This is a genomic window from Streptomyces sp. NPDC037273 (assembly GCF_055603625.1).
The window spans coordinates 71,526-124,885 of the sequence record NZ_JBVJVO010000012.1 but is presented as its reverse complement, the minus strand read 5'-3'; the positions used below and the strand labels follow the sequence as shown (position 1 = coordinate 124,885).

Here is a 53,360-nt window from a genome sequence, read left to right as displayed (position 1 = left end):
AGGTCATCACCGGTAAGGACAAGGGCAAGCAGGGCAAGGTCATCACGGCCTTCCCCCGCGAGAACCGCGTCCTCGTCGAGGGTGTCAACCGGGTCAAGAAGCACACCAAGGCCGGCCCGTCGCAGGCCGGTGGCATCGTCACGACCGAGGCTCCGGTCCACGTCTCCAACGTCCAGCTGGTCGTGGAGAAGGACGGCAAGAAGGTCGTCACGCGTGTCGGTTTCCGCTTCGACGACGAGGGCAACAAGATCCGCGTTGCCAAGCGGACGGGTGAGGACATCTGATGGCTACCACCACTCCGCGTCTCAAGACGAAGTACCGCGAGGAGATCGCGGGCAAGCTGCGTGAGGAGTTCTCCTACGAGAACGTCATGCAGATCCCCGGCCTCGTGAAGATCGTGGTCAACATGGGTGTCGGCGACGCCGCCCGTGACTCGAAGCTCATGGACGGTGCCGTCCGTGACCTGACCACCATCACCGGTCAGAAGCCGGCCATCACCAAGGCCCGCAAGTCCATCGCGCAGTTCAAGCTGCGCGAGGGTCAGCCGATCGGTGCGCACGTCACCCTCCGTGGCGACCGCATGTGGGAGTTCCTGGACCGCACCCTGTCGCTGGCGCTGCCGCGCATCCGCGACTTCCGTGGTCTGTCCCCCAAGCAGTTCGACGGCCGTGGCAACTACACCTTCGGTCTCACGGAGCAGGTCATGTTCCACGAGATCGACCAGGACAAGATCGACCGTGTCCGGGGTATGGACATCACCGTGGTGACCACGGCGACCAACGACGACGAGGGCCGTGCCCTTCTGCGTCACCTCGGCTTCCCGTTCAAGGAGGCGTAAGCGAGATGGCGAAGAAGGCTCTCATCGCGAAGGCTGCCCGCAAGCCCAAGTTCGGCGTGCGTGGCTACACGCGCTGCCAGCGCTGTGGTCGTCCCCACTCCGTGTACCGCAAGTTCGGCCTGTGCCGCGTGTGCCTTCGTGAGATGGCTCACCGTGGCGAGCTGCCGGGCGTGACCAAGAGCTCCTGGTAATCCCCTAGTTGGGATGACCGGAGTCTCTCGGTAAGCATTGGGTTGGCGGACGCCCACCCCCTCATGGCTTAGGCTTGTGGGGTTGGGCGTCCGCCGCCCGTACGACTTACTACGCCGTAGGTCCCCGCGCCGCACCCGTCCCGCCCCTGTGTGGGGAGAGGGATGGCGCATACAGGAAACCCCGGCGAGAGAGGCCGAAGGCCAATTCATGACCATGACTGATCCGATCGCGGACATGCTGACTCGTCTGCGTAACGCGAACTCGGCATACCACGACTCCGTGACGATGCCGCACAGCAAGATCAAGTCTCACATCGCGGAAATCCTCCAGCAGGAGGGCTTCATCACGGGCTGGAAGGTCGAGGACGCCGAGGTCGGCAAGAACCTCGTCCTCGAGCTCAAGTTCGGTCCGAACCGTGAGCGCTCCATCGCGGGCATCAAGCGGATCTCGAAGCCCGGTCTCCGGGTTTACGCGAAGTCCACCAACCTGCCGAAGGTTCTCGGCGGCCTGGGCGTGGCGATCATCTCCACGTCCCACGGTCTCCTGACCGGCCAGCAGGCAGGCAAGAAGGGCGTAGGTGGGGAAGTCCTCGCCTACGTCTGGTAGTCGGGAACGGAGGAATAGCTAATGTCGCGTATTGGCAAGCTGCCTATCCAGGTTCCCGCCGGCGTGGACGTCACCATCGAGGGCCGCACGGTCACGGTCAAGGGTTCCAAGGGCACCCTGACCCACACCGTCGCCGCTCCGATCGAGATCGTTAAGGGCGAGGATGGCGTTCTGAACGTCAACCGTCCGAACGACGAGCGTCAGAACAAGGCCCTTCACGGCCTGTCCCGCACGCTGGTGGCCAACATGATCACCGGTGTGACCCAGGGTTACGTGAAGGCGCTCGAGATCAGCGGTGTCGGTTACCGCGTCGCCGCGAAGGGCTCCAACCTGGAGTTCCAGCTCGGCTACAGCCACCCGATCCTGGTCGAGGCGCCCGAGGGCATCTCGTTCAAGGTCGAGTCGCCGACCAAGTTCTCGGTCGAGGGCATCGACAAGCAGAAGGTCGGCGAGGTCGCGGCGAACATCCGCAAGCTGCGGAAGCCCGACCCGTACAAGGCCAAGGGCGTCAAGTACGCCGGCGAGGTCATCCGCCGCAAGGTCGGAAAGGCTGGTAAGTAAGCCATGGCATACGGTGTGAAGATCGCCAAGGGCGACGCTTACAAGCGTGCGGCCAAGGCTCGCCGCCACATCCGCATCCGCAAGAACGTGTCGGGTACGGCGGAGCGTCCGCGCCTCGTCGTGACGCGTTCGAACCGCGGCATCACCGCTCAGGTCATCGACGACCTCAAGGGTCACACCCTTGCGTCTGCGTCGAACCTGGACGCGTCGATCCGCGGTGGCGAGGGTGACAAGTCCGCGCAGGCCAAGCAGGTCGGTGCTCTTGTCGCCGAGCGCGCCAAGGCCGCCGGTGTCGAGGCCGTCGTGTTCGACCGTGGTGGCAACAGGTACGCCGGGCGCATTGCCGCTCTGGCTGACGCCGCCCGCGAAGCCGGGCTGAAGTTCTAAGCCCCGGTTCCGGGACTAACGGACGTAACAGAGAGAGGTAATCCAATGGCTGGACCCCAGCGCCGCGGCAGCGGTGCCGGTGGCGGCGAGCGGCGGGACCGGAAGGGTCGCGACGGTGGCGCTGCCGCCGAGAAGACCGCGTACGTTGAGCGCGTTGTCGCGATCAACCGCGTCGCCAAGGTTGTCAAGGGTGGTCGTCGTTTCAGCTTCACCGCGCTCGTCGTGGTGGGTGACGGTGACGGCACCGTAGGTGTCGGTTACGGCAAGGCCAAGGAAGTTCCCGCGGCCATCGCCAAGGGCGTCGAGGAAGCCAAGAAGAACTTCTTCAAGGTTCCCCGCATCCAGGGCACCATCCCTCACCCGATCCAGGGCGAGAAGGCCGCGGGCGTCGTCCTGCTCAAGCCGGCTTCCCCCGGTACCGGTGTTATCGCCGGTGGCCCGGTGCGCGCCGTGCTCGAGTGCGCCGGCGTTCACGACATCCTGTCGAAGTCGCTCGGCTCCGACAACGCGATCAACATCGTGCACGCGACCGTGGAGGCCCTGAAGGGCCTGCAGCGTCCCGAGGAGATCGCGGCTCGCCGTGGTCTGCCCCTCGAGGACGTCGCTCCCGCGGCTCTGCTCCGTGCGCGTGCTGGGGCGGGTGCGTAATGGCTCGCCTCAAGGTCACGCAGACGAAGTCGTACATCGGCAGCAAGCAGAACCACCGCGACACCCTGCGCTCGCTTGGCCTCAAGAAGGTCAACGACGTGGTTGTCAAGGAGGACCGCCCCGAGTTCCGCGGCATGGTGCACACCGTCCGCCACCTCGTGACGGTCGAGGAGGTTGACTGACATGGCGGAGACCAACCCGCTGAAGGCCCACAACCTCCGTCCCGCCCCGGGCGCCAAGACCGCGAAGACCCGTGTCGGTCGTGGTGAGGCGTCCAAGGGTAAGACGGCCGGTCGTGGTACCAAGGGCACCAAGGCCCGTTACCAGGTTCCGGAGCGCTTCGAGGGTGGGCAGATGCCCCTCCACATGCGCCTCCCGAAGCTCAAGGGCTTCAAGAACCCGTTCCGCACCGAGTACCAGGTCGTGAACCTGGACAAGCTGGCCGCGCTCTACCCGCAGGGTGGCGAGGTCACGGTGGCCGATCTGGTCGCCAAGGGTGCGGTTCGTAAGAACCAGCTCGTCAAGGTGCTCGGCACCGGCGAGGTCTCCGTGGCGCTGCAGGTGACGGTCGACGCCGTCTCCGGCTCCGCCAAGGAGAAGATCGCCGCCGCCGGCGGCACCGTCACCGAGCTCGTCTAAGACGACTCGATGGCCTGAACATCCGATCGGGGATGCCTCTCAAAAGGGGCATCCCCGATTGGTCGTTCCTAGGGGGGCACGGTCGCCGGTAAGGTGGCGTGCACTGTCTAGACTCCGTGCGGTATGCCCGCACGGAATTGATGACCGATACCTAATCGTCGAACCTCAAGACCGTCACCCTTGACGCATAGCGCGGGGGTCGCAGGAGGCACCGTGCTCACCGCGTTCGCCCGGGCGTTCAAGACGCCCGACCTGCGCAAGAAGCTGCTCTTCACGCTCGGCATCGTCGTGCTGTACCGCCTCGGGGCGCACATCCCCGTTCCCGGCGTCAGCTACGAGGCCGTCCAGCAGTGTGTCAAGCAGGCCAGCGAGGGCAACAACAGCCTGTTCGGCCTGGTCAACATGTTCAGTGGCGGAGCCCTGCTCCAGATCACCATCTTCGCGCTCGGCATCATGCCGTACATCACGGCGAGCATCATCCTGCAGCTGCTGACCGTCGTGATCCCCCGCCTGGAAGCCCTCAAGAAGGAGGGTCAGGCCGGTACGGCCAAGATCACGCAGTACACCCGGTACCTGACGGTCGCGCTCGCGATCCTCCAGGGCACCGGTCTCGTCGCCACCGCCAAGAGCGGTGCGCTCTTCAGTGGATGCTCGGTGGCCGACCAGGTCGTGCCGGACCCGTCCATCTTCACCATCGCCACCATGGTCATCACGATGACCGCCGGTACCTGTGTCGTCATGTGGCTCGGCGAGCTCATCACCGACCGCGGCATCGGCAACGGCATGTCGATCCTCATGTTCATCTCGATCGCCGCCGGCTTCCCGGGTGCCCTGTGGGCCATCAAGGAGAGCGGCAAGCTCGCTCAGGGCTGGATCGAGTTCGGCGTCGTCATCCTCATCGGCTTCGTGATGGTGGCCCTCGTGGTCTTCGTCGAGCAGGCGCAGCGCCGCATCCCGGTGCAGTACGCGAAGCGCATGATCGGCCGGCGCTCGTACGGCGGTACGTCCACTTACATCCCGTTGAAGGTGAACCAGGCAGGTGTGATTCCTGTCATCTTCGCCTCGTCGCTGCTCTACATCCCGGCCCTGGTCGCGCAGTTCTCGAACTCCACCGCCGGGTGGAAGACCTGGATCGAAGCCCACTTCGTCAAGGGTGACCACCCGTATTACATCGCCGCGTACTTCCTCCTGATCGTGTTCTTCGCCTTCTTCTACGTGGCGATCTCGTTCAACCCCGAGGAAGTTGCCGACAACATGAAGAAGTATGGTGGCTTCATCCCGGGTATCCGGGCTGGTCGACCTACTGCCGAGTACCTGAGCTACGTGCTCAACCGGATCACTTGGCCGGGCTCGCTGTACTTGGGTCTGATCGCTCTTGTGCCGACGATGGCGTTGGCAGGCTTCGGTGGCGCCAATGCCAACTTCCCCTTCGGTGGGACGAGCATCCTCATCATCGTGGGTGTGGGGCTGGAGACCGTGAAGCAGATCGAGAGCCAGCTCCAGCAGCGCAATTACGAAGGGTTCCTCCGCTGATGCGAATCGTCCTCGTCGGACCGCCCGGGGCAGGCAAGGGCACGCAGGCCGCGTACCTCGCCAAGAACCTGGCCATTCCGCACATCTCCACGGGTGACCTGTTCCGTGCGAACATCTCGCAGGGCACGCCGCTGGGTGTGGAGGCGCAGTCGTACATGAAGGCCGGCCAGCTCGTGCCGGACTCCGTGACGATCGGGATGGCCAAGGACCGTATGGAGCAGGCGGACGCCGTGAACGGCTTCCTGCTCGACGGGTTCCCGCGCAACCTGGCCCAGGCCGAGGCCCTGGACGAGATCCTCAAGGAATCCTCCGTCCAGCTCGACGCGGTCCTGGACCTCGAGGTCCCCGAGGACGAGGTCGTGAAGCGGATCGCGGGTCGCCGCATCTGCCGCAACGACTCCTCGCACGTGTTCCACGCGATCTACAACGCGCCGAAGGCCGAGGGCGTCTGCGACGTCTGCGGCGGCGAGCTCTACCAGCGCGAGGACGACTCCGAGGAGACCGTCCGCAAGCGGCTGGAGGTCTACCACACGGAGACCGAGCCGATCATCGACTACTACCGGGCGCAGGGCCTGGTCGTGACGATCTCGGCGCTCGGCAAGGTGGACGAGGTCACCGCCAAGGCGATGGACGCGCTGAAGAAGTAACCCCCGGTTCGTGCGATACGGCCGCGGTGCCCCTCAGGGGCGCCGCGGCCGTATCGTTGTTCTGTCCCCGTACTCGAAGGAAAGGCCCCGGCCACGATGGTGCAGATCAAGACCCCCGAGCAGATCGCGAAGATGCGCGAGGCGGGGCTGGTCGTCGCCGCCATCCACGCGGCGACCCGCGAGGCGGCCGTGCCGGGCGCCACCACGAAGGACCTCGACGAGGTCGCGCGCAAGGTCATCGCCGACCACGGGGCGAAGTCGAACTTCCTCGGGTACGGCGGATTCCCCGCGACCATCTGCACCTCGGTCAACGAGGTCGTCGTCCACGGCATCCCCGACGACAAGACCGTCCTCAAGGACGGCGACATCATCTCCATCGACGCCGGCGCGATCGTCGACGGCTGGCACGGTGACGCGGCGTACACCGCCTTCGTGGGCACCGGGCACGCGCCCGAGCTCGTCGAGCTCTCCCGGGTCACCGAGGAGTCGATGTGGGCCGGCATCGCGGCCATGAAGCTCGGCAACCGGCTCGTCGACATCTCCAAGGCGATCGAGACCTACATCAAGCGCCAGCCCCGCCCCGCGGTCGGCGACCACAGCCTCGGCCGCTACGGGATCATCGAGGACTACGGCGGCCACGGCATCGGCACCGAGATGCACATGGACCCGCACCTCCTGAACTACGTCTCCCGCAAGCGCGGCAAGGGCCCCAAGCTCGTCCCCGGCCTCTGCCTCGCCATCGAGCCCATGGTCTCCCTCGGCACCCCCCACACCGAGGTCCTCAAGGACGACTGGACCGTCATCACCACCGACAACACCTGGTCCTCCCACTGGGAGCACTCCATCGCCCTGACGGAGGAGGGCCCGCTGGTCCTGACCGCAGTCGACGGCGGCAAGGCGAAGCTCGCCGAGCTGGGCGTGACGGCGGCGCCGGATCCGTTGGCGTAGCTGGTCTGCCCGCCGGTAGCGGTACGGGGCTCGGGCCGGTGGCCCCCTCTGCTCGGCGGACGGAGTCCGGCGCAGCGGGTCGATGCTTGTGAGGCGCCCTGGCGCCGAGCCCGCGAGGGCTGCGTCGGGGGGTGGGTCGGCGGCAAGGCGAAGCTCGCCGAGCTGGGCGTCACGGCGGCGCCGGATCCGTTGGCGTAGTTGTTTCGGACGCGGTTTTTCTGCGGCGTGGTGGCTTGCGTAAGGATCAGTGGGGGTGGGCAGACTTCCCGATTCGTCTTTTCGTGGGGGAGGACGTAGACTGATGCGTCGGCTCTCGTGTACCCGTGTGTCCGCATGCGGCGGCGAGAGTCGATCAAGGTAGCCGATTCGAAAGGCGAAGCGTGGCCAAGAAGCAAGGTGCCATCGAAATCGAGGGCACCGTGATCGAGTCCCTCCCGAACGCCATGTTCAAGGTGGAGCTCCAGAACGGTCACAAGGTCCTCGCGCACATCTCCGGCAAGATGCGGATGCACTACATCCGAATCCTTCCGGACGACCGGGTCGTCGTGGAGCTCTCTCCGTACGACCTGACGCGTGGCCGGATCGTCTACCGGTACAAGTAGATCTTGCCCGCACCCCGCCTCCGCGCGCGGGTGGTGGCACTGACCCGGAGAACCTCACATCCCATGAAGGTCAAGCCGAGCGTCAAGAAGATCTGCGACAAGTGCAAGGTGATCCGCCGTCACGGCCGGGTCATGGTCATCTGCGACAACCTGCGCCACAAGCAGCGCCAGGGCTGACGCACGCCGACCGACCTGCATTTCGCAGTTCTTCGCGCGACGCATAGCAATACGTACATACGCAGAGCCCGTCCGACCGTGTCCCACGGTTGACGGCACCTCCGGCGGGGGCCGGGGACCCGACCTGTACCTCATACGGCAGCCGGGAACGGTTCTGCAGCAGACCCCCGAGAACACAGGAGCCATTGAATGGCACGCGTTTCCGGTGTTGACATCCCGCGCGAAAAGCGTGTGGTGGTCGCACTCACCTACGTCTTCGGCATCGGGCGTACCCGGTCCGAGGAGATCCTCGCCTCGACCGGTGTGAACCCGTCCACCCGTGTCCGCGACCTTGCCGAGGAAGACCTCGTCAAGATCCGCGAGTACGTGGACGCCAACCTCCAGACCGAGGGTGACCTCCGTCGCGAGATCGCCGCCGACATCCGCCGCAAGGTCGAGATCGGCTGCTACCAGGGCCTCCGCCACCGTCGTGGCCTGCCCGTCCGCGGCCAGCGCACCAGCACGAACGCTCGTACCCGCAAGGGCCCGCGTCGCGCCATCGCCGGCAAGAAGAAGCCGGGCAAGAAGTAGTCCTCAGCGGACGCTTGACCAAGCGGTCTTCGCTGTAGGACCGACCACCTCCCGTAGGAGTTATAGATGCCCCCCAAGGGTCGTCAGGGCGCTGCCAAGAAGGTGCGCCGCAAGGAAAAGAAGAACGTCGCTCACGGCCACGCGCACATCAAGAGCACGTTCAACAACACGATCGTCTCGATCACGGACCCCTCGGGCAACGTGATCTCCTGGGCCTCCGCCGGCCACGTCGGCTTCAAGGGCTCGCGCAAGTCCACCCCCTTCGCCGCGCAGATGGCCGCCGAGTCGGCCGCCCGCCGCGCGCAGGAGCACGGCATGCGCAAGGTCGACGTCTTCGTCAAGGGTCCCGGCTCCGGCCGTGAGACCGCGATCCGTTCCCTCCAGGCCACGGGCCTCGAGGTCGGTTCGATCCAGGACGTCACCCCCACGCCGCACAACGGCTGCCGTCCCCCCAAGCGCCGCCGCGTCTGACGCACGGCTGCTTGATCAGGACTTCGGGCGGTACGGCTCTTCGGACCGTGCCGCCCGTACCCTTGCACTAGATACATCCGTCGGGCGTCAAATAGTGGGCGTCCACGACTGAAGGAAACAGAGACATGCTGATCGCTCAGCGTCCGTCGCTGACCGAAGAGGTCGTCGACGAGTTCCGCTCCCGGTTCGTGATCGAGCCGCTGGAGCCGGGCTTCGGCTACACCCTCGGCAACTCCCTCCGCCGTACCCTCCTCTCCTCGATCCCGGGTGCCGCTGTCACCAGCATCCGCATCGACGGTGTCCTGCACGAGTTCACCACCGTGCCGGGCGTCAAGGAGGACGTCACCGACCTCATCCTCAACATCAAGCAGCTGGTCGTCTCCTCGGAGCACGACGAGCCGGTCGTGATGTACCTGCGCAAGCAGGGCCCGGGTCTGGTCACCGCCGCCGACATCGCGCCCCCGGCCGGTGTCGAGGTGCACAACCCCGACCTCGTCCTCGCCACGCTCAACGGCAAGGGCAAGCTGGAGATGGAGCTGACCGTCGAGCGCGGTCGCGGCTACGTCTCCGCCGTGCAGAACAAGCAGGTCGGCCAGGAGATCGGCCGTATCCCGGTCGACTCCATCTACTCGCCGGTGCTCAAGGTCACGTACAAGGTCGAGGCGACCCGTGTCGAGCAGCGCACCGACTTCGACAAGCTGATCGTCGACGTCGAGACCAAGCAGGCCATGCGCCCGCGTGACGCCATGGCGTCCGCCGGCAAGACCCTGGTCGAGCTGTTCGGTCTGGCGCGCGAGCTCAACATCGACGCCGAGGGCATCGACATGGGCCCGTCCCCCACGGACGCCGCCCTGGCCGCCGACCTCGCGCTGCCGATCGAGGAGCTCGAGCTCACCGTCCGTTCGTACAACTGCCTCAAGCGCGAGGGCATCCACTCCGTGGGTGAGCTCGTGGCGCGTTCCGAGGCGGACCTGCTCGACATCCGCAACTTCGGTGCGAAGTCGATCGACGAGGTCAAGGCGAAGCTGGCCGGTATGGGCCTCGCGCTGAAGGACTCGCCGCCCGGATTCGACCCGACCGCCGCCGCCGACGCGTTCGGCGCGGACGACGACGCCGACGCCGGTTTCGTCGAGACCGAGCAGTACTAGTCGCAGTCTTGCTGCGGGCCGGTTCCGGTCGGCCGCGCAGTTCCCCGCGCCCCTCAGGGGGCGCGGGTCTTCGACGGGCAACCGCCCGCTCGGATACTGACCCCGGTACCTGATACGGCCGAGGCAGACATCAAGGAGAAACACCATGCCGCGTCCCGCGAAGGGTGCCCGCCTCGGCGGTTCCGCCGCGCACGAGAAGCTGCTGCTCGCCAACCTGGCGAAGTCGCTGTTCGAGCACGGCCGCATCACCACGACCGAGGCCAAGGCCCGTCGCCTGCGTCCGGTCGCCGAGCGCCTGATCACCAAGGCGAAGAAGGGCGACATCCACAACCGTCGCCTGGTGCTGCAGACGATCACCGACAAGGGCATCGTCCACACCCTCTTCACCGAGATCGCCCCGCGCTACTCGGAGCGTCCGGGTGGTTACACCCGTATCACCAAGATCGGCAACCGTCGTGGCGACAACGCCCCGATGGCCGTGATCGAGCTGGTCGAGGGCGAGATCGCCAAGAAGGCGACCGTCGCCGAGGCCGAGGCCGCCACCGTGCGCGCCGTCAAGGAGGCCGACGCGGCCGCCGAGGCTCCGGCCGAGGAGTCGAAGGACGCGTAAGCGTTCCTGAGAGCTTTCTCTTGTGCGGGCCCGTACCCCTCTGGGGTGCGGGCCCGCCGCTGTGCTCGATGGTTCTGAGAGGATTTCCCGCGTGAGCGATGACGTGCAGGACGGATACGTACGGGTGAGGCTCGACCTCTCGTACGACGGCAAGGACTTCTCCGGCTGGGCCAAGCAGGCGCAGGGGCAGCGGACGGTGCAGGGGGACATCGAGGACGCCCTGCGGACCGTGACGCGGTCCAAGGAGACGTACGAGCTGACCGTCGCCGGCCGGACCGACTCCGGGGTGCACGCGCGGGGCCAGGTCGCCCACGTCGACCTGCCCGTGGAGGTGTGGGCCGAGCACCGGGACAAGCTGCTGCGGCGGCTCGCGGGGCGGCTCTCGCACGATGTGCGGATCTGGAAGGCGGAGGAGGCCCCCGCCGGGTTCAACGCGCGGTTCTCCGCGATCTGGCGCCGCTACGCCTACCGCGTCACCGACGACCCCGCCGGCGTCGACCCGCTGCTGCGCGGGCACGTCCTGTGGCACGACTGGGCCCTGGACATGGACGCCATGAACGAGGCCGCGACCGCGCTCGTCGGCGAGCACGACTTCGCCGCGTACTGCAAGAAGCGCGAGGGCGCGACCACCATCCGCACGCTCCAGGTGCTGCGCTGGGAGAGGCGCGAGGACGGGATCCTGGAGGCGACCGTCAAGGCGGACGCCTTCTGCCACAACATGGTCCGCTCGCTGGTCGGCGCGATGCTGTTCGTCGGCGACGGGCACCGGCCGGTGGACTGGCCCGGCAAGGTGCTGGCCGCCGGGGTCCGCGACTCGGCCGTGCACGTCGTACGGCCGCACGGGCTCACCCTCGAAGAGGTCGGCTACCCGGCGGACGAGCTCCTGGCCGCCCGCAGTGTGGAGGCCAGGAACAAGCGGTCACTGCCCGGCGGCGGCTGCTGCTGAGGCCTGGGAGCGGCCGCGGGCGTAGATCTGGTTGAAGGCGAAGGTGCCGAGGTCGTCGCTGGCCTGGAAGACGGGCTTGTCGGCCTTGGTGACCTTCTTGCCGTCGGCGAAGCCGGCCTGGGTGAAGTACGCGTAGCGGCCGATCGAGTTCGAGCGGCGCAGGCAGACCGTGGCGTGGCAGAAGTCACCCACTCCCGCGCCGACCAGCGGGGAGACGCCGCCGGTGGCCTGGGTCTTCGCCTTGAGGGCGGCGGCCTCGGACGGGAAGACGGCGATGCCGACGGTGATCGCCACGCCGTCCTTCACATAGGTGGCGCGGAACAGGCGCTGGCAGCCGTTCCGCTTCAGGACGGTGCCGAGGCCGCCCTGGGTGGCGGCCGCGCAGTTCGTGGTGGCGGCGGTCGCGCCCTTCTTGTAGGCGCGCTTGTTCATGGACATCTGCTTACCCGGGAAGAGGCCCTCGACGGTGATCGGGGCCTTGTCCTTCTTCGGGTCCGAGATGAAGTCCATCGGGTTCGGCGGGGGCGGCGGCGCCACCGACGAGAACGTCGGCTCGGGCGTGGGCGTGCCGGTGGGGGAGACCGTGCCGGTGGGCACCCCGCCGCCGTTCTTCGACGCGTTGTTGTTCTTGTTCGTGGTCACCACGGCGGTGGCGACGATCGCGCCGACCGCCACGGTGGCCAGCACCCCGCCGCCGATCAGCAGCCAGCGCTTGCGGCGGCTGCGGCCCTCGGACGCGGCCGCCAGGGCGTCCCAGTCAGGGGTCGCCCCGCCGCTCTGGGCGCCCGGGAAGGGGTTCGGCTGTCCGAAGGCCGGCTGACCTCCGTACGGCTGCGGGTAGCCGTATCCCGGCTGCGGTGCGGGACCGGGCTGCTGCCCGTACCCCGGCTGCTGTCCTTGTCCGGGCTGCTGTCCGTGGCCCTGCTGCCCCTGCTGCCCCTGCTGCTGCGGCTCCTGCGGCCACTGCGGTCCCCCAAAGCTCATGCCGCGCATCCTAATCCGGTTGGGCGAAGGGGAGGCGGGCGGTGACAATGCACTCCATGGGACATGTCGAGGCCGCGCATCTTGAGTACTACCTTCCGGACGGGAGGGTCCTGCTCGGGGACGTCTCCTTCCGGGTCGGGGAGGGCGCCGTCGTCGCCCTCGTCGGGGCCAACGGCGCCGGCAAGACCACACTGCTCCGGCTGATCTCCGGGGAACTCCAGCCGCACGGCGGCTCCGTCACCGTCAGCGGCGGCCTCGGCGTGATGCCGCAGTTCGTCGGCTCCGTACGGGACGAGTCCACCGTCCGCGACCTGCTGGTCTCGGTGGCCGAGCCGCGGATCCGCAAGGCCGCGAAGGCGGTCGACGAGGCCGAGCACCTGATCATGACCGTCGACGACGAGGCCGCGCAGATGAAGTACGCGCAGGCCCTCAGCGACTGGGCCGAGGTGCAGGGGTACGAGGCCGAGACCCTCTGGGACATCTGCACGATGGCCGCGCTCGGCGTCCCGTACGAGAAGGCGCAGTTCCGCGAGGTCCGGACGCTCTCGGGCGGCGAGCAGAAGCGGCTCGTCCTGGAGTCGCTGCTCCGCGGGCCCGACGAGGTGCTGCTCCTCGACGAGCCGGACAACTACCTCGACGTACCCGGCAAGCGGTGGCTGGAGGAGCGGCTGCGGGAGACCCGCAAGACCGTGCTCTTCATCTCCCACGACCGCGAGCTGCTCTCCCGGAGCGCGCAGAAGATCGTCGCGGTCGAGCCCGGCCCGGCCGGCTCGGACGTCTGGGTGCACGGCGGCGGCTTCGACACCTTCCACGACGCGCGGCGCGAGCGCTTCGCCCGCTTCGAGGAGCTCAAGCGGCGCTGGGAGGAGAAGCACGCCCAGCTGAAGAAGCTCGTCGTCAACCTGCGGCAGGCCGCCTCCGTCAGCCACGAGATGGCCTCCCGGTACGCGGCGGCGCAGACCCGGCTGCGGAAGTTCGAGGAGGCCGGCCCGCCGCCGGAGCCGCCGCGCGAGCAGGACATCCGCATGCGGCTCCGTGGCGGACGTACCGGCGTACGTGCCGTGACCTGCGAGAACCTTGAGCTGACCGGCCTCATGAAGCCGTTCTCGCTTGAGATCTTCTACGGGGAGCGGGTCGCCGTCCTCGGTTCCAACGGCTCCGGCAAGTCGCACTTCCTGCGGCTGCTCGCCGGCGACCCCACGGTGGCCCACACCGGCCACTGGAAGGTGGGCGCGCGGGTCGTGCCGGGGCACTTCGCGCAGACCCACGCCCACCCCGAGCTGGCCGGCCGCCCGCTCGTCGACATCCTCTGGACCGAGCACGCCAAGGACCGCGGCGGGGCGATGTCGATGCTGCGGCGGTACGAGCTGGAGCGCCAGGGCGACCAGTCCTTCGACAAGCTCTCCGGCGGCCAGCAGGCCCGCTTCCAGATCCTCCTCCTGGAGCTGGCCGGCACGACGGCGCTGCTCCTCGACGAGCCCACCGACAACCTTGACCTGGAGTCCGCCGAGGCCCTCCAGGACGGCCTGGAGTCGTATGACGGGACGGTGATGGCCGTCACCCACGACCGCTGGTTCGCGAAGTCCTTCGACCGCTACCTGGTCTTCGGCTCGGACGGCGTCGTCCGGGAGACCCCGGAGCCGGTGTGGGACGAGCGGCGGGTCGAGCGGGCTCGCTGAGGTCGTGTGGGTCGAGCGGGCTCGTTGAGGTCGTAGGGGTGGGGCCGGTGTCGCCGAAGGGGCGGGGCCGGTCTCGCGGTCGTTTTACGGGATGAGGACGAGGTTGCCGCGGAGGCCGCCTGTGGCCAGGCGGTGGTGGGCTTCGGCGGCGTGGGTCAGGGGGAGGGTGTCGGCCACGCGGGGGGTGAGGGTGCCGTGTTCGGCGAGGGTGGTGAGGTGTCGGAGGCCGTGCTGGTCGGCGCGGACCCAGATCTGCTCGACGCGGATGCCGCGGAGGGGGTAGGGGGCGGACCCCGGGACCAGGGCGGCGAAGGCGCCGCCGGTGCGGATCGCGTCGAGGGCCGCGGGGCCCAGTGCGGCCGCGTCCAGGGCTCCGGCGGCGCCGCCGGGGACGAGGGCGCGGACGGCCGTGCCGAGGCGGTCGGGGCCCGCGGGGACGAAGAGGGCGGCGCCGAGGGCGCGTACCAGCGGTTCGTCGGCGGCGCGGGCGGTGGCGACGACGCGTAGGCCGCGGGCGGTGGCGAGCCGTACCGCGTGGCCGCCGACCGCGCCGGCGGCGCCGGTGACGAGGAGCGTGGCGCCTTCGGGCAGGGCCAGGGCGTCCAGGGCCTGGAGGGCGGTGAGCCCGGCGAGCGGGAGGGTCGCGGCGGCCGCCGGGTCCAGTCCGGCGGGGGCCGGCACGACCGCCGAGGCGTCCAGGACGACGTGGTCGGCCTGGGTGCCGAGGGGGACGTCGAGCCGGTCGTTCATGCCGATGACCGGGTCTCCGGCGCGGAGCCCTTCGACCCGGGGGCCGGTCAGGTCGACGACGCCGGCGACGTCCCAGCCGAGCCCGGTGCGGGCGCCGCCGGTCATCAGTCCGGCCGCCGCGAGGACGCCGGAGCGGGTGGCGAGGTCGACGGGGTGGACGGTGGCCGCCTGCACCCGTACCCGTACCTGTCCGGGGCCGGGCGCGGGGACGGGGACCTCGGCGAGGCGCAGGACCTCCGGGCCGCCGAAGGTGTCGAGGACGAGAGCGCGCATGGGCGGGACCTTTCGCGGGGCTGCCGGGGAGCTGTGACGGTCCTCACGAACCTAGGGAGAGCTACGCTCCGTGGGGAAGCAGGCACCTGGAAGTGCGTACCGCACCCGAGGGGGAGCGCCCATGCCCACCCGTACCGCCGCCGAGCAGCGCGCGGAGGCCCGCCGCGCGTACGACGCGTACCTGGCCGAGTGTCCGGCGCGCGGGCTCCTCGACCGGATCGCCGACAAATGGGTCACCCTGGTCCTGACGGCGCTGGCCGAAGGACCCCGCCGTTACGGGGAGCTGAGCCGCCGGATCGCGGGCGTCAGCCAGAAGATGCTGACCCAGACCCTGCGCGCGCTGGAGCGCGACGGCCTGGTCGTCCGGACCGTGACCCCGTCGGTCCCGGTCCGCGTCGACTACGCGCTGACCCCGCTCGGCGCCTCACTGCTGCCGGTGGTGGCGGCGGTGAAGGACTGGGCGGACGGGCACATGGCCGAGGTGGCGGAGGCGCGGGCGGCGTACGACGGCCGGGGCGGCGGATCGGGTGGGACTTCGGGCGGCGGCGGGGACGCGTTTTGACCCGTCCAGGGGCGCGCGGGTACGCTTCTGCTTTGTTATGCGTATAGGTCGCGTCGTTCACGCGGCGAAGACTCTTACGCAGGTTCCCTGGAGCAGTTACCAGTGGCTCGCATACGGGCAGAGTTCCCGGCAGTGCAGGCCCCAGCTGCATGATCGCTTCAGGTGTGTCTGGACTCCATCCACTGAAGAAGCGAAGGCTACGAAGTGCGTACGTACAGCCCCAAGCCCGGCGATGTCACTCGCCAGTGGCACATCATCGACGCGCAGGACGTTGTCCTGGGCCGTCTGGCGACCACGGCTGCGAACCTCCTGCGAGGCAAGCACAAGCCGGTCTACGCCCCCCACATGGACATGGGCGACTTTGTCATCATCATCAACGCTGACAAGGTGCACCTGTCCGGCAACAAGAAGACCCAGAAGCTGGCGTACCGCCACTCCGGCTTCCCGGGTGGTCTGCGCTCCGTCCGTTACGACGAGCTGCTGGACAAGAACCCCGAGAAGGCCGTCGAGAAGGCCATCAAGGGCATGATCCCCAAGAACTCCCTGGGCCGTCAGATGATCTCGAAGCTGAAGGTCTACGCGGGCGAGAACCACCCGCACGCTGCGCAGCAGCCGGTTCCGTTCGAGATCACCCAGGTCGCGCAGTAGTTCCGGCCACACCCCCTAAGAACGAAAGAAATCTGAGGAGCATCGTGGCCGAGACCACCCCCGAGACCCCCGTCGACGAGTTCGAGGGCGTCGAGGAGTACACCACCGAGACCGAGCTCGTCGAGGGTGAGTACACCTCCGAGTCGCTCGCGTCCCGCTTCGGCGACCCGCAGCCGGCCGCCGGCCTGGGCCGTCGCAAGAACGCCATCGCCCGCGTCCGGATCGTTCCGGGCACCGGCAAGTGGAAGATCAACGGTCGCACCCTTGAGGACTACTTCCCCAACAAGGTGCACCAGCAGGAAGTCAACGAGCCCTTCAAGGTGCTCGAGCTCGACAACCGCTACGACGTCATCGCCCGCATCGCGGGTGGCGGTGTCTCCGGCCAGGCCGGCGCCCTGCGCCTCGGCGTGGCCCGTGCGCTGAACGAGGCGGACGTCGAGAACAACCGCCCGGCGCTGAAGAAGGCCGGCTTCCTCTCCCGCGACGACCGTGCGGTCGAGCGCAAGAAGGCCGGTCTCAAGAAGGCCCGTAAGGCCCCGCAGTACAGCAAGCGCTAATCACGCCTGCTCGGACTGTTCGTACGCCCCGGCGGCACTGCCCGTGCCGTCGGGGCGTACGTTTTTTCGTAAGCGTTTCTTTTTGAATCCTTCTTTCATCAGCTTGGGCACGTATTTCTCGGAGGACAGCTGTGGGACGACTCTTCGGCACGGACGGCGTACGCGGCGTCGCCAACGCGGACCTGACGGCGGAGCTCGCGCTCGGCCTGTCCGTCGCGGCGGCGCACGTGCTGGCAGAGGCGGGCACCTTCGAGGGGCACCGGCCGACCGCCGTCGTCGGGCGTGACCCGCGCGCGTCCGGAGAGTTCCTGGAGGCCGCCGTCGTGGCCGGCCTCGCCAGCGCCGGCGTCGACGTGCTGCGCGTCGGCGTCCTGCCCACCCCGGCCGTCGCGCACCTCACCGGCGTCCTCGGCGCCGACCTCGGCGTGATGCTCTCCGCCAGCCACAACGCCATGCCCGACAACGGCATCAAGTTCTTCGCCCGCGGCGGCCACAAGCTCGCCGACGACCTCGAGGACAAGATCGAGGCCGTCTACGAGGAGCACCGCACCGGCGCCCCCTGGGAGCGTCCGACCGGTGCCGGCGTCGGCCGCGTCCGCGACTACGACGAGGGCTTCGAGACCTACGTCTCCCACCTGATGTCCGTCCTGCCCAACCGGCTCGACGGCCTCAAGATCGTCCTCGACGAGGCGCACGGCGCCGCCGCCCGCGTCTCGCCCGAGGCCTTCACCCGGGCCGGCGCCCAGGTCGTCACCATCGGCGCCGAGCCGGACGGCCTCAACATCAACGACGGCTGCGGCTCCACCCACCTCGGACTGCTCCGCGCCGCCGTCGTCGAGCACGGCGCCGACCTGGGCATCGCCCACGACGGCGACGCCGACCGCTGCCTCGCCGTGGACGCCGCGGGCGACGAGGTCGACGGCGACCAGATCCTCGCCGTCCTCTCCCTCGCCATGCGCGAGGCCGGCACGCTGCGCGGCGACACCGTCGTCGCGACCGTCATGTCCAACCTGGGCTTCAAGCTCGCCATGGAGCGCGAGGGCCTCAACCTCGTCCAGACCGCGGTCGGCGACCGTTACGTCCTGGAGTCCATGAAGGAGAACGGTTACGCGCTCGGCGGCGAGCAGTCGGGTCACGTCATCGTGCTCGACCACGCCACCACCGGCGACGGCACCCTCACCGGCCTGATGCTCGCCGCCCGCGTCGCGGCCACCGGCAAGTCCCTCGCGGACCTCGCCGGCGTGATGGAGCGGCTGCCGCAGATCCTCATCAACGTCAAGGACGTCGACAAGTCGCGGGTGAACACCTCCGGCGAGCTCGCCGCGGCCGTCACCGAGGCCGAGCGCGAGCTGGGCTCCACCGGCCGCGTCCTGCTCCGTCCCTCCGGCACCGAGCCGCTCGTCCGCGTCATGGTCGAGGCCGCCGACATCGAGCAGGCCCGCGCGGTGGCGCAGCGCCTCGCGGACGTCGTGAAGTCGGCGCTGGGCTGACCGAGCCGCCCGTCTGACGTGTAGTCACGCAGGGCCCCGCCGTACCCCTTCGGGTGCGGCGGGGCCCGTAGCGTTTCTCAGGGCTTCGGCGCGCGGCGCCAGCGGCCGCGCTGGGTGCGCCAGAGGAGCTTCTGCCCGTACAGGGTGAGGGTTCCGGCGAGGATGATGCCGAAGAGGTTGAGCAGGAGCTGCTCGACCGAGCCCCACATCTGGCCGAACTGGCCGTAGCTGAGCGCCACCGCCGCGTTGGCGCCCGCGGGGACCGTGGTGACCGAGATCGCCACGCCCACGAGGGCGCCGGACTTGGCCGAGGTCAGGGAGAGGGTGCCGGCCGCGCCCGCGAGGAGGGCGACGACGAAGGAGAACGGGTCCGGCTGCCAGATGAAGCTGGTCTGCGGGCGCTCCGCGTCCAGCTGCTCCGGGCTGAACAGGTCGAACGCGTCCATGCCCAGGCTGAAGACCGTGGTGGCGACGATCGCCGCCGCGAAACCGACGAGCAGCGCGGTCAGCGAACGGGCCGCCAGCTTCGGGGCGCGCTGCACGATCGCCGTACAGACGCCGGCGAGCGGACCGAACTCCGGGCCGACCGCCATCGCGCCGACGATCAGGATCGCGTTGTCCAGGACGACACCGCAGGCCGCGATCATCGTCGCCAGGATCATGAACGCGCTGTACGTGATGGAGAGCGTCGACTCCTCGTGGGTCGCGCCCGTCAGCTGCTCCCAGATCACCGCGTCCGCCGGCTCGCCGGGGGCCTCCTCCTCGGCCGCGGCCGCCCGGGTGGAGAGCGAGAGGTCGATGTTCTCGACGGCGATCGAGCCGTCCTGATCGATCCTCAGCTCACGCAGCCCGCTGAGGAGTTCGTCCCCCGCCTCGCGGGCCACGTCGCACATCACCACGTCGCCGGAGGGGTCACGGGCCGCGCCCTCCAGCACCACCAGATGCGTGGTGCCGACCGTCGACTCGATGAGCCGAACGGCGGCCAGGGTGCGGCCGGGAGGGACGATCATCCGGAGATGCAGCATCCTCAGAGCTTACGGAGACTCAGCCGCTGGACCTTGTGATCGGAGCCCTTGCGGACCACGAGCGTGGCGCGGCCGCGGGTGGGGGCCACGTTCTCCAGGAGGTTCACCTTGTTGACGGTCCGCCACATCGTGCGCGCGTACTCCATGGCCTCCTCCTCGGAGACCTGGGTGAATCGCTGGAAGTACGAGGACGGGTCCTGGAACGCGGTGTCGCGCAGCTTGCGGAAGCGGTTCAGGTACCAGCGCTCGATGTCCTCCGGGCGGGCGTCCACGTACACCGAGAAGTCGAAGTAGTCGGCGAGGCCGACGCGGGTGCGGCCGTCCTTGCCGGGCAGGGCCGGCTGGAGGACGTTGAGCCCCTCCACGATGAGGATGTCGGGGCGGCGGACGACGAGCCGCTCGCCGGGCACCCGGTCGTAGATCAGGTGCGAGTAGACGGGGGCCGTGACCTCGTCCTTGCCCGCCTTGATGTCCGCGACGAACCGGGTCAGCGCCCGGCGGTCGTACGACTCGGGGAAGCCCTTCCGGGACATCAGGCCGCGCGCCTTCAGCTCCTCCATCGGATAGAGGAAGGCGTCGGTGGTCACCAGCTCCACCCGCGGGTGCTCGGGCCAGCGGGCCAGCAGCGCCTGGAGGAGGCGGGAGACCGTCGACTTGCCGACGGCCACCGAACCGGCGACCCCTATGACGAACGGCGTGCCGCGCTGCTCGGCGCTCTCGCCGAGGAAGGTGTTCAGGGCGCCGCGCAGTCCGCTGGTCGCCTGCACGTACAGGTTCAGGAGCCGGGACAGCGGCAGGTAGACGTCCCTGACCTCGTCCAGGTCGATGACGTCCCCGAGCCCGCGCAGCCGCTCCACCTCGTCGGCGGTCAGCGGCAGCGGCGTCTTGTCGCGGAGGCCGCTCCACTCGGCCCGGGTGAAGTCGACGTACGGGGTCGCCTCGGACGGCCGGCGGTGGCCGGCGCTGTTCCCGGCGCCGGTGCCGGTGCCCGTCCCGGTCCCGGCGTCGTCGCGGGGACCGTCTCCGTTGGAGCTTCGTGGCGGCGAAGTGATCACCCCGCCATTGTCGGGGGTCGCGGGCGTCCGTGGGCCGTGGGGTCGGTCACGCGACAAAAGCCGTTGTCCGACCCCGGCCCTGGGGTGATCATGCTGATGCCGCGTGGGCTCCTGTCCGGCACGCGGGGGGAGCCGCCGCGGGGCGGCACGAAGAGAACAGAGAGCAGCTCAGATGCGTACCTCCATCCGCGGTGCCGCCGTCGCCGCCACCGCCGTCTCGCTCGCCCTGCTCGTCACCGCCTGCGGCGGCGGGGAGAAGAAGGACACGAAGGGCGACGGCAAGGACGCGGCGCCCAGCGCCACGGCCTCCGCCTCCGCCACCAGCGCGCCGCCGGCCAAGGCGCTCTCCGCCGCCGAGCTCGACAAGCTCGTCGTCGAGCAGGCGGACCTGCCGGGCCACCAGGTGCAGAAGGCCAAGGCCGCGGACATCGTGAAGTCCGACGCCATCTCCACCGACAAGCCCTCCTGCAAGCCGCTCGCCGACGCGATGTCCTTCCTCTCCGCCGGGCAGCCCGCCGCCTCCGCGCACCGCAAGGCCATCGAGGTGCCCAAGAGCGCGGGCGCCACCGCCTCGCCCCAGGACGCCCTCGGCGCGCTCGCCGCGCCCGTCACGAGCGTCACCCTCGGTTCGTACGAGGGCCAGGGCGCCCAGGAGGCCCTCACGTCCCTGAAGACGGCCGGCACCGACTGCGCGGGCGGCTTCACCCTCGTCGGCGGCGGGGAGAAGACCAGGATCACGAAGGTCGCGCCGGAGCCGCTGACCGCCGGCGAGGAGGCCCTCGCCTGGACCGTCACCACCGACATGGACGGCGAGCCCTTCGTCACCAAGGTCGCCGTCTTCCGCACCGGAAACACCCTGGCCTCCTTCTCCACGCTCAGCTTCGGCGGCACCGTCAAGACGCTGCCGAAGGCGATCATCGACGCCCAGGTGGCGAAGCTCGGCTGACGGGGGGCGCGGGCGCGCGACACGGGCGCCGGCCCGTGCCGCGCTACTCCGGCCGGTGGGGCGGGTTCCGCCATAGGCTGCCGCCATGTGCGGAATCGTGGGTTATGCCGGCGGGCAGTCGGCACTTGATGTGGTGATCGCGGGTCTGAAGCGGCTCGAGTACCGGGGCTACGACTCGGCCGGTGTCGCGGTGCTCTCCGACGGGGGGCTCGCCGCGGCGAAGAAGGCGGGGAAGCTCGTCAACCTGGAGAAGGAGCTCGTGGACCGGCCGCTGGCCGGCGGGTCCGTGGGCATCGGACACACCCGCTGGGCCACCCACGGCGGGCCGACCGACGCCAACGCGCACCCGCACCTGGACAACGCGGGGCGGGTCGCCGTCGTCCACAACGGCATCATCGAGAACTTCGCCGCCCTGCGGCAGGAGCTCGCCGAGCGCGGACACGAGCTGCGGTCCGAGACGGACACCGAGGTCGTCGCCCACCTGCTCGCCGAGGAGTTCTCCTCCGCGGGCGACCTGGCCGAGGCCATGCGGCTGGTGTGCCGCCGGCTCGACGGGGCGTTCACGCTGGTCGCGGTGCACGCCGACCAGCCCGACGTGGTCGTCGGCGCCCGCCGCAACTCGCCCCTCGTCGTCGGCGTCGGAGAAGGCGAGAACTTCCTCGCCTCCGACGTCTCCGCGTTCATCGCCCACACCCGCTCGGCGATCGAACTCGGCCAGGACCAGGTCGTCGAGCTCACCCGGGACGCGGTCACCGTCACCGACTTCGACGGCTCGCCCGCCGACGTGCGGGCCTACCACGTGGACTGGGACGCCTCCGCCGCCGAGAAGGGCGGCTACGACTACTTCATGCTCAAGGAGATCGCCGAGCAGCCCAAGGCCGTCGCCGACACCCTCCTCGGGCGCATCGACACCGCCGGCCGGCTCACCCTCGACGAGGTGCGCATCCCCGACGCCGTCCTCCGCGAAGCCGACAAGATCGTCATCATCGCGTGCGGCACCGCCTTCCACGCCGGGATGATCGCCAAGTACGCCATCGAGCACTGGACCCGCATCCCCTGCGAGGTCGAGCTCGCCAGCGAGTTCCGCTACCGGGACCCCATCCTCGGCCAGCGCACCCTGGTCATCGCCATCTCCCAGTCCGGCGAGACCATGGACACCCTCATGGCGCTCCGGCACGCCCGCGAACAGGGCGCCAAGGTCCTCGCCGTCTGCAACACCAACGGATCGACGATCCCGCGCGAGTCCGACGCCGTCCTCTACACCCACGCCGGGCCCGAGGTCGCCGTCGCCTCCACCAAGGCCTTCCTCACCCAGCTCGTCGCCTGCTACCTGCTCGCGCTGTACCTCGGGCAGGTACGGGGCACCAAGTGGGGCGACGAGATCCACGCCGTCATCCGCGAACTCGCCCGGATCGGCGACGAGGTCGAACGCGTCCTGGAGACCATGGAGCCCGTCCGGGCCCTCGCCCGCTCGCTCGCCCACAAGGACACCGTCCTCTTCCTCGGCCGGCACGTCGGCTACCCGGTGGCCCTCGAAGGCGCCCTGAAGCTCAAGGAACTCGCGTACATGCACGCCGAGGGCTTCGCCGCCGGAGAGCTCAAGCACGGGCCCATCGCCCTCATCGAGGAGGACCTCCCGGTCGTCGTGGTCGTGCCCTCGCCCAAGGGCCGCTCCGTCCTCCACGACAAGATCGTCTCCAACATCCAGGAGATCCGGGCCCGCGGTGCCCGCACCATCGTGATCGCGGAGGAAGGCGACGAAACCGTCGTCCCCTACGCCGACCACCTCGTCCGGATCCCGGCCACGCCTACGCTGCTCCAACCGCTGGTCTCCACGGTGCCGCTCCAGGTCTTCGCCTGCGAGCTCGCCACCGCGCGGGGCAACGAGGTGGACCAGCCGCGCAACCTGGCCAAATCCGTGACCGTGGAGTGAGGTAACAAATGATCATCGGGGTGGGGATCGACGTGGCGGAAATCGACCGCTTCGCCGCATCGATCGAGCGGACGCCGGGGCTCCTCCGGCGCCTCTTCGTCGAACGCGAAATGCTCCTCCCGAGCGGTGAGCGGCGGGGACCGGCCTCCCTCGCCGTCCGCTTCGCCGCGAAGGAAGCCCTCGCCAAGGCGCTCGGCGCGCCCGGCGGCCTCCTCTGGACCGACGCCGAGGTGTACGTCGAGGGCACCGGGCAGCCGAGGCTGCGGGTGCGGGGGACGGTGGCGGCGCGGGCCGCCGAACTGGGCGTCAGGCACTGGCACGTCTCCCTCAGCCACGACGCCGGCGTGGCCTCCGCCGTCGTCATCGCCGAAGCCTGACCCCGCCCGGGCCCGCACCCGGCGGGCCCGGCGCGGGTGCGGGCCCGGGCGGGCGCCGCGGGGGAGACTGCGGACATGCGAACTGCGTATCGGGTGGAGACGGTTCGGGCCGCCGAGGCCGAGGCGATGGCGCGGGTGCCGGAGGGGGCGCTGATGCAGCGGGCCGCCGCCGGGCTCGCGGCCGCCTGCGGCTCGCTGCTCGGCAAGGGGCGGGTGTACGGGGCGAGGGTCGTCCTGCTCGTCGGCGGCGGGGACAACGGCGGCGACGCGCTGTACGCCGGGGCACGGCTCGCGCGCAGGGGCGCGGGCGTCACGGCGGTGCTGCTCGGGGCGCGCGCGCACGACGGCGGGATGGCGGCGCTCCGCGCGGCCGGCGGCCGGATCGCCGAGGATCCCTTCGACGCGCTGGCCTCCGCCGATCTCGTCGTCGACGGGATCACCGGGATCGGCGGGCGGGGCGGGCTGCGGCCCGAGGCGGTGCCGGTCGCGCGGGCCGCGCGGGGTTCCGGGGCGGTCGTGGTGGCCGTCGACCTGCCGAGCGGGGTGGACGCGGACAGCGGGGAGGTCGTCGGCGAGGCGCTGCGGGCGGACGCGACGATCACGTTCGGGGCGTACAAGCCGGGGCTGCTGATCGATCCGGGGCGGGAGTACGCGGGCGCGCTGCGGCTGGTGGACATCGGTCTCGACGCGTTCCTGCCCGGGGTGCCGGACGTGGCGGCGCTCCAGCACGAGGACGTGGCGTGGCTGCTGCCCGTACCCGGTGCGGAGAGCGACAAGTACCGGCGGGGCGTGCTCGGGGTGGCCGCCGGGTCGGCCAGGTACCCGGGGGCCGCGGTGCTCGCCGTGGCCGGGGCGCTGCGGGGCGGTGCGGGGGCCGTGCGGTACGTCGGGCCCGCGGCGGACGCGGTGATCGCCGCGCACCCCGAGACGCTGGTGCACGCGGGGCCGCCGTCGAAGGCCGGGCGGGTGCAGGCCTGGGTGGTCGGGCCGGGGATCGGCGACGGCACCGGCGTCGTGGCCGAGGTGCTGGCGACCGACGTACCGGTGCTCGTCGACGCGGACGGGCTGCGGGGGCTCGACCCCGGGGCCGTACGCGGGCGGGACGCGCCCACCCTCCTGACCCCGCACGCCGGCGAGGCGGCCGCGCTGCTCGGGGTCGCGCGGGAGGAGGTGGAGGCGGGGCGGCTCGCCGCCGTGCGGGAGCTGGCGGGGCGGTTCGGGGCGACGGTGCTCCTCAAGGGCTCCACGACGCTGGTGTCCGACCCTGGGCGCGGTCCCGTACGGGTCAACCCGACCGGCACCCCGTGGCTCGCCACCGCCGGCAGCGGCGATGTGCTCTCCGGCCTCGCCGGCTCCCTCCTCGCGGCCGGGCTCTCCCCGCTGGACGCGGGCTCCTGCGGCGCGTACCTGCACGGGCTCGCCGCCCGCCGCGCCTCCTCGGGCGGCGCGCCCGTCACCGCGACCGAGGTCGCCCACGCCCTCCGGGACGCCTGGCTCGACGTCACCTCCTCGTGAGGCCGCCGGGGGAGCCGATTGGCTCGTGAGGCCGCGGGGGGAGCCGGTCGGCTTGTGGGGTCGCGAGGGGACCCGGTCGGCTCGTGGGGTCGCGAGGGGACCCGGTTGGCGGAAATGGTTGGGCCAGGGGTGGGACTCGGGGTGCCCGGGGGAGGGGGCGGGGCTTGGGTGGGTGGGGTGATCAGTCGGAGAAGCGGGACCGCGTTGTTGCTGGTGTTGGTCGCCTCGGCGGTGGTGGGGCCGGGGCAGGGGGCGGCTTCCGGGGTGCCGGACCCGGGGGACGTGCTGGTGCCCGGGGTGCCGGGCGGGGCGAGGGCGGAGTATCCGATGGATACGCCCGACCAGGTGCTGCCGCCGTTGCAGCCGGAGGGGGAGGTGCCGGTGCCCGTCCCGGAGGGGACCGACGAGGGTCTTGTGGAGTACGTGCCCCGGAGCGCGGTGGGCGCGGCCTGCACGGCGAAGGCGGGGACGTACCAGCGGCGGGTGGAGAAGCTGCTCGGCCTGAAGGCGGACGGGAAGCAGTCGGCGGCGGACTGCAAGGCCATCAAGGCCTTCCAGCTGCGGGAGAAGATCGAGCCGGCGAACGGGTACGCGGGGCCCGTGACGTGGTCGCGGGCGGAGCTGCTCGCGGCACGGAAGTCACTCGATCCGGGGAAGCGCTGCCCGGTGAAGAAGTACGCGGTGGCCTGCGTGGACCTGGACCGGCAGCTGATGTGGGTGCAGAAGAACAAAAAGGTGACGTACTCGGTGGTGAACGTCAGGACCGGGCGGGTCGGGTACGCCACGAGGACCGGCTGGCACACGGTCTACTGGCGCCACAAGGACCACTGGTCGTCGATCTACGACACGCCGATGCCCTTCTCGCAGTTCTTCAGCGGAGGACAGGCGTTCCACGCGGTGTACGGGCAGCTCGCCACGCCGACGGGCAGCCGGGGCTGTGTGAATCTCAGCTACCGGAACGCGGAGAAACTGTGGGGGGTCCTCCGCAAGGGTGACCGGGTCTACATCTGGGGAAAGCGGCCCGGCAGCTGACACCTGAGAGACTGGGCGCGATGACTGAGATGCCGCCGCCCCGCAGAGCCCGTGCCGAGATCGACCTCGGCGCGCTGCGTGCGAACGTCCGCACGCTGCGCGCCCGCGTCGCCCCCCACGTCCGGATCATGGCCGTGGTGAAGGCGGACGCGTACGGCCACGGAGCGCTGCGCTGCGCCCGCGCCGCCCTGGACGCGGGAGCGGACTGGCTCGGCACCGCCACCCCGCACGAGGCGCTGGCGCTGCGCGCGGCGGGCATCACGGACGTGCCGGTGATGTGCTGGCTGTGGACGCCGGGCGACCCCTGGGACCTGGGCATCGAGGCGAACCTCGACATGTCCGTGAGCGGGATGTGGGCGCTGCGGGAGGTCATGGCCGCGGCCGAGACGACCGGCAAGCGGGCCCGGATCCAGCTGAAGGCGGACACGGGTCTGGGGCGCAACGGCTGCCAGCCCGCCGACTGGCCCGAGCTGGTCACCGAGGCGCTGAAGGCCGAGGCGCAGGGCCTGGTGAAGGTGACGGGCCTGTGGTCGCACTTCGCGTGCGCCGACGAGCCGCACCACCCATCGATCGCGGCGCAGCTGGACGTGTTCCGTTCGATGCTCGATCACGCGGAGAAGGCGGGGGTGGAGCCGGAGGTCCGGCACATCGCGAACTCGCCGGCGACGCTGACGCTGCCCGAGGCCCATTTCGACCTGGTGCGGCCGGGCATCGCGATGTACGGCGTGTCGCCGAGCCCCGAGCTCGGCACCTCCGCCGAGCTCGGGCTGCGGCCGGTGATGTCCCTGAAGGGCAGCGTCGCGCTGGTGAAGCGGGTGCCCGCCGGACACGGGGTCAGTTACGGGCACCACTACGTGACCGAGGGCGAGACGACCCTGGGTCTGATCCCGCTGGGGTACGCGGACGGCGTCCCGCGGCACGCCTCCGGGCGCGGGCCCGTCCTGGTCGGGGACCGGGTGCGTACGGTCGCCGGGCGGGTCGCGATGGACCAGTTCGTGGTCGACCTGGGTGGCGACACGCCCGAGCCGGGGACCGAGGCGGTGCTCTTCGGGTCCGGGGAGCGGGGCGAGCCGACCGCGGAGGACTGGGCGGTGGCCGCCGACACCATCGCGTACGAGATCGTGACCCGGATCGGCGCGCGCGTGCCGCGCGTCTATCTGGGCGAGTAGCGAGTAGCGAGCAAGCGCAGCAGCGAGCGGGCGGAGGGGCCGGCATGGGCGAGTCGAGCAGCTGGAGGCGGGCCGGGATCGCCGGTGCCGCGCTGGGCGTCCTCGCCGCCGGAGCGGCCGCCGGGGTCGCGGTCGAGCGGCTGACCGTGGGCCGTTCCGTACGGCAGAAGGCGCGGCTCGCGCTCGATGCCACGGGCCCGTACGGCGGGCTGCGCGGGACGCCCGGACGGGCGTCGGCCGACGACGGGACGGTCCTGTACTACGAGGTGGACGAGGTCGAGCCGGAGCCGGCGTCCGGTCGCCGCAGGCGGCTCTTCGGGCGGAAGGAACCCGCCCCGGTGACCGTCGTCTTCAGCCATGGCTACTGCCTCAACCAGGACTCCTGGCACTTCCAGCGCGCCGCGCTGCGCGGTCTGGTCCGCAGCGTCCACTGGGACCAGCGCGGCCACGGCCGCTCCGGGCACGGGGTCGCGCAGACCGGGTCCGAGGCGGTGCCGGTCTCCATCGAGCGGCTCGGCCGCGATCTGAAGGCCGTGCTCGACGCGGCCGCGCCCGAGGGGCCGCTGGTCCTGGTCGGGCACTCGATGGGCGGCATGACGGTGATGGCGCTCGCCGAGCAGTTCCCCGAGCTGGTCCGCGACCGGGTGGTGGGCGTCGCCTTCGTCGGCACCTCGGCGGGGAAGCTGGACGAGGTGTCGTACGGCCTTCCGGTCGCCGGCGTGAACGCCGTCCGGCGGGTCCTGCCGGGGGTGCTGCGGGCGCTCGGGTCGCAGGCGGAGCTGGTCGAGCGGGGGCGCCGGGCGACCGCCGACCTGTTCGCCGGGCTGATCAAGAAGTACTCGTTCTCGTCGAAGGACGTCGATCCGGCGGTCGCCCGGTTCGCCGAGCGGATGATCGAGTCCACGCCGATCGACGTGGTCGCCGCCTTCTACCCGGCCTTCGCCGAGCACGACAAGTCCGCCGCCCTCGCCGTCTTCGGCGACCTGCCCGCCCTCGCCCTCGCCGGCGACAACGACCTGGTGACCCCCAGCTCCCACACGGAGGCCATCGGCGACCTCCTGCCGGACGCCGAGCTGGTCATCGTCCCGGACGCCGGGCACCTGGTGATGCTGGAGCACCCCGAGGCGGTCACCGACCGGCTGGCCGACCTGCTGGTGCGGGCGGGTGCGGTGCCGGGGGCGCCGACGGTCGCGGCGGCGGTGAGGACGGACACCCGCAAGGGCTAAGTTGGCGGGTATGGAAGCAGCGCACCCGCCCGTCTCCGGCGCCACCCTCTCGGTCGACTCCCCGCAGCAGATGCAGGAGCTGGGCCGCCGGCTCGCGAAGGTTCTCCGACCGGGGGACCTCGTCATGCTCACCGGCGAGCTCGGCGCCGGGAAGACCACGCTCACCCGCGGCCTCGGCGAGGGCCTCGGCGTCCGGGGGGCGGTCACGTCCCCGACGTTCGTCATCGCCCGGGTCCATCCGTCGCTGACCGGGGGCCCGGCCCTGGTGCACGTGGACGCGTACCGGCTCGGTGGCGGGCTCGACGAGATGGAGGACCTGGATCTCGACGTCTCGCTGCCGGAGTCGGTGGTGGTCGTCGAGTGGGGTGACGGCAAGGTCGAGGAGCTCACGGACGACCGGCTGCACCTGCTGATCCACCGGGTGACCGGTGACACCGACGACGACCGCCGCACGGTCGTGCTGCGCGGGATCGGGGCGCGCTGGGCGGACGAGGACCTGGCCGCGCTCTGAGCGCGGGCGGTCTCCGTACGTAGGTTCCGACAACGTGTCGGGAAGGTGTTGCGTGGGCCGTGCGCGCCGTGGTGACATGGATGCACGAGCTGGTTAGGTGTACCTAACCTACGGGAGGCATGCATGGCGACGCCTGAGCGCGCGGAACCCGGCCGGGACCACGTCCCGATGAGCGAACTGCTGGCGTCCTGCGCCGCCGCGCGGGCCCTCTCGACCCCGCCGCCGCAGCCGGCCGAACAGCCGGAGGAGGAAACGGTCCGGGACGAGGCGGCCTGAGCCGTCCGTCCCGTCACCGCTGTTCCGCGGCGGCCTCAGGCGATGACGACGACCTTCGCGCCGATCACCGCGAAGGTCCACAGCGCGTCGCCGTCGGCGCGCTTCATGCGGATGCCGCCGGTCTTCTTCGTCGGGTCGGGGGTGGGCGTCGAGCCGTCCACGGCGGCGCTGAAGCCGATGGCCACGTCCTGGTTGTTCGCGAACCGCACCACGTGCTCGATCTGCACCCCGTCGGAGCCGCGGACCGAACCCGAGCGCGAGGTCACCTTGTACGCGCCGGGCAGCGGGGACACCGTGCTCGGCATCACCGAGAACGTCCGGGTCGCCTTGCCCTTGCCGTCGACGAGCCAGACGCGGCGGTCACCGAGGGAGTACACGACCCGCTCGCCGGTCCCGGAGCTCGCCGGCAGCGCCAGCGGGTCGCCGGTCGGCTTCTTCACGCCGCCGCTCGGCGAGACCGAGGGGACGGAGGCGCCCGGCGGCTTCACGGACAGGTCGGCGGGGGCGTTCGCCGAGGCCTGGTAGGCGAGGAAGCCGACCGCGGCGATGGCCGCCGCGGTGAGCCCGGCCACGAATCCCGAGCTGCTCCGTGCCACCGTGCCCACCTCTCGTACGAACGTATCGAAGGGTGACGGTAGCAGCCGCGGGACCGAGGTTCGGGGCGCCGTGCCCAGGGCGGCGTCCGGCCGTGCCCGGGCGGCGGGGCGGCACCGGGCCCGGGAGCCGTAGGCTGTTCGCGTGCTGTTGCTCGCCATGGATACCGCCACCCCCGCCGTCACCGTCGCCCTGCACGACGGCGAGGCCGTCGTCGCCTCGTCGGGCCAGGTCGACGCCCGCCGCCACGGGGAGCTCCTGATGCCCGCCGTGGACCGGGTCCTCAAGGAGGCCGGGGTGAAGCTCGACGCGGTCACCGGGATCGTCGTCGGCGTCGGCCCCGGGCCGTACACCGGGCTGCGCGTCGGCCTCGTCACGGCCGCCGCCTTCTCCTCCGCGCTCGGCGTGCCGGTGCACGGCCTGTGCACCCTCGACGGACTCGCGTACGCCTCCGGGATCGACGGGCCGTTCGCCGTCGCCACGGACGCGCGGCGCAAGGAGGTCTACTGGGCGCGGTACGACGACTCCCGCACGCGGGTGACCGACGCGGCCGTCGACCGGCCCGCCGACATCGCCGAGCGGCTCGCCGGCCTCCCGGTCGTCGGCGCGGGCGCCCGGCTCTACCCCGACGCCTTCCCCGACGCCCGCGACCCCGAGCACCAGTCGGCGGCCGCGCTCGCCGGGCTCGCCGCCGAGCGGCTCACGGCGGGCGGGGAGGGCTTCCTCGACCCGCTGCCGATGTACCTGCGGCGCCCCGACGCGCAGGTGCCGAAGAACTACAAGGTGGTCACCCCCAAGTGACGGCCGTGCTGCGCGAGATGCGCTGGTGGGACATCGCGCCGGTGCTCGCGCTCGAAGCGGAGCTGTTTCCCGAGGACGCCTGGTCGGAGGGGATGTTCTGGTCCGAGCTCGCGCACTCCCGCGGGCCCGGCGCCACCCGGCACTACATCGTCGCGGAGGACGCGGCGGGGCGGCTCGTCGGGTACGCGGGGCTCGCCGCGGCCGGCGGGCTCGGCGACGTGCAGACGATCGCCGTCGCCCGCGACCAGTGGGGCACCGGCCTCGGCGCCCGGCTCCTCACCGACCTGCTCCACCACGCCACCGCCTTCGAATGCGACGAGGTCCTCCTCGAAGTGCGGGTGGACAACACCAGGGCGCAGAAGCTCTACGAGCGCTTCGGCTTCGAACCGATCGGTTTCCGGCGCGGCTACTACCAGCCGGGGAACGTGGACGCGCTCGTGATGCGGCTGACCGTCCAAGGAACAGAGACCGAGATCTGATGTCCGTACCGACCCACGCACCGACCCATGGCTGGAATGACTGATGGCTGCTGACGAACCGCTCGTACTCGGCATCGAGACCTCCTGCGACGAGACCGGCGTCGGCATCGTGCACGGCACCACCCTCCTCGCGGACGCGATCGCCTCCAGCGTCGACACCCACGCCCGATTCGGCGGCGTCGTGCCCGAGATCGCCTCCCGCGCCCATCTGGAGGCGATGGTCCCGACGATCGAGCGCGCCCTGAAGACGGCCGGGATCTCCGCCAGGGACCTCGACGGCATCGCCGTCACCGCGGGACCCGGTCTCGCCGGCGCGCTGCTCGTCGGCGTCTCGGCGGCCAAGGCGTACGCGTACGCCCTCGGCAAGCCGCTGTACGGGGTCAACCACCTCGCCTCGCACATCTGCGTCGACCAGCTGGAGCACGGCAAGCTGCCCGAGCCGACGATGGCGCTGCTCGTCTCCGGCGGCCACTCCTCGCTGCTGCTCTCCGCCGACATCACCTCCGACGTGCGGCCGATGGGCGCGACCATCGACGACGCGGCCGGCGAGGCCTTCGACAAGATCGCCCGCGTCCTCGACCTCGGCTTCCCCGGCGGCCCGGTCATCGACCGGCTCGCCAAGGAGGGCGACCCGGCCGCCATCGCCTTCCCGCGCGGCCTGAGCGGCTCCCGCGACCCCGCGTACGACTTCTCCTTCTCCGGCCTGAAGACCGCCGTGGCCCGCTGGATCGAGGCCAAGCGGGCGGCCGGCGAGGACGTGCCCGTACGGGACGTCGCCGCGTCCTTCCAGGAGGCCGTCGTCGACGTCCTCACCCGGAAGGCCGTACGGGCCTGCAAGGACGAGGGCGTCGACCACCTGATGATCGGCGGCGGCGTCGCCGCCAACTCGCGGCTGCGGGCGCTCGCCCAGGAGCGCTGCGAGCGGGCCGGCATCCGGCTGCGGGTGCCCCGGCCCGGCCTGTGCACCGACAACGGCGCCATGGTCGCGGCGCTCGGCTCCGAGATGGTCGCCCGCAACCGGCCGGCCTCCGACCTGGAACTGTCGGCGGACTCCTCGCTGCCGGTGACCGACCCGCACGTGCCCGGCGCCCACCACCACGGCCACGGTCACGACCACGACCACGTGCACGAGGTCAGCAAGGAGAACCTGTACCCGTGAGGCTCACCCTGATGTGGGAGGCCCGGGCCGCCCAGGACCGGGGCCCCGAGCTCCTGGAATGGGCGCGGGCCCAGGTCCTCGCCCGCGAGCCGCTGCGCCGGGAGATCTTCCGGGCCCCGCAGGACCGGGTCCTCGTCCTCACCTGGTGGGAGGCGGAGGCCTTCGACGCCGAACTGCCCGAGCTGCCGGAGCCGGACGCCGAGCTGATCACCCGTCCGGTCCACCGCTGGCGCTTCGAATCCGTCGAATAGCGGACACGCGGGCGGGAGTCGAGCAACCTTTCGCCCGCTCCGGGCATCCCACACCGCGTGAAGAAGAAGATCGCGCTGTGGGCGGCGCTGACCGCCGTCACCCTCCTGGTGACCGGCTGCACCGCGGAGCATCCCGCCGGACCCCCCGTACGGGAACGGACGACCGCGCCCGTGACCGGCAGCGGCACCGGGACCGCGCCGACGGCCGCGCCCACCGCCGGGCACCCGGCGGGACGGCAGGCGGCCGGGGCGCCCGCGGCCGCCGCGTACCGGAAGTGGGGTCTGAAGCCCTTCCCGGCCCCGCCCGCGCCGCCCGCCGTCAAACCGGTGGTGCGGCGGCCGGGTGAGCCGGTGCCGGTCGTCAGCGAGATCCCCACCACCGAGAAGATCGTGTTCCTCACGATCGACGACGGGGCCGAGAAGGACCCCGGGTTCGTCACGATGATGGACGAGCTCAAGGTGCCCTTCACGATGTTCCTCACGGACTCCGCCATCCGCGCCGACTACGGGTACTTCGCCCCGCTCGCCGCCCAGGGCCACGGCGTCGCCAACCACACCCTCACCCACCCCAACCTGCGCACCCTCTCCCAGGAAGCCCAGCGCCGGGAGATCTGCGGCCAGCAGGAGAAGCTCGCGAAGCGCTACGGCGCCACCCCCCGCCTCTTCCGCCCGCCCTACGGCAACTGGAACGAGGCCACCCGCGCGGCGGCCGGACAGTGCGGGGTCGACGCGATCGTCCTGTGGCGCGAGTCCATGCAGATCAAGAACATGCAGTACCAGCGCGGCGACCGGAAGCTCCACCCCGGCGACATCATCCTGGCCCACTTCCGCGGCCCGTCCGAGCTCAAGGGCCGCACCATGACCGAGATGACGGCCACCCTGCTGCGCCGCATCCAGGAGCAGGGCTTCACCGTGGCCCGCCTGGAGGACTACCTCTAGAAAAATCTCCCGGCGCGCTGTCGATGCGGGGCGATCCCGTTCGACGTATGTGTGGAAGGCGGGGAACGGCCCCGCCACCGCACCACCGAGGAGCCGTCATGCCCCGCTACCTGTCCCTCGTCCGCATCGAGGAGAACACCATCGACATGGAGAGCGCCGACCCCGGCTTCGAGGAGCGGATGGGCGCACTCTTCGAGGAGATCACCAAGGCCGGCGCGATGCTGGACACGGCCGGCCTCAAGCCGACCGCCGAGGCCACCCGGATCACCTGGTCGGACGGCAGCCTGTCGTACACCGACGGCCCGTTCACGGAGACCAAGGAGGTCGTCGGCGGGTACGCGATGCTCCAGTGCAAGGACATGGCCGAGGCCGTCGAGTGGGGCAAGCGGTTCCTGGCCGTCCACCCGCCGCACTGGAAGGTCGGCCTGGAGGTCCGCGAGGTCGAGGAGATGCCGGAGGGCTGAACCGCGCTGTGCTTTCCTTCGGGATGTGACGGTGGAGAGCACGCTGGAGACGGTCTTCCGGATGGAGTCGGCGCGGATCATCGCGACCGTGGCCCGGATCGTCAGGGACGTCGGCATCGCCGAGGAGATCGCCCAGGACGCCCTCGTCTCCGCGCTTGAGCAGTGGCCGCGGTCGGGCGTCCCGGACCGTCCGGGCGCCTGGCTCACGGCCACCGCCAAGCACCGCGCCGTCGACCTGGTGCGGCGGCGCGAGACGTACGCCAGGAAGCTCGCCGAGGTCGGCAGGACGCTCCCGGAGGAGTCGTACGACCCCGAGCCCCCGGGGCCCGGCGACATCGACGACGACGTGCTGCGGCTGATCTTCACCGCCTGCCACCCGGTGCTCTCCGCCGGGGCGCGGGCCGCGCTCACGCTGCGGCTCGTCTGCGGGCTCCGCACGGACGAGATCGCCCGCGCCTTCCTCGTGCCGGAGGCGACCGTCGCCGCCCGGATCACCCGCGCCAAGCGGACGCTCGCGAAGGCCGGCGTCGAGTTCGAGGTGCCGTACGGGGAGGACCGGGCGGCCCGGCTCGGCTCCGTCCTCGAAGTCGTCTACCTCGTCTTCAACGAGGGGTACGCGGCGACCGCCGGCGACGACCTGCTGCGGCCCGGCCTGTGCGAGGACGCGCTGCGGCTCGCCCGGGTGCTCGCCGCCCTCGTGCCCCAGGAGGGCGAAGTGCAGGGCCTGGCAGCGCTGTTGGAACTCCAGGCCTCCCGCACGGCGGCGCGCACCGGGCCCGACGGGCGGCCGGTGCTGCTCGCCGAGCAGAACCGGCGGCGCTGGGACCGGCTGCTGATCCGGCGCGGCTTCGCCGCCCTCGAACGGGCCGGGGACGGACGCACCTACGGCCCGTACGCCCTCCAGGCCGCCATCGCCGCCTGCCACGCGCGCGCGTCCTCGTACGAGGAGACCGACTGGGCGACGATCGCCGCGCTCTACGGGCGGCTCGGCACCCTCGCGCCCTCCCCGGTGGTCGAACTGAACCGTGCCGTCGCCGTGTCGATGACCGAAGGGCCGGCCGCCGCCCTCCCGATCGTCGACGCCCTCGCCGCCGAACCGGCCCTGGCCCGCTACCACTTGCTCCCCAGCGTCCGCGGCGACCTGCTGGCCCGGCTCGGCCGTACGGAGGAGGCGCGCGCGGAGTTCGAGCGGGCGGCCGAACTCACCCGGAACGAGAGCGAGCGGGCGCTGCTGAGGGGGAAGGCGGGGGAGTCGGGGGGACCGTGACCGGACGGGGAGCCGGGGGTCGGGGAGCCGGGAGGCCCTTGACGGGCTCAGGGGGCGGGCCGCTTAAGGTGCTCGGCATGTCCCCGCGTACCGTTCTGCCCCCGCCGCCCCCGCCCGCCGAGCTGCAGAGCTGGCCCGACCGGGAGGCGCGGATCGCCGACCGGGCGCTGGCCCTGGAGGAGTTGCGGAGGCGGCTGCTCGGGGCGGGGCGTCTTGCGCTGTTCCTGGTGTGGTTCGCGCTGCTCCAGCTGGGCTGGGGGCTCGTGGGGGTGCTGCTGACCTCGGTCGGCGGGCCGATGCCGGACCCGTTCACCGTGATGATCGGGGTGTTCGCGGCCGTCCTGGGCGTCGGCGTCCTGGTGCCGGCGGTGTGGCTGACCGTCCGCGCCTCGCGGCGGGACCGGACGGTCCGGGAGCGGCTCGTGCGGTGGGCCGCCCTCGACCGGCACGGCCCGACGGACGCCCGGCTGCGCGCCCCCGCGCTCAGCGCCTGCTGGCTGCTGCTGTCCTTCGTGATGTGCGGGCTCGGCCTGTGGCTCGGCTTCGCCGTGCCCGCGGGGGCGACGTGGGAGGACGGCGGCTACGGCCTGGTCGCCTACGGCATGGGCGCCGCCCTGATCCTGTGGGTCACCGGGCTCACGGGCCTGGCGAAGGCCGTCGGCCACTACCGCTTCGCGGTGCGGCTCACCGGCCCCCGCCGGCCGGCCGGCCGATCAGCATCGTCGGGGCTCCCGCGACCCGAGTGAGCAGCACCGTCGCGGAGTTGGGGCCCTTCGGCTTCACCTTGCGGCGGATCTCCTCGGGTTCGACCGCGGAGCCGCGCTTCTTCACGGTGAGGGTGCCGACCTCGCGCTCGCGCAGCAGGGCCTTCAACTTCTTGAGGTTGAAGGGGAGTTCGTCGGTGATCTCGTAGGCGGCGGCGTACGGGGTGGGGGTGAGCGCGTCCGCCGTGACGTACGCGATCGTCTCGTCGATCAGACCTCCGCCCAGCTCCTCCGCGACCTCGGCGACGAGGTGCGCGCGGATGACGGCGCCGTCCGGCTCGTAGAGGTAGCGGCCGACCGGCCGGACCGCCGGGTCGGGCAGGCCGCGGCCGGTGAGCCCGGCGCCGGAGGGCAGCAGGGTGGCGCGGCGCGCGCCCGGCTCCGTACCGAACCAGATCACGGCCTCCTTCACGTCCCCGCCGTCCGAGATCCACTCGGCCTCGGCGTCCTCCGGGACGGCCTCGTGCGGGATGCCGGGCGCCACCTTCAGGGCGGCGCGCGGGGCCTTGCGGGCCGCCTCGACGGCCCAGGACAGCGGTGGGGAGTACGCCTCGGGGTCGAAGATCCTGCCCCGGCCGCCGCGCCGCGCCGGGTCGACGAAGACCGCGTCGTACGGGCTCGTGTCGATCTCGGTCACGTCGGCGCAGCGGACCTCGATGAGCTCGGCGAGGCCGAGCGCCTCGGCGTTGGCGCGGGCCGCCTCGGCGGTCAGCGGGTCGCGGTCGACGGCGAGGACCGAGATCCCGGCGCGGGCGAGGGCGATGGCGTCGCCGCCGATCCCGGAGCAGAGGTCCGCGACGCTGCCGACGCCGAGCTCCTTCATCCGGCGGGCCCGGTAGGCGCCGACCGAGGCACGGGTCGACTGCTCGACGCCGTTGGGCGTGAAGTACATCCGGTACGCGTCCTCGGCGCCGAACTTCGCCACCGCGCGCTGCCGCAGCCGGGCCTGGCCGATGGCGGCCGTCACGAGCTCGGCGGGGTGGTCGCGGCGCAGCCGGGAGGCGACCGCAAGCTCCCGGGCGGGGTCGTAGTCGCGCAGGGCGGCGAGGAGGGCCTGCCCTTCGGGGGTGAGCAGGGAGGCGAAGGAGGCGAGGTCGGTCACCCGTCCCATTGTGGGCCCTGCGCCGCTGTGGGCCGCCCGGGGGACGGTGGCGCGGCACGGCGGTGTCGTGGCCCGGATGGCGCTTCCGCGCTGACAGGATGCGGCGCCATGCAGCCAGTACGACAAAAGGAAGAATCTATGGTGATCGGCGCGCCCCCCACCCACCGGACCCTCGGGGCCGCCCTCCTCGTCGCCGCCCTCGCGGCCACCGCCACCGCCTGTTCCGGCGCCGCCGGACCGGACGGCGGCGCCCACGGACCCGCCGCCGGACAGCAGGCCCAGGAAGCCCGGGGCGCCTCCGGCGCACTCAACGCCTACCTCGACCGCGTCCGCAAGGAACGCGCCGCCCGCGTGCTCGCCGCCAAGAAGTGGGGCCTCGCCAAGACCCCGCTCGAAGCGCCCGCCCCGCCCGCCGTCAAGCCGAAGATCACCACCCGCAAGGGCTTCGAGACCGACGGCGAGGGCCTCCCGCCCGTCTTCACCACCGTGCCCACCAAGCAGAAGATCGTCTTCCTCACCATCGACGACGGCGCCGAGAAGGACCCCGACCTGCTGCGGATGATGCGCGACCTGAAGCTCCCCTTCAGCGCCTTCCTGAGCGACTACGTCGTCAAGGACGACTACGGCTACTTCGCCAGGATGCAGAAGTCGCAGAAGACCGGCGTCTCCCTGCACAACCACACCCTCAACCACCGCTACCTGCCCGGACTCTCCTACGGGCAGCAGAAGCGCGAGATCTGCGGCATGCAGGACGTCATCGAGAAGCGCTTCGGCAAACGGCCCCCGCTCTTCCGCCCGCCCTACGGCAACTACAACGAGGACACCCTGCGCGCCGCCAAGTCCTGCGGCGTCAAGGCCGTCCCGCTCTGGGCCTCCGAAGCCTTCCCCGACCACATGGAGTGGCGCGAATGGGACCGGGACCTCCACCCCGGCGACATCGTCCTCACCCATTTCCGCGGCAAGGAGGACTGGAAGGGCACGATGCCGGACATGATCCGCCGGGTGATGAACGTGATCACGTCGAAGGGGTACGCCGTCGCGAAGCTCGAGGACTACGTGTGAGAACGCGGTCACGGCGCCTGGCCGCCGCTCTGGCCGTGACCGGCGCGCTCCTCGCCCTGCCGGCCTGCGCCTCCTCCGTCGACCCGATCGAACGGCTCGGCCGCAAGGCCGCGGAACGGGTGAGCCCGCGGCCGGCGGCGCCGGAGGCGGGGGCGGAGGCACGGGCGGAGGCGGGCGCGGAGGTCCGGGCCGGGGACTGCGGGGACGCGAAGGCGCCCGGCGCCCCTCCCGAGGCGCTTCCCGGCGCGGGCTCCGGCACGGCCTCCGGCGCGCTCCCCGTCACGCCACGGAGCGAGGAATTGGCACTCCGCTTGACCGAGTGCTAATCGCGGTCATAGTCTCGGCTCTGGCACTCCCCACTGGAGAGTGCCAAGCGCGACAGGCAGGTCCGGCACCCGCGACGACGGATCCACCTGGTCGCCACCTCAGACAGTTAGCCCCGTGAGATCTCCGAAGGGGGAGGTCGGATCGTGACGACCACCAGCTCCAAGGTTGCCATCAAGCCGCTCGAGGACCGCATTGTGGTCCAGCCGCTCGACGCCGAGCAGACCACCGCCTCTGGCCTGGTCATTCCGGACACCGCCAAGGAGAAGCCCCAGGAGGGCGTCGTCCTGGCCGTGGGCCCGGGCCGCTTCGAGAACGGCGAGCGTCTGCCGCTCGACGTCCAGACCGGCGACATCGTGCTGTACAGCAAGTACGGCGGCACCGAGGTGAAGTACAACGGCGAGGAGTACCTCGTCCTCTCGGCTCGCGACGTGCTCGCGATCGTCGAGAAGTAATTCTCCGAAGTACCGAAGTACCTGAAGCAGATGCTTCGAGCTGCGCCCCTGACCCCGCACCGGGCGTCCGGGGCGCAGTTCGGTTTCACCAGTTTTTCGACATCCGAGAGGGCTGAATCGCTCCCATGGCGAAGATCCTGAAGTTCGACGAGGACGCCCGTCGCGCCCTTGAGCGCGGCGTCAACAAGCTTGCCGACACCGTGAAGGTGACGATCGGCCCCAAGGGCCGCAACGTCGTCATCGACAAGAAGTTCGGCGCGCCCACCATCACCAACGACGGTGTCACGATCGCCCGCGAGGTCGAGATCGAGGACCCGTACGAGAACCTCGGCGCCCAGCTGGTGAAGGAGGTGGCGACCAAGACCAACGACATCGCGGGTGACGGCACCACCACCGCCACCGTGCTCGCCCAGGCCCTGGTCCGCGAGGGTCTGCGCAACGTCGCCGCCGGCGCCTCCCCGGCCGCCCTGAAGAAGGGCATCGACGCCGCCGTCAAGGCCGTCTCCGACGAGCTGCTCGCCACCGCGCGCCCGATCGAGGACAAGTCCGACATCGCCGCCGTCGCCGCGCTCTCCGCGCAGGACCAGCAGGTCGGCGAGCTCATCGCCGAGGCGATGGACAAGGTCGGCAAGGACGGTGTCATCACCGTCGAGGAGTCCAACACCTTCGGCCTGGAGCTCGACTTCACCGAGGGCATGGCCTTCGACAAGGGCTACCTGTCCCCGTACATGGTCACCGACCAGGAGCGTATGGAGGCCGTCCTCGACGACCCGTACATCCTGATCAACCAGGGCAAGATCTCCTCGATCCAGGACCTGCTGCCCATCCTGGAGAAGGTCATCCAGGCCGGCGCCAGCAAGCCGCTCCTGATCATCGCCGAGGACGTCGAGGGCGAGGCGCTCTCCACCCTCGTCGTCAACAAGATCCGTGGCACCTTCAACGCCGTGGCCGTCAAGGCCCCCGGCTTCGGTGACCGCCGCAAGGCGATGCTCGGCGACATGGCCACCCTCACCGGTGCCACGGTCATCGCCGAGGAGGTCGGCCTCAAGCTCGACCAGGCCGGTCTCGACGTGCTGGGCACCGCCCGCCGCGTGACCATCACCAAGGACTCCACCACCATCGTCGACGGTGGCGGCAACGCCGAGGACATCGCCGGTCGCGTCGGCCAGATCAAGGCCGAGATCGAGTCCACGGACTCCGACTGGGACCGCGAGAAGCTCCAGGAGCGCCTCGCGAAGCTCGCCGGCGGCGTCTGCGTGATCAAGGTCGGCGCCGCGACCGAGGTCGAGCTCAAGGAGAAGAAGCACCGTCTGGAGGACGCCATCTCCGCGACCCGCGCCGCGGTCGAGGAGGGCATCGTCTCCGGTGGTGGCTCCGCGCTCGTCCACGCCGTCAAGGTCCTCGAGGGCAACCTCGACAAGACCGGCGACGAGGCCACGGGTGTCGCGGTCGTCCGCCGCGCCGCCGTCGAGCCGCTGCGCTGGATCGCCGAGAACGCCGGCCTCGAGGGCTACGTCATCACCTCCAAGGTGGCGGAGCTCGACAAGGGCCAGGGCTTCAACGCCGCCACCGGCGAGTACGGCGACCTGGTCAAGGCCGGCGTCATCGACCCGGTGAAGGTGACGCGCTCCGCCCTGGAGAACGCCGCCTCGATCGCCTCCCTCCTCCTCACCACCGAGACCCTCGTGGTGGAGAAGAAGGAAGAGGAGCCGGCGGACCACGGCCACGGCCACGGCCACGGTCACGGCCACTCCCACTGAGGCTCTGAGTAGCTGATCACCGAGGCCCGGTGCTCCCGTCGCGGGAGCACCGGGCCTCGGCTGTTCTCCGGCTAGTCGCCGATGACCCCCAGCTGCGCCATGAGCCCCAGCAGGTCGTACTGCCACCAGCCCTCGACGATCTTCCCGTCGTCCCGGAAGCGGTGGACGACCGTGCCGCTCATGGTCACCTCCATGCCGGTCGCCGCGTTGCCCATGAAGTCGCCGTTGTTGGTGCCCTTCCAGGTCCAGCGGGTGCAGACCCGGTCGCCCTCGGCGATCTGGTCCTCGACGGTGAACGCGAAGTCGAAGCCGGCGCGCCACATGTCCACCTCGCTCCGGACGGCGTCCATGCCGATGACGTCCTGCTCGTTGGCCGGATCGTGGTCGTGGTACCCCTCGGTCAGCACCTCGTCGAGCAGCGCGAGCTCCGGCTCGTCCGCGATCAGCTCGAAGAACCTCCGCGCGTTGCGCTTGTACAGGGCCTCGTCCCGTACGACATCCAGATCCGTGAACGTCGGCATCTCGTCACAGAGCGCGACCATCTCCCGGAAGATCCGGTCCGTCTCGGGCAGCTGCGAATTCCGCATGGCCACGTCGTACGAAGGGAACTCCACGATCTCCACGACATGCGAGGCGTCCGAGCGGTCCCTGCCGACGATGCTGTGCGTCGCCGTCCTCTTGCCCTCGGTCTGCTCGACCCACTGATCCATGAGCCGGTTCAGATCGTCGACCCTGCTCGTCTTGCAGTCGATGATTTGTACGAAAGTCATGGCGCCTCCCGACCGCGGTGGGAACCCTTTCAGTCTAGGTCCGGCGGCCGCGGATGCCCTGGCAGCATGGGGGCATGGAGCGGGGAATCGACGTGGCGAACGACACGGGCATCGTGATCATCGGCGATGGGAACGAAGTGGCGGTCGGCCCGCCGCCGGTCGTCCGCTCGGCGTACTGGGAACAGGTCCGCCGGGTCGCACCCGAGGAACTGGTAGGCCGCGAAGCCGAGTTGGCCGAGCTCGCCGCCTTCTCCCGTACCGGCACAGGGTACTTCTGGTGGCGGGCCGACGCCTGGGCCGGGAAGTCGGCGCTGATGGCGTGGTTCGCCCTCAACCCGCCGCCCGGCGTACGGATCGTCCCCTTCTTCATCACCGCCCGCCTCGGCGCCCAGAACGACGTCGTCGCGTACGTGGACGTCGTCCTCGAACAACTCGCGGAGCTGGCCGGGGAGGGCCTGCCCGCGCTGCTCACCTCCGCGACCCGCGAGGCCCACCTCCTGCGGCTCTACCGCACCGCCGCCCGCGCCTGCGCCGGCCGCGACGAGCGCCTCGTCCTCCTCGTCGACGGCCTCGACGAGGACCGCGGCGTCACCACCGGCCCGGAAGCCCACTCCATCGCCAGCCTGCTCCCCGCCGACCTCCCCGTCATCGTCGCCGGCCGGCCCAACCCGCCCCTCCCCGCCGACGTCCCCGACACCCACCCGCTCCGCGCCCCCGGCGCCGTACGCCTCCTCACCCCCTCCCCGGCCGCCCGCGCCATCCGGGCCGAAGCCGAACGCGAGCTCAAACGACTCCTGGAGGCCGGCGGACTCCCGCACGACCTCCTCGCCCTCCTCACCGCCGCCGGCGGCGGCCTCACCGCCGACGACCTCGCGGAGCTGACCGGCGAAGTCCCCTACCGGGTCAGGGACGTTCTCCGTACGGGCCCGGGGCGGACGTTCGCGGTACGCGGCGAGGCCTACCTCCTCGCGCACGAGGAACTGGCCGCCGGTGCCCGGGAGATGCTCGGCCGGCGCGCCCTCGACCGCTCCCGTGACGAGCTGCACGCCTGGGCCGAGGAATGGCGCGGCCGAGGATGGCCGGAGACCACCCCGGCGTACCTCCTGCACGGATACGTCGCGATGCTCCGCGCCACGGGCGATGTCGACCGCATGCTCGCCTGCGCCCTCGACGAGGTCCGGCACGACCGCCTCCTCGAGGAGACCGGCGGCATCGGCGGGGCCGTCGCGGAGATACGCGCGGCCGGCGAGGCGCTCCTGGAACACGGCGAGCGCGCCGGGCTCGTACCGACCATGCTCCGGCTCGGCTTCCGCCGCAGCGAACTGGCCCGGCGCGATGGCGGTGCCCCGGTGGAGCTGGCCGCTGCTTGGGCGGCGGCGGGGCGGGTGGACCGGGCGGTGGCGTCGGTGCGCGGGAAGAACAGGACCACGGAGCACGGCGGGCTGTGCGCCATCGCGGAACGGCTCCTCGGGCACGGGGACCGCGAGCGCGCCGAGGAGCTGATCGCGGAGGCCGAGGGGCTCGTCCTGCGCGAGGCCCGGCAGCTGGACCGCGACCACATGGCGGAGCGCCTGGTGCCGCTCCTCCTGAGGGTCGGTGAGCTTGACCGGGCGGAAAAGCTCGTCCGTGCCATGGAGGAGGTCCGGCAGCGGAGCGGAACGCTGCCGGACCTGATCGACGCGCTCTGTGCCGCGGAGGCGTACGAACGGGCCGCCGGTCTGGCCCGCGCCGAGGAGGACGCGGATCTCCGGGCACGGGCCGTGGACCGGGTGACCCGGAACCTGCTCGCCGCGGGCCGGGTCGACGAGGCCGAGTCGCTGCTGCGGGACGCGGCCCGGGAGGACGAGAGCCTGCTCGTGGTCCTTCTCCTCGACGGCTCCCGGGCGCTGACGGAGGCCGGACACGAGGAGCGGGGCGCCGCCCTGCGCGCCGAGGGTCTTGAGGCCTTCGGCGGCCTGCGCCATGCCTTCACGGGAGGGTCGGGAGGAGTGGCGCGGGCCCTGGCCGCCGCGGGCGAGTTCGAGCAACTGGAACGGTGGCGCAGGGGGCTGTTCGCCGAACCGATGAAAGAGCTCTGGGCGCGCGAGCTCGCCGAGGCCGGGGCCTGGGACCGGGCACGCGAGGCCGTCGCCGAGCCCACGGCGGTCGGCCGCGACCTGGTCCTGCGTACGGTGGCCGAGGGGCTGCTGGCGGCGGGCTGCCTGGACGAGACGGAGTCGCTGCTCAAGGAGATCACGTCGCAGCTCGCCCACCGCATCCACGCCGGCCTCGCGGAGGCCCGCGTGCGCGCCGGCCACCTGGACGAGGCCTGGGCGCTGCTCGACGGCTTCGACGGGTGGCAGCGGGACGGTGTGGTGCGCGGGTACGCGTCGGCCCTCTGTTCGTCCGGCCGCCGGGACGAGGCGATGGCCGTGGTGGCTGCCGGTGGCCGGTCGGGTGCCTTCGCGGGCATCGGTGTCGCTGAGGCCCTCCTCGACATGGGCGAGCACGCGGCGGCGGTGGGCATGCTCGCCGCCGTCGAGCGCACGCTGCGGACGGCGTCGCGGAAGGACGCGCCCCTGACCGTCCTCCGGGTGGCCGAGAACCTGCTCCGCGTCCCGGGGCAGGAGGACACCGTCCGGTCCCTGCTCGACGCGGCGGAACGCGCCGGCGGAGTGCAGGACACGCGCAGCCTCATCGCCGTCCTGGCGGGGACCGGACAGTGGCGGCGCGCGGAGGAGCTGGCCCGGAGCCGCCCGGATTGGGACCGCTCCGGGGCGATGCTGACGGTGCTCAAGTCCCATGTCGCGGCGGGCGACCACCAGGCGGCCGTGGACATGGTCGAGCGTGCCCCGAGCGAGGGAGGCATCGACCGCGACTTCCTGCTCGCGGAGGCGGTGGGCGTGCTGGTGGAGGCCGGCGCCTGGGCCCAGGCCACACATCTGGCGACCTTCAACGTCGAGTACGGGGCCGCCAGGTTCCACGCGATGATCGCGGCCGGGAAGGCCCTGGCCGGCGAGGCGGAGGAAGCGGCCGAGTGGCTCGCGATGGCCGAGACCGCGCTGGACGGGTACTTCCAGGGCAGCGCGGTACCGGATCTCGTACGCGCCCAGCTGACACTCGGGCGGCGCGCGGACGCCGAACGGTTCGCGGAGCGGGCGCGCGGCGCGGTACGGGGGCCCTACATGGCCATCCAGGCCGAGCGGGCTGCCCGCACCCTTGTCCTGCTCGGCGAGTACGACAAGGCGGTCGCCTACGCACGTCAGGCGGTGCCGTCGAGCAGCGCCGAGCTGCTCCTCGGCGTCGCCGAGGACTTCCTGGCGGAGGGCCAGTACGAGCGGGCCGCGACGATTCTGGCGGAGTTGCACCCGCTGGGCTACGGGTGCGCCCGTGCCTACGCGGACCTCGCCCTCGCGCACCCCGATCCCGCGTGGGCCCGCCGTTTCGCCGTGCTCGCCCTGCACCTGGGGGACTGGCCGAGCGTGCTGCACGCGGCGCTGCGTGTCGAGCCCGACGTCTTGACGCTGGTTCTCGCCGAGGCGGATCGGCTGCTGGGGGGTGCGGAGGGTCAGGCCGATGTGGTCAGGTCGGCGGCCCTGACCTCGTCCGCGAACGGTTCGCCCCGGCCGTAGCGGGCGACTTCGTCGAGGGCCTGGTCGGTCATGCGGTGGAGTTCGTTGCCGAGGGAGCCGGCGACGTGGGGGGTGAGGAGGACGTTGGGGAGGGTCCAGAGGGGGGAGTCGGGCGGGGGGAGTTCGGGGTCGGTGACGTCGAGGACGGCGTGGAGGCGGCCGGAGAGGAGGTGGGGGAGGAGGGCGGGCTCGTCGACGAGGGAGCCGCGGGCGGTGTTGATGACGGTGGCGCCGTCGGGCATGGCGGCGAGTTGGGCGGGGCCGATCATGCGGTAGGTGGAGGGGAGTTGGGGGGCGTGGACGGAGATGACGGTGCTGCGGGCGCAGAGGTCGTCGAGGCCGGTGAGTTCCGCGCCGGGGGGCGGGACGTCCACGTAGGGGTCGTACAGCAGGATCTCGCAGTCGAAGGGGCGGAGGAGTTCGATGACGCGGCGGCCGATGCGGGAGGCGCCGACGATGCCGATGGTGCGGCGGTAGTTGCCCTGGGCGGTGGATTCGGTGAGCCAGGAGTCGTCGGTGCGGAGTTCGGCGTAGCGCTGGGCGGAGCGGAGGACGCCCTTTCCGGCGAAGAGGATCGCGGCGAGGGTGTATTCGGCGACCGGCAGGGCGTTGGCGGCGGCGGCCGAGGTGACGCGGAGGCCGCGGTCCCAGCAGGCCTCGGTGATGTGGTGTTTGACGGAGCCCGCGGCGTGGACGACGGCGCGCAGGCGGGGCGCGCGGTCGAGGACTTCGGCGGTGAGGGGGGTCGCGCCCCAGCAGGTGAGGAGGAGTTCGGCCTCGGCGAGGGCGGCGGCGACGCGGGGGCCGGGGGCGGTCAGGTCGAGGGCCACGAGGTGCGGGTCGGTGCGGGTGAGGGCGGCGAGGCGTTCGCGGTGGGCGTCGGTGAGGAGCCGGTCGGCGATGCCGGGGCCCATCGCGAGCAGCAGGGCGGGGCGTTTGTCAGTGGTGGGGTGCATCGTGGGAGCAGGCCTTCCTCACTTGACGCTGCCGGCGGTGAGGCCGGCCTTCCAGTGGCGCTGGAGGGAGACGAACGCGACGACGAGGGGGACGACGGCGAGCAGGGACCCGGTGACGACGAGGGGGTAGAAGTCGGGTTCGGCGTGGGCGTTGCTGTTCCACGCGTACAGGCCGAGGCTCAGCGGGTAGAGCTTCTGGTCGGAGAGCATCACCAGGGGGAGGAAGAAGTTGTTCCAGACGGCGGTGAACTGGAAGAGGAAGACGGTCACGAAGCCGGGCATGACCATGCGCAGGCCGATGGACCAGAAGACCCGCAGTTCGCCCGCCCCGTCGATGCGGGCGGCCTCCAGGGCCTCGTCGGGGATGTAGCCGGCGCAGAAGACCCGCGAGAGGTAGACGCCGAAGGGGTTGACGAGGACGGGGATGAGGACGGCCCAGTAGGTGTTGACGAGGCCGACCTCGCTGGCGAGCAGGTACATGGGCAGGGCGAGCGCGGTGGTGGGGACGAGCACGCCCAGGAGGACGAGGCCGAAGAGCTTCTCCTTGCCCCGGAAGTCGTAGACGTGGAAGGCGTATCCGGCGGCGACGCTGATCAGGGAGCAGGCGAGGGCGCCGAGGCCCGCGTAGAGCAGGCTGTTGCCGTACCAGCGGAAGTAGACGCCGTCGTTGTATGCGGCCAGCCGGCTGAGGTTGCCGCCGAGGTCGAAGCCCTCGAAGGAGAAGGCGTTCCCGGCGAGGAGTCCGCCGGCGTCCTTGGTGGCGGCGGTGAGCAGCCAGACGAGGGGGAACAGCATGTAGACGACGGCGAGGACGAGGGCGCCGTTGACGGCGGCCTGGGACAGCCAGCGGCTGGGGGCGCGGTTGCTCATGCCGTGCGCTCCTTCCGTGCCCGGCCGGCCTGGCGGCGGCCGGTGAAGCGGGTGACGGCGAAGGAGAGCAGCGCTGCGGTCAGGGCGAGGAGTACGGAGGCGGCGGCCGCGAGCCCGTAGTCGTTGCGGTCGAAGGCCGCGGTGTACGCGTACATGTTCGGCGTCCAGGTGGAGGTGACGGCGGAGCCGGTGCCCTTGTTGAGGATCAGCGGCTCGGTGAAGAGCTGGAGGGAGCCGATGATCGTGAAGAGGCCGACCATGGCGAGGGAGGCCTTGACGAGCGGGATCTTGACGGCGAAGGCGATCCGCCAGGCGCCGGCCCCGTCGACGGTGGCCGCTTCGAGGACGGACCGGTCGATGGCCTGGAGGGCGGCGTAGAAGATGACCATGTTGTAGCCGAGCCATTCCCACAGGGCGATGTTGACGACGGAGGGCAGGGTGCCTTCGGGGGAGAAGAAGTCGAAGCCGATGCCGCCGGCCTCCATGGCCTGGACGACCGGGCTGAGCTGGGGTGTGTACAGGTAGACCCAGATGAGGGCGGCGATGATGCCGGGGACGGCGTGCGGCAGGAAGAGCGCGAGCTGGAAGAAGCGGCGGGCGCGGGCGAGCGCCGAGTCGAGCAGCAGGGCGAGTCCGAGGGCTCCGGCGAGCAGGAGCGGGATGTAGAGCAGGCAGTATCCGAGCAGGATGCCGAAGCCCTCGCGGAAGGCCCGGTCACCCAGCGCCGCGGTGTAGTTGTCGAGGCCGGTGAAGACGGTCTCGGTGCCGCCGAAGCCCAGTCCGGACTGTTTCTCGGTGAAGAGGCTGAGCCAGACCGCGTATCCGATCGGCACCACCATCACCGCGGTGAACAGGAGGAAGAAGGGGGTCAGCAGGATCGCCGCGGCGCGGGTTCGGGCCTTCATGCGGTCAGCCCTCGACCTTCAGGCCGCGCTTGGTGAGTTCGGCGACGGTGGCGTCGTGGCCGGCCTTGACGGCGTCGGCGATGCCGGGGCCGCCCTGGGAGATCTTGCCGAACCGGTCCTTGATCGCGGTGTTGGTGGTGCCGGTGGTGGGGCCCCAGGACCAGTTGGGGTTGATGGAGGCGCCGGCGGCCTCGAAGAGGGCGTAGATGTCCTGGCCGCCGTAGTAGCTCGCGTCGAAGGCCTTCTTGGCGACCGGGCGCAGGGCCGTGGCGGCGGGGAAGGCGGAGGAGGTGCCGGAGGCGATCCGGGCCTTCACGCCGTCCTCGGTGGTGGACATCCATTCGGCGAAGGTGACGGCGGCGGCCTTCTGCTTGCTGTCCTTGGTGACGGCGAAGGAGGTGCCGCCGAGCATGCCGCTGGCGGGCTTTCCGTCCCAGCTGGGGATGGGGGCGACGGCCCACTTGCCGCTCAGTTCGGGCGAGTTGCCCTTGAGGACGCCGGCGCCCCAGGAGGCGCCGAGGTAGCCGATGGTGGTGCCGTTCTTCAGGGAGCCGACCCATTCGGGGCTGAAGGAGGCGTCCTTGTGGACGAGGTCGGCGTCGAGGAGGCCCTGCCAGTACGTGGTGACCTTGGTGGTCGCCGGGTCGGTCGTGTCGATCTTCCAGGTGTCGTTCTCGGCCTTGAACCACTGGGCGCCGGCCTGCCAGGCCATCGCCTCGAAGGTGGTCGGGTCGTCGGGGAAGAAGGTGGCGATACGGGCCTTGGCGTCGGCCTTCCTGACCTGCTCGGCGGCCTTCTTGAAGTCGTCCCAGGTGGTGGGGACCTGGACCTTGTACTTCGCGAACAGGTCCTTGCGGTAGTAGAAGGCCTGCGGGGCGGCGTCGAAGGGGACGGCCCAGGACTTGCCGCCGAGGGTGGTGAGTTCGACGCTCTGCGGGAGCAGCTTGGCGCGGTCGGCCTCGGTGAACTGGTCGCCGATGTCCTGGAGGGCGCCGGAGCTCACGAACTCGGGGAGCGAGGAGTACTCGATGGAGACGAGGTCGGGGGCGTTGCCGGCCTTCACGGCGTTGGAGATCTTCGCGTAGCCGCCGGCGGTGCCGGAGGGGATCTCCTCGAACTTCACCTGGATGTCGGTGTGCGAGGCGTTGAAGGCGTCCACGACGTCCTTGGAGCCCTTGGCCCAGCCCCAGAAGGTGATGGTCACGGGCCCGTTCGACTTGTTCGCGGTGTCGTCACCGCTACCGCCGCAGGCCGTCAGGACGGCGAGGGCGGTGGCGGTGCCGGCTATGACGCGGGATGTTCTGCTCCAACTACGGGTCACGGCTCGGCTCCTGGGGGCGGGGCGGCTGGGAGGTTGTGGCCGTGATCCTGTGACCGTTCATGACCGAAGTCAAGAGCGAAAGATTGATTGATCGAAAAAAGATCAGATCGATCAGCCGGTGGGGGCTCCGGGGTGCGCCCTGGTGTCCGCCCCGCACGAGGCCCGCACCCGCAGCCTCGGCAGGAGGCTCAGGTGGCGCCGGGCCGCGTCCTCGTCCGGACTCTCGGTGAGCCGCTCCACGAGGAGTTCCGTGGCGTGCCTGCCCACCTGCCGCTTCGGCGGCGCGACCGCCGTCAGCGGGGTGTCGGCCAGGGCCGCGACCTCGTCGTCGTACGCGATCAGGGCCAGGTCCTGGGGGACCCGTACCCCCAGCTCGGCGAGGCGCTGCACGATCTCGATGGCGTCCACGTCGTTGTGGACCAGGGCCGCGTCCGCGAGGTCCGAGCGGACGGCCTCGTACAGGGCCCGCACCGCCCGCTCGAAGCCCTTCGGGTCCGCCTCGGCGGGTACGGAGTCGATGACCGGGCGCGGTTCCTTCAGGCCCAGGGTCCCCAGCGCCTCGGCGTACCCCGCGCGCACCGCGAGCGCGGTGGGGGAGTCGCGGCGGGCCACCAGGAGGGGCGTCGCGTGGCCGAGGGCGAGCAGGTGGCGCAGGGCGAGCAGGACGCCGTGGGCGTGGTCGGACGCGACCCGGTCCAGGCCGTCGAGAGGACTGCCCGGCTCGGCCCGGCGCTCCAGGAGCACGGCGGGCACCGGGAGTTCGGCCAGCCAGTCCCCGTAGGCGAGCCGGTCCTCGGGGCCCCGCCAGCCGGGCGCCACCAGCACGCCCTCGGCGCCCGCCGCGAGCAGCCCCTCGGTGCGGGCCCGGTCCTCCTCGGGCCGGTAGTCGGAGACGCGCAGCACCAGCCGGGCGCCGGCGCGCGCCGCCGCCTCGTGGGCCCCGCGGATGACCTCGGCGAAGTAGTACGTGGCGGAGGGCGCGAGCAGGCCGAGGACCAGGCCCTCGCCGGCCCGTCCGGCACCCGGGGCGCTCTGCCCGCGCGGCCAGGACACCTGGCCGTGCACCCGGTCGAGCAGGCCCTGCGCGGCCAGCGCCTCGACGTCCCGGCGGGCGGTGACGGGGGAGACCCCGAGGCGTTCGGCCAGTTCGGAGACGCGGGCGGTGCCGCGCTCGCGCACCAGGGCCAGCAGTCGGTCGTGTCGTTCGGCAGCACTCTCGCGCACGGCGCAGTTCCCCCTCGCGGTGGTCGTGGTTCCCGGACCGGGGCCGGTGAGGGCCCACCCTAGCCCGGAGATGATCGAACGACGGGAGTTTCGATCATTCGCTCCCGTTGCCTTGACGTTCGATCGGAGCCTGTCCAGGATTCCCGGCGAAGGGTCATCGCAGGGAGCCACAGGGAGCATCATGCCCACGCCGCCCGAGAACCGTGAGCTCAGCCCGTACACCGGCTGGACCCGTGCGCACTGGGAGGCCGAGGCCGACCGGCTCCTCCTCGCCGTCCGCCCCCACACCTCGCCGCGCGGCGGCCTCGTCGACCTCCCGGGCCCCCGCCCCAGCTGGTCCGGCGCCCGCTCCGACGGACTCGAAGGCTGGGCCCGCACCTTCCTCCTCGCCGCCCTGCGCACGGCGGGCGCCCAGGGCGAGGACCCTCACGGCCATCTCGACCGGTACGCCGAAGGCCTCGCGGCCGGCACCGCAGAGCCGGGACGGGAGGACCGCGACTCCTGGCCCCGGATGGCGGACACCCGCCAGGCGATCGTCGAATCCGCCTCGGTCGCGCTCGGCCTCCGCCTCACCCGCCGCTGGCTCTGGGACCGCCTCGACGACCCCACCCGGCAGCGCGTCGCCGACTGGCTCCTGCCCGCCCTCGGCCCGTCCCCCGTCGACAACAACTGGTGGCTCTTCGGCCTCACCGTCGCCGGCTTCCTCCAGGACGCCGGCATCGAGACGGACCGCGCCGCCGCCACGATCGACCGCTCCCTCGCCCGCGTCGAGGACTGGTACCTCGGCGACGGCTGGTACAGCGACGGCGACAACCGCGCCTTCGACCACTACAACGCCTGGGCCCTGCACTTCTACCCGGTCCTGCACGCCCACCTGGCCGGCGACCCGAAACTCCTCGACCACTACGGGCCCCGCCTCCGCGCCCATCTCGACGACTACGTCCACCTCTTCGACGCGAACGGCGCCCCCCTCCCGTACGGGCGGTCCCTGATCTACCGCTTCGCCGCGGCCGCCGCCCCCTGGCTCGGCACCCTCACCGGGCACACCCCGCTCACCCCCGGCGCCACCCGCCGCCTCGCCTCCGGCGCCCTGAAGTACTTCCACGACCGCGGCGCCACCGACGAGCACGGGCTCCTCACCCTCGGCTGGCACGGCCCCCACCCGCCCCTGGTCCAGGAGTACTCGGGCCCCGGCTCCCCCTACTGGGCCTCCAAGGGCTTCCTCGGCCTCCTGCTCCCCGCCGGCCACCCGGCCTGGACCGACCCCGAGGAACCGCTGCCCGCCGAACGCGCCGACACCGTCCGCGCCTTCGCCCCCGCCGGCCTCCTCGTCCAGACCACCGCCGCCGACGGGCTCGTACGCCTCCACAACCACGGCACCAACCACGTGCACAGCGGCGAAGGCGGCGAGGACGACCCCGGATACGCCCGGCAGGCCTACTCCACCCGTACCGGACCCACCGCCCCGCCTGCCCCCGCCGACAACCACTTCGCCCTGCTCGCCGACGGACGGCCCACCCGGCGCGGCCCCGCCGTCCCGGCCGGCACGGGACCCGGCTGGGCCGCCTCGCTCCACCACCCGCTGCCCGGCGTCCGGGTCCTCTCGGCGACCCTCGCCCACGGCCGCGCCGAGGTCCGCGCCCACCTCGTCCTCGGCGCCCCGGACGGCACCCCGGTACGGCAGACCGGCTGGGCCACGCACCCCGAAGGCCCCGTCTCCCAGCTCCACCCGGTCCACGGCTACGGCCCCGAGCTCACCGAACTCCCCACCGGGGAGACCCTCCAGGGCCCCGGCAGCCGCACCCCCGCCCTCCACGGCACCACCCGCGGACCCGCCTCGCTCTTCGTGGCCCTCGCGTCCCTCACCGCCGTCCCCGACCCGGCCCCCGCGCGGGACCTCGCCGAAGTCCGGCCCGACGGGCGCCTGCTGACCGTGACCTGGCGGGACGGCACGACCACGGCCGTACCCCTCGAAGAACCCGGGCCGCGCCCGCTTCCCTAGGCCTACTTCGGCCCGTACTTGCGGCCCGCCTTGGAGGAGACGCCGCCGAGCAGACCGCGCGGGGCCAGCTTCACCACGCCCATCAGGGCCTTGTAGCGGGGGTCCGGGATCGACAGGGTCTTCCCGCGGTCCAGGTCCGAGAGCGCCGCCGTCACCAGCTTGTCCGCGTCGAGCCACATCCAGCCGGGGATGTTGTCCGTGCCCATCCCCGCGCGCTCGTGGAACTCGGTGCGGACGAAGCCCGGGCAGAGCGCCATGAGCCGTACGCCGCTGCCCGCGAGGTCGCGCGCCGCGCCCTGGGTGAACTGCACGACCCAGGCCTTGGACGCGCCGTAGGTGCCGCGGGGCACGAAGGCGGCCACCGAGGCGACGTTCACGACGCCGCCCCGGCCGCGCTCCTTCATCGAGGCGGCGGCGGCCGAGGTCAGCCGCAGCACCGCCTCGCAGTGCACCGTGAGCATCTTGAGCTCGTCGGCCATGGAGACTTCGAGGAACCGGCCCTTGTTGCCGAAGCCGGCGTTGTTCACCAGCAGGTCCACCGGCCGCTTCGGGTCCGAGAGCCGGGCCTCGACGGTGGCGATGCCCTTCTCGTCGGCGAGGTCTGCGGCGAGCACCTCGGCCTCGACGCCGTGCCGGTCGTGCAGTTCGGTGGCCTGCTCCCGGAGCCGCTTCGTGTCCCGCGCCACGAGCACGACGTCGTGGCCGTCCGCCGCGAGCCTCCGTGCGAAGGCGGCCCCGATGCCCGCGGT

Annotated in this window: 60 protein-coding genes (2 of these 60 cut by a window edge); 47 read left to right on the top strand and 13 right to left on the bottom strand. The window is 71.4% G+C overall.

Going from position 1 to position 53,360, the window contains the following annotated elements; all coding sequences use genetic code 11:
* From rplX to truA, 19 genes are all read left to right on the top strand, one after another.
* Window positions 1-284 carry the 3' portion of a 50S ribosomal protein L24 gene (gene rplX / locus ACZ7G1_RS28150; RefSeq protein ID WP_024755412.1) on the top strand. The gene continues 28 nt to the left of window position 1, outside the view, so the window shows 284 of its 312 coding nt (coding positions 29-312); its start codon lies off the left edge, out of view; it ends in the stop codon at window positions 282-284.
* On the top strand, window positions 281-838 hold the full coding sequence (gene rplE / locus ACZ7G1_RS28145; RefSeq protein ID WP_026058276.1) for a 50S ribosomal protein L5: 558 nt from the start codon (window positions 281-283) through the stop codon (window positions 836-838). Before rplX ends, rplE begins: the two co-directional genes overlap by 4 nt.
* A gap of 5 nt (window positions 839-843) precedes the next feature.
* Window positions 844-1,029, top strand: coding sequence for a type Z 30S ribosomal protein S14 (locus ACZ7G1_RS28140; RefSeq protein ID WP_003948630.1), 186 nt, complete (start codon window positions 844-846; stop codon window positions 1,027-1,029).
* A gap of 208 nt (window positions 1,030-1,237) precedes the next feature.
* Complete coding sequence (gene rpsH, locus ACZ7G1_RS28135; RefSeq protein WP_015035585.1) at window positions 1,238-1,636, top strand: 30S ribosomal protein S8; 399 nt, start codon at window positions 1,238-1,240, stop codon at window positions 1,634-1,636.
* A 21-nt stretch (window positions 1,637-1,657) separates the two neighbouring features.
* A complete protein-coding gene (gene rplF / locus ACZ7G1_RS28130) occupies window positions 1,658-2,197 on the top strand; it encodes a 50S ribosomal protein L6 (protein ID WP_033201981.1) in 540 nt (179 codons plus the stop codon).
* A 3-nt stretch (window positions 2,198-2,200) separates the two neighbouring features.
* A complete protein-coding gene (gene rplR / locus ACZ7G1_RS28125; protein ID WP_015035587.1) occupies window positions 2,201-2,584 on the top strand; it encodes a 50S ribosomal protein L18 in 384 nt (127 codons plus the stop codon).
* 45 nt (window positions 2,585-2,629) lie between these two features.
* Window positions 2,630-3,232 (top strand): 30S ribosomal protein S5, encoded by a 603-nt coding sequence (gene rpsE / locus ACZ7G1_RS28120; RefSeq protein ID WP_015035588.1) that lies wholly within the window; start codon window positions 2,630-2,632, stop codon window positions 3,230-3,232.
* Window positions 3,232-3,414 (top strand): 50S ribosomal protein L30, encoded by a 183-nt coding sequence (gene rpmD, locus ACZ7G1_RS28115; RefSeq protein ID WP_015035589.1) that lies wholly within the window; start codon window positions 3,232-3,234, stop codon window positions 3,412-3,414. The genes rpsE and rpmD overlap by 1 nt, the downstream gene beginning before the upstream one ends.
* Before the next feature lies 1 nt (window position 3,415).
* Window positions 3,416-3,871 (top strand): 50S ribosomal protein L15, encoded by a 456-nt coding sequence (gene rplO / locus ACZ7G1_RS28110; RefSeq protein WP_470877042.1) that lies wholly within the window; start codon window positions 3,416-3,418, stop codon window positions 3,869-3,871.
* 213 nt (window positions 3,872-4,084) lie between these two features.
* Entirely contained in the window at window positions 4,085-5,404 is a 1,320-nt protein-coding gene (gene secY, locus ACZ7G1_RS28105; protein WP_470877044.1) for a preprotein translocase subunit SecY, read from the top strand.
* Window positions 5,404-6,051 carry an adenylate kinase gene (locus ACZ7G1_RS28100; RefSeq protein ID WP_470877046.1) on the top strand — a complete coding sequence of 216 codons (648 nt, stop codon included), beginning with the start codon at window positions 5,404-5,406 and terminating at the stop codon, window positions 6,049-6,051. The genes secY and ACZ7G1_RS28100 overlap by 1 nt, the downstream gene beginning before the upstream one ends.
* A gap of 96 nt (window positions 6,052-6,147) precedes the next feature.
* On the top strand, window positions 6,148-6,999 hold the full coding sequence (gene map, locus ACZ7G1_RS28095) for a type I methionyl aminopeptidase (protein ID WP_189800374.1): 852 nt from the start codon (window positions 6,148-6,150) through the stop codon (window positions 6,997-6,999).
* Window positions 7,000-7,379: 380 nt separating this feature from the next.
* Window positions 7,380-7,601, top strand: coding sequence for a translation initiation factor IF-1 (gene infA / locus ACZ7G1_RS28090; RefSeq protein ID WP_003956442.1), 222 nt, complete (start codon window positions 7,380-7,382; stop codon window positions 7,599-7,601).
* 63 nt (window positions 7,602-7,664) lie between these two features.
* Window positions 7,665-7,778 carry a 50S ribosomal protein L36 gene (gene rpmJ / locus ACZ7G1_RS28085; RefSeq protein WP_003956441.1) on the top strand — a complete coding sequence of 38 codons (114 nt, stop codon included), beginning with the start codon at window positions 7,665-7,667 and terminating at the stop codon, window positions 7,776-7,778.
* A 189-nt stretch (window positions 7,779-7,967) separates the two neighbouring features.
* Window positions 7,968-8,348: a 30S ribosomal protein S13 gene (rpsM, locus tag ACZ7G1_RS28080; RefSeq protein ID WP_017239590.1), complete on the top strand. Its 381-nt coding sequence runs from the start codon at window positions 7,968-7,970 to the stop codon at window positions 8,346-8,348.
* Window positions 8,349-8,414: 66 nt separating this feature from the next.
* Complete coding sequence (rpsK, locus tag ACZ7G1_RS28075) at window positions 8,415-8,819, top strand: 30S ribosomal protein S11 (RefSeq protein WP_003956432.1); 405 nt, start codon at window positions 8,415-8,417, stop codon at window positions 8,817-8,819.
* 125 nt (window positions 8,820-8,944) lie between these two features.
* On the top strand, window positions 8,945-9,967 hold the full coding sequence (locus ACZ7G1_RS28070) for a DNA-directed RNA polymerase subunit alpha (protein WP_003966937.1): 1,023 nt from the start codon (window positions 8,945-8,947) through the stop codon (window positions 9,965-9,967).
* Window positions 9,968-10,112: 145 nt separating this feature from the next.
* The gene (rplQ, locus tag ACZ7G1_RS28065) at window positions 10,113-10,577 is read left to right on the top strand and encodes a 50S ribosomal protein L17 (protein ID WP_015035596.1); all 465 of its coding nucleotides are present in this window, start codon (window positions 10,113-10,115) and stop codon (window positions 10,575-10,577) included.
* 91 nt (window positions 10,578-10,668) lie between these two features.
* On the top strand, window positions 10,669-11,523 hold the full coding sequence (gene truA / locus ACZ7G1_RS28060; RefSeq protein WP_470877049.1) for a tRNA pseudouridine(38-40) synthase TruA: 855 nt from the start codon (window positions 10,669-10,671) through the stop codon (window positions 11,521-11,523).
* Here truA and ACZ7G1_RS28055 read toward each other — a convergent pair.
* Window positions 11,497-12,507 carry a hypothetical protein gene (locus tag ACZ7G1_RS28055; protein ID WP_470877050.1) on the bottom strand — a complete coding sequence of 337 codons (1,011 nt, stop codon included), beginning with the start codon at window positions 12,505-12,507 and terminating at the stop codon, window positions 11,497-11,499. The genes truA and ACZ7G1_RS28055 overlap by 27 nt on opposite strands.
* 56 nt (window positions 12,508-12,563) lie before the next feature.
* Between ACZ7G1_RS28055 and ACZ7G1_RS28050 the strand changes: the two genes are divergently transcribed.
* A complete protein-coding gene (locus ACZ7G1_RS28050; protein ID WP_470877052.1) occupies window positions 12,564-14,186 on the top strand; it encodes an ABC-F family ATP-binding cassette domain-containing protein in 1,623 nt (540 codons plus the stop codon).
* A gap of 84 nt (window positions 14,187-14,270) precedes the next feature.
* Here ACZ7G1_RS28050 and ACZ7G1_RS28045 read toward each other — a convergent pair whose 3' ends face one another.
* Entirely contained in the window at window positions 14,271-15,209 is a 939-nt protein-coding gene (locus tag ACZ7G1_RS28045) for an alcohol dehydrogenase catalytic domain-containing protein (RefSeq protein WP_470877054.1), read from the bottom strand.
* Between the two features lie 121 nt (window positions 15,210-15,330).
* On the opposite strand from ACZ7G1_RS28045, the gene ACZ7G1_RS28040 reads away from it, so the two are divergent.
* The 4 genes from ACZ7G1_RS28040 (at window position 15,331) to glmM (ending at window position 18,466) form a co-directional block, all read left to right on the top strand.
* Complete coding sequence (locus ACZ7G1_RS28040; protein ID WP_470877056.1) at window positions 15,331-15,771, top strand: winged helix-turn-helix transcriptional regulator; 441 nt, start codon at window positions 15,331-15,333, stop codon at window positions 15,769-15,771.
* A gap of 204 nt (window positions 15,772-15,975) precedes the next feature.
* Window positions 15,976-16,419: a 50S ribosomal protein L13 gene (gene rplM, locus ACZ7G1_RS28035; protein ID WP_033201974.1), complete on the top strand. Its 444-nt coding sequence runs from the start codon at window positions 15,976-15,978 to the stop codon at window positions 16,417-16,419.
* Between the two features lie 44 nt (window positions 16,420-16,463).
* Window positions 16,464-16,976 carry a 30S ribosomal protein S9 gene (rpsI, locus tag ACZ7G1_RS28030; RefSeq protein ID WP_015035601.1) on the top strand — a complete coding sequence of 171 codons (513 nt, stop codon included), beginning with the start codon at window positions 16,464-16,466 and terminating at the stop codon, window positions 16,974-16,976.
* A 131-nt stretch (window positions 16,977-17,107) separates the two neighbouring features.
* On the top strand, window positions 17,108-18,466 hold the full coding sequence (gene glmM, locus ACZ7G1_RS28025) for a phosphoglucosamine mutase (RefSeq protein ID WP_470877058.1): 1,359 nt from the start codon (window positions 17,108-17,110) through the stop codon (window positions 18,464-18,466).
* 77 nt (window positions 18,467-18,543) lie between these two features.
* On the opposite strand, the gene ACZ7G1_RS28020 is transcribed toward glmM, so the two are convergent.
* Together ACZ7G1_RS28020 and coaA are read right to left on the bottom strand one after the other, a co-directional pair.
* A complete protein-coding gene (locus tag ACZ7G1_RS28020) occupies window positions 18,544-19,491 on the bottom strand; it encodes a DUF389 domain-containing protein (RefSeq protein ID WP_470877059.1) in 948 nt (315 codons plus the stop codon).
* A 2-nt stretch (window positions 19,492-19,493) separates the two neighbouring features.
* Entirely contained in the window at window positions 19,494-20,546 is a 1,053-nt protein-coding gene (coaA, locus tag ACZ7G1_RS28015) for a type I pantothenate kinase (RefSeq protein ID WP_470877061.1), read from the bottom strand.
* Between the two features lie 172 nt (window positions 20,547-20,718).
* Between coaA and ACZ7G1_RS28010 the strand changes: the two genes are divergently transcribed.
* The 9 genes from ACZ7G1_RS28010 (at window position 20,719) to ACZ7G1_RS27970 (ending at window position 29,531) form a co-directional block, all read left to right on the top strand.
* The gene (locus tag ACZ7G1_RS28010; protein ID WP_470877063.1) at window positions 20,719-21,492 is read left to right on the top strand and encodes a hypothetical protein; all 774 of its coding nucleotides are present in this window, start codon (window positions 20,719-20,721) and stop codon (window positions 21,490-21,492) included.
* A gap of 85 nt (window positions 21,493-21,577) precedes the next feature.
* Complete coding sequence (glmS, locus tag ACZ7G1_RS28005; protein ID WP_470877065.1) at window positions 21,578-23,425, top strand: glutamine--fructose-6-phosphate transaminase (isomerizing); 1,848 nt, start codon at window positions 21,578-21,580, stop codon at window positions 23,423-23,425.
* Between the two features lie 8 nt (window positions 23,426-23,433).
* Window positions 23,434-23,802: a holo-ACP synthase gene (locus ACZ7G1_RS28000; RefSeq protein ID WP_470877066.1), complete on the top strand. Its 369-nt coding sequence runs from the start codon at window positions 23,434-23,436 to the stop codon at window positions 23,800-23,802.
* 75 nt (window positions 23,803-23,877) lie between these two features.
* Entirely contained in the window at window positions 23,878-25,317 is a 1,440-nt protein-coding gene (locus tag ACZ7G1_RS27995) for an NAD(P)H-hydrate dehydratase (protein ID WP_470877068.1), read from the top strand.
* Window positions 25,318-25,644: 327 nt separating this feature from the next.
* Complete coding sequence (locus tag ACZ7G1_RS27990) at window positions 25,645-26,349, top strand: L,D-transpeptidase (protein WP_470877070.1); 705 nt, start codon at window positions 25,645-25,647, stop codon at window positions 26,347-26,349.
* Window positions 26,350-26,369: 20 nt separating this feature from the next.
* Complete coding sequence (gene alr / locus ACZ7G1_RS27985) at window positions 26,370-27,518, top strand: alanine racemase (RefSeq protein ID WP_470877073.1); 1,149 nt, start codon at window positions 26,370-26,372, stop codon at window positions 27,516-27,518.
* Window positions 27,519-27,562: 44 nt separating this feature from the next.
* Complete coding sequence (locus ACZ7G1_RS27980) at window positions 27,563-28,744, top strand: alpha/beta fold hydrolase (RefSeq protein ID WP_470877076.1); 1,182 nt, start codon at window positions 27,563-27,565, stop codon at window positions 28,742-28,744.
* A 10-nt stretch (window positions 28,745-28,754) separates the two neighbouring features.
* The gene (gene tsaE / locus ACZ7G1_RS27975; RefSeq protein WP_470877079.1) at window positions 28,755-29,255 is read left to right on the top strand and encodes a tRNA (adenosine(37)-N6)-threonylcarbamoyltransferase complex ATPase subunit type 1 TsaE; all 501 of its coding nucleotides are present in this window, start codon (window positions 28,755-28,757) and stop codon (window positions 29,253-29,255) included.
* A 123-nt stretch (window positions 29,256-29,378) separates the two neighbouring features.
* Window positions 29,379-29,531 carry a hypothetical protein gene (locus ACZ7G1_RS27970; protein ID WP_470877080.1) on the top strand — a complete coding sequence of 51 codons (153 nt, stop codon included), beginning with the start codon at window positions 29,379-29,381 and terminating at the stop codon, window positions 29,529-29,531.
* 35 nt (window positions 29,532-29,566) lie between these two features.
* Here ACZ7G1_RS27970 and ACZ7G1_RS27965 read toward each other — a convergent pair whose 3' ends face one another.
* Window positions 29,567-30,103 carry a L,D-transpeptidase gene (locus tag ACZ7G1_RS27965; protein WP_470877099.1) on the bottom strand — a complete coding sequence of 179 codons (537 nt, stop codon included), beginning with the start codon at window positions 30,101-30,103 and terminating at the stop codon, window positions 29,567-29,569.
* Window positions 30,104-30,269: 166 nt separating this feature from the next.
* On the opposite strand from ACZ7G1_RS27965, the gene tsaB reads away from it, so the two are divergent.
* The 8 genes from tsaB (at window position 30,270) to ACZ7G1_RS27925 (ending at window position 36,231) form a co-directional block, all read left to right on the top strand.
* A complete protein-coding gene (tsaB, locus tag ACZ7G1_RS27960) occupies window positions 30,270-30,926 on the top strand; it encodes a tRNA (adenosine(37)-N6)-threonylcarbamoyltransferase complex dimerization subunit type 1 TsaB (RefSeq protein WP_470877081.1) in 657 nt (218 codons plus the stop codon).
* 17 nt (window positions 30,927-30,943) lie between these two features.
* Window positions 30,944-31,405: a ribosomal protein S18-alanine N-acetyltransferase gene (rimI, locus tag ACZ7G1_RS27955; protein WP_470877100.1), complete on the top strand. Its 462-nt coding sequence runs from the start codon at window positions 30,944-30,946 to the stop codon at window positions 31,403-31,405.
* Window positions 31,406-31,448: 43 nt separating this feature from the next.
* Window positions 31,449-32,564, top strand: a complete 1,116-nt coding sequence (tsaD, locus tag ACZ7G1_RS27950; RefSeq protein ID WP_470877082.1) for a tRNA (adenosine(37)-N6)-threonylcarbamoyltransferase complex transferase subunit TsaD — start codon at window positions 31,449-31,451, stop codon at window positions 32,562-32,564.
* The gene (locus ACZ7G1_RS27945) at window positions 32,561-32,815 is read left to right on the top strand and encodes a hypothetical protein (protein ID WP_470877083.1); all 255 of its coding nucleotides are present in this window, start codon (window positions 32,561-32,563) and stop codon (window positions 32,813-32,815) included. The genes tsaD and ACZ7G1_RS27945 overlap by 4 nt, the downstream gene beginning before the upstream one ends.
* Before the next feature lie 57 nt (window positions 32,816-32,872).
* On the top strand, window positions 32,873-33,754 hold the full coding sequence (locus ACZ7G1_RS27940) for a polysaccharide deacetylase family protein (protein ID WP_470877084.1): 882 nt from the start codon (window positions 32,873-32,875) through the stop codon (window positions 33,752-33,754).
* A gap of 98 nt (window positions 33,755-33,852) precedes the next feature.
* Window positions 33,853-34,218: a YciI family protein gene (locus tag ACZ7G1_RS27935; protein ID WP_470877085.1), complete on the top strand. Its 366-nt coding sequence runs from the start codon at window positions 33,853-33,855 to the stop codon at window positions 34,216-34,218.
* A 61-nt stretch (window positions 34,219-34,279) separates the two neighbouring features.
* A complete protein-coding gene (locus tag ACZ7G1_RS27930) occupies window positions 34,280-35,485 on the top strand; it encodes an RNA polymerase sigma factor (protein WP_470877101.1) in 1,206 nt (401 codons plus the stop codon).
* A 77-nt stretch (window positions 35,486-35,562) separates the two neighbouring features.
* Window positions 35,563-36,231, top strand: a complete 669-nt coding sequence (locus ACZ7G1_RS27925; RefSeq protein WP_470877086.1) for a hypothetical protein — start codon at window positions 35,563-35,565, stop codon at window positions 36,229-36,231.
* Here the strand turns inward: ACZ7G1_RS27925 and ACZ7G1_RS27920 are convergent.
* Window positions 36,170-37,360 carry a THUMP-like domain-containing protein gene (locus ACZ7G1_RS27920; RefSeq protein ID WP_470877087.1) on the bottom strand — a complete coding sequence of 397 codons (1,191 nt, stop codon included), beginning with the start codon at window positions 37,358-37,360 and terminating at the stop codon, window positions 36,170-36,172. The genes ACZ7G1_RS27925 and ACZ7G1_RS27920 overlap by 62 nt on opposite strands.
* A gap of 129 nt (window positions 37,361-37,489) precedes the next feature.
* Here ACZ7G1_RS27920 and ACZ7G1_RS27915 point away from each other — a divergent pair, with 129 nt between their 5' ends.
* The 4 genes from ACZ7G1_RS27915 to groL all read left to right on the top strand — a co-directional run bounded on the left by ACZ7G1_RS27915 (window position 37,490) and on the right by groL (window position 40,952).
* Window positions 37,490-38,413: a polysaccharide deacetylase family protein gene (locus ACZ7G1_RS27915; RefSeq protein WP_470877088.1), complete on the top strand. Its 924-nt coding sequence runs from the start codon at window positions 37,490-37,492 to the stop codon at window positions 38,411-38,413.
* Window positions 38,410-38,739: a hypothetical protein gene (locus ACZ7G1_RS27910; protein WP_470877089.1), complete on the top strand. Its 330-nt coding sequence runs from the start codon at window positions 38,410-38,412 to the stop codon at window positions 38,737-38,739. The genes ACZ7G1_RS27915 and ACZ7G1_RS27910 overlap by 4 nt, the downstream gene beginning before the upstream one ends.
* A 144-nt stretch (window positions 38,740-38,883) precedes the next feature.
* Complete coding sequence (gene groES, locus ACZ7G1_RS27905) at window positions 38,884-39,192, top strand: co-chaperone GroES (protein WP_073810087.1); 309 nt, start codon at window positions 38,884-38,886, stop codon at window positions 39,190-39,192.
* 125 nt (window positions 39,193-39,317) lie between these two features.
* On the top strand, window positions 39,318-40,952 hold the full coding sequence (gene groL, locus ACZ7G1_RS27900; RefSeq protein WP_470877090.1) for a chaperonin GroEL: 1,635 nt from the start codon (window positions 39,318-39,320) through the stop codon (window positions 40,950-40,952).
* 71 nt (window positions 40,953-41,023) lie between these two features.
* On the opposite strand, the gene ACZ7G1_RS27895 is transcribed toward groL, so the two are convergent.
* On the bottom strand, window positions 41,024-41,722 hold the full coding sequence (locus tag ACZ7G1_RS27895) for an ester cyclase (RefSeq protein ID WP_470879819.1): 699 nt from the start codon (window positions 41,720-41,722) through the stop codon (window positions 41,024-41,026).
* A gap of 74 nt (window positions 41,723-41,796) precedes the next feature.
* Between ACZ7G1_RS27895 and ACZ7G1_RS27890 the strand changes: the two genes are divergently transcribed.
* On the top strand, window positions 41,797-45,333 hold the full coding sequence (locus tag ACZ7G1_RS27890; RefSeq protein WP_470879820.1) for a hypothetical protein: 3,537 nt from the start codon (window positions 41,797-41,799) through the stop codon (window positions 45,331-45,333).
* Here the strand turns inward: ACZ7G1_RS27890 and ACZ7G1_RS27885 are convergent.
* The 5 genes from ACZ7G1_RS27885 to ACZ7G1_RS27865 all read right to left on the bottom strand — a co-directional run bounded on the left by ACZ7G1_RS27885 (window position 45,270) and on the right by ACZ7G1_RS27865 (window position 50,609).
* A complete protein-coding gene (locus ACZ7G1_RS27885) occupies window positions 45,270-46,289 on the bottom strand; it encodes a hydroxyacid dehydrogenase (protein ID WP_470879821.1) in 1,020 nt (339 codons plus the stop codon). The genes ACZ7G1_RS27890 and ACZ7G1_RS27885 overlap by 64 nt on opposite strands.
* Before the next feature lie 18 nt (window positions 46,290-46,307).
* Window positions 46,308-47,159 (bottom strand): carbohydrate ABC transporter permease, encoded by an 852-nt coding sequence (locus ACZ7G1_RS27880; RefSeq protein WP_470879822.1) that lies wholly within the window; start codon window positions 47,157-47,159, stop codon window positions 46,308-46,310.
* A complete protein-coding gene (locus tag ACZ7G1_RS27875; protein WP_470879823.1) occupies window positions 47,156-48,064 on the bottom strand; it encodes a carbohydrate ABC transporter permease in 909 nt (302 codons plus the stop codon). The genes ACZ7G1_RS27880 and ACZ7G1_RS27875 overlap by 4 nt, the downstream gene beginning before the upstream one ends.
* 4 nt (window positions 48,065-48,068) lie before the next feature.
* Window positions 48,069-49,385 (bottom strand): ABC transporter substrate-binding protein, encoded by a 1,317-nt coding sequence (locus ACZ7G1_RS27870; RefSeq protein WP_470879824.1) that lies wholly within the window; start codon window positions 49,383-49,385, stop codon window positions 48,069-48,071.
* Between the two features lie 111 nt (window positions 49,386-49,496).
* Complete coding sequence (locus tag ACZ7G1_RS27865; RefSeq protein WP_470879825.1) at window positions 49,497-50,609, bottom strand: substrate-binding domain-containing protein; 1,113 nt, start codon at window positions 50,607-50,609, stop codon at window positions 49,497-49,499.
* 181 nt (window positions 50,610-50,790) lie between these two features.
* Here ACZ7G1_RS27865 and ACZ7G1_RS27860 point away from each other — a divergent pair, with 181 nt between their 5' ends.
* Window positions 50,791-52,611: a DUF2264 domain-containing protein gene (locus ACZ7G1_RS27860; protein WP_470879826.1), complete on the top strand. Its 1,821-nt coding sequence runs from the start codon at window positions 50,791-50,793 to the stop codon at window positions 52,609-52,611.
* 2 nt (window positions 52,612-52,613) lie between these two features.
* On the opposite strand, the gene ACZ7G1_RS27855 is transcribed toward ACZ7G1_RS27860, so the two are convergent.
* On the bottom strand, window positions 52,614-53,360 hold the 3' portion of the coding sequence (locus ACZ7G1_RS27855; protein WP_470879827.1) for an SDR family NAD(P)-dependent oxidoreductase. 27 nt of this gene lie beyond the right edge of the window; the window shows 747 of its 774 coding nt (coding positions 28-774); the start codon falls outside the window, past its right edge; its stop codon occupies window positions 52,614-52,616.

Coding starts and splice junctions, on each gene's coding strand:
- rpsK (WP_003956432.1), top strand. CDS start 8,415: ATGCCCCCCAAGGGTCGTCAGGGCGCTGCCAAGAAGGTGCGCCGCAAG.
- rpsM (WP_017239590.1), top strand. CDS start 7,968: ATGGCACGCGTTTCCGGTGTTGACATCCCGCGCGAAAAGCGTGTGGTG.
- rpmD (WP_015035589.1), top strand. CDS start 3,232: ATGGCTCGCCTCAAGGTCACGCAGACGAAGTCGTACATCGGCAGCAAG.
- rpsE (WP_015035588.1), top strand. CDS start 2,630: ATGGCTGGACCCCAGCGCCGCGGCAGCGGTGCCGGTGGCGGCGAGCGG.
- ACZ7G1_RS27885 (WP_470879821.1), bottom strand. CDS start 46,289: ATGCACCCCACCACTGACAAACGCCCCGCCCTGCTGCTCGCGATGGGC.
- rplF (WP_033201981.1), top strand. CDS start 1,658: ATGTCGCGTATTGGCAAGCTGCCTATCCAGGTTCCCGCCGGCGTGGAC.
- ACZ7G1_RS28020 (WP_470877059.1), bottom strand. CDS start 19,491: ATGCTGCATCTCCGGATGATCGTCCCTCCCGGCCGCACCCTGGCCGCC.
- ACZ7G1_RS27880 (WP_470879822.1), bottom strand. CDS start 47,159: ATGAGCAACCGCGCCCCCAGCCGCTGGCTGTCCCAGGCCGCCGTCAAC.
- glmS (WP_470877065.1), top strand. CDS start 21,578: ATGTGCGGAATCGTGGGTTATGCCGGCGGGCAGTCGGCACTTGATGTG.
- ACZ7G1_RS28100 (WP_470877046.1), top strand. CDS start 5,404: ATGCGAATCGTCCTCGTCGGACCGCCCGGGGCAGGCAAGGGCACGCAG.
- ACZ7G1_RS28070 (WP_003966937.1), top strand. CDS start 8,945: ATGCTGATCGCTCAGCGTCCGTCGCTGACCGAAGAGGTCGTCGACGAG.
- ACZ7G1_RS27915 (WP_470877088.1), top strand. CDS start 37,490: ATGGTGATCGGCGCGCCCCCCACCCACCGGACCCTCGGGGCCGCCCTC.
- ACZ7G1_RS27970 (WP_470877080.1), top strand. CDS start 29,379: ATGGCGACGCCTGAGCGCGCGGAACCCGGCCGGGACCACGTCCCGATG.
- ACZ7G1_RS27895 (WP_470879819.1), bottom strand. CDS start 41,722: ATGACTTTCGTACAAATCATCGACTGCAAGACGAGCAGGGTCGACGAT.
- ACZ7G1_RS28010 (WP_470877063.1), top strand. CDS start 20,719: ATGCGTACCTCCATCCGCGGTGCCGCCGTCGCCGCCACCGCCGTCTCG.
- ACZ7G1_RS28055 (WP_470877050.1), bottom strand. CDS start 12,507: ATGAGCTTTGGGGGACCGCAGTGGCCGCAGGAGCCGCAGCAGCAGGGG.
- rpsH (WP_015035585.1), top strand. CDS start 1,238: ATGACCATGACTGATCCGATCGCGGACATGCTGACTCGTCTGCGTAAC.
- rimI (WP_470877100.1), top strand. CDS start 30,944: ATGCGCTGGTGGGACATCGCGCCGGTGCTCGCGCTCGAAGCGGAGCTG.
- tsaE (WP_470877079.1), top strand. CDS start 28,755: ATGGAAGCAGCGCACCCGCCCGTCTCCGGCGCCACCCTCTCGGTCGAC.
- ACZ7G1_RS27925 (WP_470877086.1), top strand. CDS start 35,563: ATGTCCCCGCGTACCGTTCTGCCCCCGCCGCCCCCGCCCGCCGAGCTG.
- ACZ7G1_RS28040 (WP_470877056.1), top strand. CDS start 15,331: ATGCCCACCCGTACCGCCGCCGAGCAGCGCGCGGAGGCCCGCCGCGCG.
- ACZ7G1_RS27920 (WP_470877087.1), bottom strand. CDS start 37,360: ATGGGACGGGTGACCGACCTCGCCTCCTTCGCCTCCCTGCTCACCCCC.
- ACZ7G1_RS28000 (WP_470877066.1), top strand. CDS start 23,434: ATGATCATCGGGGTGGGGATCGACGTGGCGGAAATCGACCGCTTCGCC.
- ACZ7G1_RS28045 (WP_470877054.1), bottom strand. CDS start 15,209: ATGCGCGCTCTCGTCCTCGACACCTTCGGCGGCCCGGAGGTCCTGCGC.
- alr (WP_470877073.1), top strand. CDS start 26,370: ATGACTGAGATGCCGCCGCCCCGCAGAGCCCGTGCCGAGATCGACCTC.
- rpmJ (WP_003956441.1), top strand. CDS start 7,665: ATGAAGGTCAAGCCGAGCGTCAAGAAGATCTGCGACAAGTGCAAGGTG.
- ACZ7G1_RS27890 (WP_470879820.1), top strand. CDS start 41,797: ATGGAGCGGGGAATCGACGTGGCGAACGACACGGGCATCGTGATCATC.
- ACZ7G1_RS27875 (WP_470879823.1), bottom strand. CDS start 48,064: ATGAAGGCCCGAACCCGCGCCGCGGCGATCCTGCTGACCCCCTTCTTC.
- tsaD (WP_470877082.1), top strand. CDS start 31,449: ATGGCTGCTGACGAACCGCTCGTACTCGGCATCGAGACCTCCTGCGAC.
- ACZ7G1_RS27995 (WP_470877068.1), top strand. CDS start 23,878: ATGCGAACTGCGTATCGGGTGGAGACGGTTCGGGCCGCCGAGGCCGAG.
- ACZ7G1_RS27860 (WP_470879826.1), top strand. CDS start 50,791: ATGCCCACGCCGCCCGAGAACCGTGAGCTCAGCCCGTACACCGGCTGG.
- rplQ (WP_015035596.1), top strand. CDS start 10,113: ATGCCGCGTCCCGCGAAGGGTGCCCGCCTCGGCGGTTCCGCCGCGCAC.
- ACZ7G1_RS27930 (WP_470877101.1), top strand. CDS start 34,280: ATGGAGTCGGCGCGGATCATCGCGACCGTGGCCCGGATCGTCAGGGAC.
- ACZ7G1_RS27935 (WP_470877085.1), top strand. CDS start 33,853: ATGCCCCGCTACCTGTCCCTCGTCCGCATCGAGGAGAACACCATCGAC.
- ACZ7G1_RS27990 (WP_470877070.1), top strand. CDS start 25,645: ATGGATACGCCCGACCAGGTGCTGCCGCCGTTGCAGCCGGAGGGGGAG.
- ACZ7G1_RS28140 (WP_003948630.1), top strand. CDS start 844: ATGGCGAAGAAGGCTCTCATCGCGAAGGCTGCCCGCAAGCCCAAGTTC.
- ACZ7G1_RS28050 (WP_470877052.1), top strand. CDS start 12,564: ATGGGACATGTCGAGGCCGCGCATCTTGAGTACTACCTTCCGGACGGG.
- ACZ7G1_RS27980 (WP_470877076.1), top strand. CDS start 27,563: ATGGGCGAGTCGAGCAGCTGGAGGCGGGCCGGGATCGCCGGTGCCGCG.
- map (WP_189800374.1), top strand. CDS start 6,148: ATGGTGCAGATCAAGACCCCCGAGCAGATCGCGAAGATGCGCGAGGCG.
- rplO (WP_470877042.1), top strand. CDS start 3,416: ATGGCGGAGACCAACCCGCTGAAGGCCCACAACCTCCGTCCCGCCCCG.
- groL (WP_470877090.1), top strand. CDS start 39,318: ATGGCGAAGATCCTGAAGTTCGACGAGGACGCCCGTCGCGCCCTTGAG.
- rplR (WP_015035587.1), top strand. CDS start 2,201: ATGGCATACGGTGTGAAGATCGCCAAGGGCGACGCTTACAAGCGTGCG.